A 55177-nucleotide genomic window follows, 5' to 3' on the forward strand; every position below is an offset into this window, starting at 1 on the left:
CCTGCCCGCCCCCGCGCCCGCCCTCTCCGTCCCGCGCCGCGCCGTGACCGACGCGCTCACCATGACCCGCCGCGGCCTGGCCCACTGGCGCCGCCAGCCCGGTCAGGCCGCCGTCGCCCTCGCCTTCCCCGTCATGATGCTGGTGATGTTCGCCTACTTCCTCGGCGGCGGCATGGCCGTCGAGGGCGGCGGCGACTACGAGGACTACCTCGTCCCCGGCCTGCTCGCCCTCACCATGGCCTTCGGACTCGAGGCCACGATGGTCGCGCTCACCGAGGACATCAACAAGGGCGTTCTCGACCGCTTCCGCACCATGCCCATCGCGCCCTCCGCCTTCCTCGTCGGCCGCACCCTGCTGGACCTGCTGGAGTCCGCGGTCTCCGTGCTCGTCATGGTCGGCGCGGGCTGGGCCATCGGCTGGCGCTGGCACGGCACCCTCGCCGAGGCCCTGGCCGCCCTCGGCCTGCTGCTGTGGCTGCGCCTGGCCGTGCTGTGGGCGGGCGTGTGGCTCGGCCTGGTCGCCGGGCGCCCGGAGATGGTGCAGGCCGTGCAGATCCTCGTGTGGCCCTTCGCCTTCCTCTCCAACGCCTTCACCTCCCCCGGCACCATGCCGGACTGGATGGGCCCGATCGCCGAGTGGAACCCGATGTCGGCCACGGCAGCGGCCGTTCGTGAGCTGTTCGGCAACCCCGACTGGGGCGGCGGCTCCTGGCCCACCGACAACGCCGTGGCCCTCGCGGTGGCCTGGCCCCTGGCGTTGCTCGCGCTCTTCGTCCCACTCGCACTCCGCCGCTACGCCGCTCTGGGGAGGTGAGTAGGCTCGATGCCATGGCCGACGCACCGTACAAGCTGATCCTCCTCCGCCACGGCGAGAGCGAGTGGAACGCGAAGAACCTGTTCACCGGCTGGGTGGACGTCAACCTCACCGAGAAGGGCGAGAAGGAGGCGGTCCGCGGCGGCGAGCTGCTCAGGGACGCCGGCCTGCTTCCGGACGTGCTGCACACCTCCGTGCTCAAGCGCGCCATCCGCACCGCCAACCTCGCCCTGGACGCCGCCGACCGCGCCTGGATCCCGGTCCGGCGGGCCTGGCGGCTCAACGAGCGGCACTACGGCGCGCTCCAGGGCAAGGACAAGGCGGCCACGCTCGCCGAGTTCGGCGAGGAGCAGTTCATGAAGTGGCGCCGCTCCTACGACACCCCGCCGCCCGAACTGGCCGACGGCGCCGAGTGGTCGCAGAGCGACGACCCGCGCTACGCCGCCATCCCCAGCGAGCTGCGCCCGCGCACCGAGTGCCTGAAGGACGTGCTGGAGCGGGCGTTGCCCTACTGGTACGACGCGGTGGTCCCGGACCTGGCCGCCGGCCGCACCGTGCTGGTCGCCGCCCATGGCAACAGCCTGCGCGCCGTGGTCAAGCACCTCGACGGCGTCTCGGACGCCGACATCGTGGGCCTGAACATCCCCACCGGCATCCCGCTCCTCTACGAGCTGGACGCCGACTACCGTCCGCTGACCCGCGGCGGCCGGTACCTCGACCCGGAGGCCGCCCGGGCCGCCATCGAGGCCGTGAAGAACCAGGGCAAGAAGTAGGACGGGAAGCAGCACAGGAAGCAACGCCGACGGCAGGCAGTGCAGCCCTCGGCGTAACCGCGTGTGACGCCGCCCGGCTGCCCGTAGGCTCGACAGCATGACCGAGACGGCGGGCCCGGGCGGCCTCGGAGGGTGGGAACAGCGCTGGCTGCTGCCCGGCGAGCTGCTGGCCGGGGCCACGCAGCCCGTCCGCCGCACCGGCCGCGACTGGGTCGTCGACATCCTGCTCTTCACCCTCGCCGCCGGCATGTGGGCGCTGATGCTCGCCACGGCGGGTGAGCGCGGTTACGTCCCGGACTGGCTGACGGTGCTCGACCCGCCGCTGGGGGCGCTGGCCTGCCTGGCGCTGTGGTGGCGCCGCCGCTTCCCGCTGCTGCTGGCCCTGGCCATCGTCCCGGTCGGGGCCTTCTCCTACACCTGCTTCGGCGCGCTCACCGTCATCCTCCTCACCCTCGGCCTGCGCGTACGCCTGCGCCCGGCGCTGCTGGCGCTCGCCCTCAACCTCGCCGCCGCCCTGCCGTACCTGCTGGCGTACACCGTCCCGAACGAGGGCGGCTGGCCCGCCGGCCTCTTCGTCTTCGCCTACTACCTCTTCCTCTTCGCCTGGGGCGCCGGGATGCGGGTGCGGCGCCAGCTCGTGGCGCGGCTGCGCGAGGACGCCGAGCGCGAGCGGGCCGACCACGCCCGGCGGCTGGCCGACGCCCGCCGGGCCGAGCGGGAGGCCATCGCCCGCGAGATGCACGACGTGCTCGCCCACCGCATCTCGCTGCTGTCGGTCCACGCCGGCGCCCTCGCCTACCGCACCGGACCGGCGGCGGGCGAGGCGGCGACGCCGCTGTCGAACGGCGAGATCAGCGAGAGCGCCCAGCTCATCCGCGACACCGCGCACCAGGCGCTGCAGGAGCTGCGGCAGGTCCTGACCGTGCTGCGCGGTGCCGACGGCTCCGACGGGGCCGCGCTGCCGCGCATCGCGGACATCAGGGCGCTGGTCGCCGAGGCCGAGGAGGCCGGGCAGCGGGTCGTCCTCACCGAGGAGTACGACGCGGGAGCCGCCCGCACGCTGCGCGGCCCGGTGCAGCGCACTGCGTACCGGGTGGTGCAGGAGGGCCTGACCAACGCCCGCAAGCACGCCCCGGGCGCGCCGGTCGTCGTCGCGGTCGGCGGCAAGCCGGGGGACGAGCTGACCGTGCTGGTGCGCAACGAGCTGCCCGCCGGGGCCTCGCCGGCCGCGATCCCGGGCGCGGGCGCGGGGCTGGCGGGCCTGGAGGAGCGCACCGTCCTCGACGGCGGCAGCCTGCGCCACGGCGCCAACGCCCACGACGGCACCTTCGAGCTGCTGGCCCGCCTCCCCTGGCAGGCGTAACGGGCGTCACGCCGGGCACGCGAACGCCCCCGGGCGGGGTGCCCGGGGGCGGTCACGGTCACGGATCCGCGGCGCGGATCAGGCGGTCGGAGGTCGTCTCGGTCTCAGTCTCTCGCTCAGTCCCGGACTCCGGCTCAGCCCAGCTCAGCTCGGCTCAGCCCCGGACACCGGCTCAGCCGCAGTTGCCCCCGCACTGGCAGGCGCCGCCGGACTGGCAGCCGCACCCGCACCCCGAGCCGCAGCCGCAGCTCCCCAGCAGCGGCAGTGGGCGGCGTTCGCCGGGGGGCAGCGGGGCGGTCGCGGGTATCGGGGTCGGGGAGTCGGGTGAGTTGGGTGAGGCAGCCACGCATCCTCCTCGTCGCTGGGATCGCTCTCCCCATCGATGCCGCGCCCATCGCCGCGTGTCAACGGAGTGCGTCCGGCGCTCGCCCGGCGCGCGGAAGCACGCCCGCCCCGGGTTTCCGCCCTTCGCGCCGTTTTACGCCGTGGCCTCGGGCTCCGGCTCGAACTCGTCCGCGCGCTCCCCCGTGACGAGGAAGACCACGCGCTGGGCGATCGACACGGCGTGGTCGGCGAAGCGCTCGTAGTAGCGGCCGAGGAGGGTCACGTCCACCGCGGTCTCCACCCCGTGGTTCCACCGCTCGTCCATCAGGTGCTGGAAGAGCGTGCGGTGGAGGGCGTCCATCGCGTCGTCGTCCTCCTCCAGCTGCATCGCCAGCTGGACGTCCTTGGTGATCAGCACCTCCGTGGCCTTGGCCATGAGCCGCTGCGCGAGCTGGCCCATCTCCAGGATGGTCGCCTGGAGGTCGCGCGGCACCGCCGAGTCCGGGAAGCGCCGCCGGGCCACCTTCGCCACGTGCTGCGCCAGCGCCCCGCACCGCTCCAGGTCGGCGCTCATCCGCAGGGAGGTGACGACGATCCGCAGATCGGTGGCGACCGGCTGCTGCCGCGCCAGCAGCGCGATCGCGCTGTTCTCCAGGTCACGCTGCATGTCGTCGACCTTGCCGCCCGTCTCGATCACGCTCTCGGCGAGCTTCAGGTCGGCGTCCAGCATGGCGGTCGTGGCCCGGCCTATCCCGGAGCCGACGAATCTCGCCATTTCGACCAGGCTGTCGCTGATCGCATCGAGCTCCTCGTGATACGCGTCACGCATGGCAGTACGTCCTTCTTCCGGATCCCGGCCTGGCTGCGGGGTGTGCAGATTCCCCTGTCTATCAGCTTTATCAAGGTCCGACCGCAAAGCGGCCGTTTCCGCCCAGCCAAGTGAATCAATACTGTCGCCAAGGTGAACACTCGCGGGCGGCCGGACGAGCATCTTCGGCAACATCTGTGGCCAGTGGGCAAGCCCCGCATAACCTGAGGATATGGACGTGAACGCGGCGGTCGCCGCCGTAGCGGCGATAGCCGGGGTGTGCACCGGCGTCATCGCCATGCTGGCGTTCCGCGTCAGCGAGCGCGAGCGAACGCGTCCGCTCCGCACCCCGCTCACCATGGACTCCGACGCCCCCCTTCCCCCGGGCGTCGACACCGTGCTGTCGGTGCTGCGCTCATCCGCCGTCGTCCTCGACGAGTCCGACGCGGTCGTCAAGGCCAGCTCGGCGGCGTACGCCCTCGGGCTGGTGCGCGGTGGCCGGCTCGCGGTCGAGCAGATGCTGACCATGGCCCGCGAGACCCGCCGCGACGGCGAGATACGCCAGGTCGAGCTGGACCTCCCGCGGCGCGGCCGGAGCAGCATCTACGGCACCTCCAGCCGCGGCGGCGACGTGCTGGCCGTCTCGGCCCGCTCCGCGCCGCTCGGCTCGCGGCTGGTGCTGCTGCTGGTGGAGGACCTGACCGAGTCCCGCCGCATCGAGGCCATCCGCCGCGACTTCGTCGCCAACGTCAGCCACGAGCTGAAGACCCCCGCCGGCGCCCTCTCCCTCCTGTCGGAGGCCGTGCTGGACGCTGCCGACGACCCGGAGGCCGTCACCCGCTTCGCCGGCCGCATGCAGAACGAGGCGACGCGGCTCACCAACCTCATACAGGAGCTGATCGACCTCTCCCGGGTGCAGGACAACGACGACATGCTCACCCACGCGGAGCTGGTCCCGGTCGACGAGCTGGTCAGCGAGGCCATCGACCGCTGCCGCCAGCAGGCGGGCAGCAAGCAGATCTCCATGGCCTCCGGCGGCACCGGCGGCCTGGCGGTGTGGGGCAACCGCAGCCAGCTCGCCGCGGCCCTGGGCAACCTCGTGGAGAACGCCGTCACCTACAGCCCGCCCCACACCCGCGTCGCGATCGCCGCGGCCCGGGTGCAGTCCCCGGGCGGCGAGCTGATCGAGATCTCCGTCACCGACCAGGGCGTGGGCATCCCCGAGACCGACCGGGAACGCATCTTCGAGCGCTTCTACCGCGTCGACCCCGCCCGCTCCCGCGCGACCGGCGGCACGGGCCTGGGCTTGGCTATCGTCAAGCACGTGGCCGCCTCGCACGGTGGGGAGGTCCAGGTGTGGAGCGCCGAGGGCCAGGGCTCCACCTTCACGCTGCGCCTGCCGGAACCCGGCAGCGCCCAGGAACGCCAGCTCGCGGCCCAGCGCAAGCGCGACGGGCTCGGCGGCAGGCTCCACGAACCGGCCGAGTTCCCCGATGACGAGGAACCTGCTACCACTGTCCCCAACTCCACCCGCACCAACAATCCTGCCCGGGAGGTCCTCCCGTGACCCGAGTGCTCGTCGTCGAGGACGAGGAGTCGTTCAGCGACGCCCTCTCGTACATGCTCCGCAAGGAAGGCTTCGAGGTCGCCATCGCGGCCACGGGGCCCGAGGGGCTGGACGAGTTCGAGCGCAACGGCGCCGACATGGTGCTGCTCGACCTCATGCTGCCAGGACTGCCCGGCACCGAGGTCTGCCGCCAGCTCCGCAGCCGTTCAAACGTCCCGGTCATCATGGTGACCGCCAAGGACAGCGAAATCGACAAGGTCGTCGGCCTGGAGATAGGCGCCGACGACTACGTGACCAAGCCGTTCTCCTCCCGCGAGCTGGTGGCGCGCATCCGCGCGGTGCTGCGCCGCAGGGGGGAGTCGGAGGAGGAGGCCCCGGCCGCCCTGGAGGCGGGCCCGGTGCGCATGGACGTCGACCGCCACGTGGTCACCGTCTCCGGGCGCAAGGTGGACCTGCCGCTGAAGGAGTTCGACCTGCTGGCGATGCTGCTGCGCAACGCCGGGCGGGTGCTGACCCGGATGCAGCTGATCGACCGGGTCTGGGGCGCGGACTACGTCGGCGACACGAAGACGCTGGATGTCCACGTGAAGCGCCTGCGCGCGAAGATCGAACCCGACCCGGGCGCGCCGCGCTACCTGGTGACGGTCCGCGGGCTGGGCTACAAGTTCGAGCCGTAGGGCGGGGGGCTTCTCCCGCCCGCCCCGACCCCACCTCACCCTCGGGCGGGGTGCCGGGGTCCCGGGGCGGAGCCCCGGGCTTCGGGAAGGGGCGGGGTGGGGGAGAAGCTCAGCCCTCGTCCTCGACGGCGGGCGACTCCTCCGCCGTCTCTTCCTCCGCCGTCTCTTCCGGCGCCGTCTCCTCCGCGCCGGTCTCCTCCGTACCCGCCGTCTCGTCAGGCGTGGCGGTCGGGCTCGTCGGCTCCGGCGTCGGCCCCCACTCCGCGTAGTGGTCGAACTGGCCCGAGTCGTTCACGACTCGGGCATCCAGCGAGATCCCGCCCGTCTCGCTCATGTCGAAGACCACGCGCTGCGCGTCACCCAACCGGATGCCCGCCGGCGAGGCGATGACCGCCGACGGGTTGCCCTCGCCGCCGAGCGCCACGTCCCCACCCGCGGGGATCACGATCCCGCCGCCGCCCGCCTCGCCCCCCGCGGGGGCCAGTTCGACCGTGTCGCCCGTGCCGGGCAGCCTGATCGCCTGCAGCGTCTGGTCCGCGGAACCGTTGTTGAACAGCCGCGCGGTGATCCCGGCCGGGCGCTCGCCCTCGGCGGGCAGGATGACGTTGACGTTCTGGACCTTGATGTCCTCGACCTGGGTCGAGGCGTTGTCCGGCCTGACTTCGTTGGTCTCGGCGTCGTTCCCCGTGCCGCAGGCCGCCAGCGCGGCGAGTGGGAGGGTGATGACGGCGGCGGCGGTGACGCCGCGTCGAAGGCTGCTGCTCAGGCTGCTGCTCACGGCGCCCTACCCTACCCAGCGCCCCTGCGGGCGCCGCGCACACCCCCGGCCCAATGCGTGGGAGGGCTCGCCGGGAGCGCCCGGATCGCGTCAACTGCGACAAATCGGACAGCTTTGGCCTTCGTGGGGAACATCGCGGTGATCTCCAGGGAGAAGATCCACGGACTTTTCGGGCTGATCGCGAGTCGCCCAATCCCCGCTCTCACCTGCGGATACCCGGGGCCATGCCGTTCGCGAAGCACGGAAAGGGCGCGCTTGTCAACCCCCAAGATATGGTCTGACCTGCGGAAACGCCATTCAAAGGGACGGTGTCCCGTGTTACCCTGGAAAGCCACGGAAGGGGTACCTGTCACATGACGTTCAAGGTTGGCGACACCGTGGTCTATCCCCATCATGGGGCCGCGCTGATCGAGGCGATCGAAACTCGATGCATTAAGGGCGTGGACAAGACCTACTTGGTACTGAAGGTCGCTCAGGGCGACTTGGAAGTGCGCGTGCCTGCGGAGAATGCCGAACTCGTCGGCGTGCGCGATGTAGTCGGGCAGGACGGTCTGGACCGGGTCTTCGAGGTGCTGCGCGCGCCGTACGCCGAGGAGCCCACCAACTGGTCCCGCCGTTACAAGGCGAATCTGGAGAAGCTCGCATCCGGCGACGTCATCAAGGTCGCCGAGGTCGTGCGCGACCTGTGGCGCCGGGAGCGTGAGCGAGGGCTGTCCGCCGGCGAGAAGCGCATGCTCGCCAAGGCCCGGCAGATCCTCGTGAGCGAGCTGGCCCTCGCGGAGAGCACCAACGAGGACAAGGCCGAGTCCCTTCTCGACGAGGTGCTCGCCTCCTAGCCGCGCCCTCCCAGCGCTGGGCCCGTGCGCCGGGCTTCATTGCTCGCTCGCACGCCGCTCGCAGTCCGCTGCCGTCAGCGAATCGCGGCCACGACGCCCGGGTCACCACGACGAAGCACGGCCACATCGGCCACCACCAACACCAAACGCACCACCTGACCCACACCGCCTCACACGACGACGTGCGACAACGTGCCGCAGCGCCCGAAGGCATTCCCCCGTGCCGTTTGGGCGCTGCGGCATGTACGGATCGTTCTCTTCAGAGGCGTGCCGGGACCTTGCCGCCCGTTTGTGGAGCTTCGACCGGCTTGTCACGGAAGGGGCCGATCGGTGTGGTGCCCGGCACGCTGTGGCCATACCCAATACCGCCCAGGAAACAAACCTGTACTCCTCATCGATGTCAGACACCCCACACTCACGCCCCCTCCCAGGCGACGGCCCCGGCACCCCGGCGGGACCGGCGGGACGAGCACGTACCGCCGCCGTCATCCCCGCTGCCGGCCGCGGCGTACGCCTCGGGCCCGGCGCCCCCAAGGCGCTGCGCCAGCTGAACGGCACCCCCATCCTCGTCCACGCGGTCCGCGCCATGGCCCAGGCCCGCGAGGTCTCCGTGGTGGTCGTCGTCGCCCCGCCCGAGGAGGTGCAGGGCGTGCGGGTGATGCTGCTCGACGAGTACCCGCCGCCGACCACCGCGGGGCCGGTCGACCTGATGGTGGTGCCGGGCGGCCGTACCCGCCAGGAGTCGGTCGGCCTGGGGCTCGCGGCGTTGCCCGACGACGTCGAGGTCGTCCTGGTGCACGACGCCGCCCGGCCGCTCGTGCCGGTCGAGACGGTGGACGCCGTGGCCGCCGCCGTGCTGGCCGGCGCCCCCGCCGTGGTCCCGGCGCTGCCGCTGGCCGACACCGTGAAGCGGATCGCCGCGCCCGCCCGCGACGGCGGGCCCGAGGAGGTCGTCTCCACCCCCGACCGCTCGATGCTGCGCGCCGTGCAGACCCCGCAGGGCTTCGACCGGGCCACCCTCGTCGCCGCCCACCGCAAGCTCGCCGCCGACGCGGAGGCCGGGGCCGGGCCCGGGATCGGTGGCGGGGAGGGCGCGACCGACGACGCCGGAATGGTGGAGCGGATGGGCGTGCCGGTGGTGCTGGTGCCCGGCCACGAGGAGGCGTTCAAGGTCACACGGCCGCTCGACCTGGTGCTCGCCGAGGCCGTGCTGGCCCGCCGGAGGCAGACCGATGGCTTCTGAGACACCCCAGGCGCCCCTCCCCAGGGTCGGGGTCGGCACCGACGTGCACGCCTTCGAGCGCGGGCGCGCGCTGTGGTGCGCGGGCCTGCACTGGCCCGGCGCCGAGTACGGCCTGGCCGGCCACTCCGACGGCGACGTCGCGGCCCACGCCGCCTGCGACGCCCTGTTCTCCGCGGCGGGCGCCGGGGACCTGGGCGCCCACTTCGGCACCGGCCGGCCCGAGTGGGCCGGCGCCTCCGGCGCGGCGCTGCTGGCGGAGGCCGCCCGCATCGTCCGGGCCGAGGGCTTCGAGATCGGCAACGTCTCCATCCAGGTCATCGGCGTACGCCCCAAGATCGGCCCGCGCCGCGCCGAGGCCCAGCGCGCCCTGTCCGCCGCCGTCGGCGCGCCGGTCGCCGTCTCCGGCACCACCACCGACGGCCTCGGGCTCACCGGCCGCGGCGAGGGGCTGGCCGCCGTCGCCACGGCCCTGGTGGTGCCGCACCACGGCCCGCACGTGGAATAGCCTGTGCCGACAGCGGGTTTGTGTAGCCGTCAACAAGTCGAATTCCCGTTCCATCTCGGCCCTGATCGACATCGGAAATCGAAAGGTGCACCCGTGGCAGCGGCACTGAACGACAAGCTGAAGCAGATCCTGGACGGCAAGGTGTTCGTCACCCTCTCCACGATCCAGCCCGACGGCAGCCCGCAGTCCTCTCCGGTGTGGGTGACGCGGGATGGCGACGAACTGCTGATCTCCACCACCACCGACCGCCGCAAATATCTCAACCTCAGGCGCGACCCGCGCGCCACCGTCGTCGTCCTCGACCCGGACGAGCCGTACAGCTACGCCGAGATCCGCGGCACCGTCGAGATGACCACCGAGGGCGGCCGGGAGCTGATCGACGAGCTGGCGCGGAAGTACGTCGGCGCCTCCAGCTACGCCGACTGGAACCCCGGCGCCGGCCAGGACGCGCCCCGCGTCGTCGTCCGCGTCGTCCCCCGCAAGGTCGTCGGCCGCCTGACCTGAGCCGCCCGCCCCAGCCCCGCGTCCGCGGGGGCGCGGGGCACCCCGCGCGCCCACTACCCTTATGGCGTGAACCTACGGCTGTACGACACGAGCGCCCGGCAGATCCGTGACTTCGTCCCGCTGACCCCGGGCCACGTCTCGATCTACCTCTGCGGCGCGACCGTGCAGGCCGCACCCCACATCGGGCACATCCGCTCCGGGCTGAACTTCGACATCCTGCGCCGCTGGCTGACCTACCGCGGCCTCGACGTCACCCTGGTGCGGAACGTCACCGACATCGACGACAAGATCATCGCCAAGGCCGCCGAGCAGCGCAGACCGTGGTGGTCCATCGGGTACGTCAACGAGCGGGCCTTCGGCGAGGCGTACGCCGCCCTCGGCTGCCTGCCGCCCACCTACGAGCCGCGCGCCACCGGTCACATCCCCGAGATGGTCGAGATGATGCGCACCCTCATCGCCCGCGGCCACGCCTATCCGGCCGAGGGCAACGTCTACTTCGACGTGCGCAGCTACCCCGACTACCTCAAGCTCTCCAACCAGGACCTGGACCACCTCCTCCAGCCGTCCGGCGAGGGCGAGACCGGCAAGCGCGACCCGCGCGACTTCGCGCTGTGGAAGGCCGCCCGGCCCGCCGAGCCGAGCTGGGACACGCCCTGGGGCCGCGGCCGCCCCGGCTGGCACCTGGAGTGCTCGGCCATGGCCCACAAGTACCTCGGCCCGGCGTTCGACATCCACGGCGGCGGCATCGACCTCGTCTTCCCCCACCACGAGAACGAGATCGCCCAGTCCCGCGCCTACGGGGACGACTTCGCCTCCTTCTGGGTGCACAACGCCTGGGTCACCATGGCCGGCGAGAAGATGAGCAAGTCGCTGGGCAACTCGGTGCTCGTCTCCGAGATGGTCAAGCGCTGGCGCCCGCTGGTGCTGCGCTACTACCTGGGCACCCCGCACTACCGCTCCACCATCGAGTACAGCGAGGACGCGGTGGCCGAGGCGGAGGCGGCGTTCTCCCGCATCGAGGGCTTCCTGCACCGCGCCGTGGAGCGCACCGGCCCCGTCGACCCCGCGCCCGCCGTGCCCGAGGACTTCGCCACCGCCATGGACGAGGACCTCGGCGTGCCGCAGGCCATGGCCGCCGTCCACACCACCGTCCGGCAGGGCAACGCCGCCCTCGCCGAGGGCGACAAGGAGTCCGCCGCCGCCCTCACCGCGCAGGTCCGCGCCATGCTCGGCGTGCTCGGCATGGACCCGCTCGCCCCGGAGTGGACCGAGGCGCCCGGCGGCGAGGGCCGCACCCCGGCGCTGACCGACGCCGTGGACACCTTGGTACGCCTGGTGCTGGTGCAGCGCGAGGCCGCGCGGGCGCGCAAGGACTACGCCACGGCCGACGCCATCCGCGACGAGCTCAACGCGGCCGGCCTGGTGATCGAGGACACCCCCAACGGTCCCCGCTGGGAACTCGGCTGAACCGGCCGTACCCCGGCGGAGACGCGACGCGATACCGAAACTAAGGACCAGCACAGTCATGCCAGGCAACAGTCCGCGCCCCGGACGGCGCACGTCCAACAAGAAGGGCGCCACCAAGGGCAGCGGCGGCCAGCGCCGCAAGGGCCTGGAGGGCAAGGGCCCCACGCCGCCGGCCGAGCAGCGCTTCGGCCACCCCAAGCAGCGCGCCGCGCAGGCCCGGGCCCGCAGGCAGAGCGGCCGGCAGGCGCAGCAGCGCGGGCGGCAGGGCAGGCCGGGAGGGGCCAGCACCGAGATCGTCGTCGGCCGCAACCCGGTCGTCGAGGCGCTGCGCGCCGGCGTGCCCGCCACCACGCTGTACGTCCAGCAGTTCGCCGACGCCGACGACCGCGTCACCGAGGCCGTCAAGCTCGCCATGGAGCGCGGCGGCGTCAACCTGCTGGAGGCCCCCAAGCCCGAGCTGGACCGCATCACCGGGTACCTGAACCACCAGGGCCTGGCGCTCCAGGTGCCACCGTACGAGTACGCCCACCCCGACGACCTGGTCGCCGACGCCCACGACGCGGGCCGGCAGCCGCTGATCGTCGCCCTCGACGGCGTCACCGACCCGCGCAACCTCGGCGCCGTGGTCCGCTCGGCCGCGGCCTTCGGCGGGCACGGCGTCGTCGTGCCCGAGCGGCGGGCGGCCGGCATGACCGCCGGCGCGTGGAAGGCGTCGGCGGGCACGGCGGCGCGCACCCCGGTCGCGCGCGCCACCAACCTCACCCGCGCGCTCCAGGCGTACCAGAAGGCCGGGTTGATGGTCGTGGGCCTGGCGGCCGACGGCGACACCGACCTCGCCGACCTCGACGTGCTGGCCGACCCGGTCGTGATCGTCGTGGGCAGCGAGGGCAGGGGCCTGTCCCGGCTCGTCGCCGAGGCATGCGACCTGCGGGTGCGCATCCCGATGCCCGGCGGCGCCGAGTCGCTCAACGCCGGTGTGGCCGCCGGGATCGTGCTCTACGAGGCGGCGCGGCGCCGGGCCTGAGAGCGCGTCCATGCCCGCTTGACGGGTCGCGGACAGAGTTTGTGGGGTCAAGGCAGTGTCTTAAACCTCTGTCACTCGGTTAGATGAGTGTGGACACCAGAACACCCCGCGGCTACCCGATGGACGAGCCGGTGCTGAACACGGTCAAGGTGCCGTGCGACCCCGCCCAGGTCATCGTGAACCACGCCAGTTTCCGGGTGCTGCTCCCCTCCGCGCCCACGGACGACACCGCACCGCTGCCCTCGGTTCCCGTCCCGGTCCGCGACGCCGGGACCGGGCACCGCCGCCCGCTGGTGTGGACCGGCCGCAGCACGCCGGGTAACCCCGGGGCCAGCACGCTGCTCCAGGCGGTGCGCGCGGCGGGCGTACACGGTGGCGTGCACGGCGGTGGCGTGCACGCGGGGCCCGACGCGGTCACCACGCAGGTGCTGCCGCGGGTGCACCCCGGCGTACACCCCGGCGAGGCGCCCGACGGGGTGGGTGACCTGGGCTCCGCGGTGATCGGGCCCCGCCCGCCGCAGGCCGTGGAGCACACGCAGCCGCTGCCCGCCGTCCGGGCCCACGAGGACGCGGCGGACGGCCTGGGCGGTCTCGACGGCGTGGCCGGTGTGCCCGGCGTGGACGGCTCGGAGGAAGGGCGCTCCGGGCGGGCCGCGCGCCCCGGCCGGTCCCACCGCGCCCGCCAGGCGTTCTACCCCGGCCGCCGGATGAGCCTGGGCGGGGTGCTGCTCCCGCTGCGCGTCCTGCTCGGCTTCATCGCCCTCTACGCCGGAATGGGCAAGCTCACCGACCCGGTCTACTTCGACGGCGGCGAGCGCGGCTCCCTCTTCGCGTGGCTCGACTCGCTCAAGCCCTGGAGCGTGGCGGCCCCGCTGCACGACTGGGCCCTGGCCCACCCCGTCGGCGCGGGCCTGGCGGTCGCCTTCACCCAGATCATCGTCGGCGTCCTGACCATCTTCGGCCTCTGGCAGCGGCTGGCCGCCGTCCTCGGGGCGGCGCTCTCGCTCGCGCTGCTGGTGACGGTGAGCTGGCGGCAGGTCCCGGCGTACGAGACGCCCGACGTGATCATGCTCGCGGCCTGGAGCCCGCTGATCATCGCGGGCGCCCCCGTGTACTCCCTCGACGCCCGGCTGGCCGGCGAGGCGTGGCGCAAGCTCGGTCCGCGCGCGCCGCTGGGCGAGCTGCGCCGCCGCGTGCTGCGCCGGGGCAGCGCCATGGCCACGCTGCTGCTGGGGCTGGCGCTGCTGATCGGGTCGATGCTGGGCAGCGCCGTGCGGTCCTCGCAGCTGCCGCGCGTGTCGGAGCCCGGCGAGCCGCCCGTGAACCACCTGCCCGGCGAGCCGCTGCCCGAGCGCTCCGCGGGCGGGCGGGACGACGCGGCCGACCCGTCCGCCGGGAGCGGCTCCCAGCAGGCGGGCCCCGGCGCCGAGGAGAGCACGGCCGAGCCGGAGGCGGGCGCGTCCGTGGCGGAGCGGGGGCCGCAGGAGGCCGGGCGGGCGCCGGGTGGCGGCCTTGGCGGGGCCGAGGGCGGCGGCAGCGCCGTCGAGCAGACGCCCACCACCGAGCAGACCGTGCCGGCGCCCAAGCAGTCGGCGCCGGCGTCGCAGACCCCGGGCGAGGAGAGCCCCACCGATCCGGTGGACCCCGGCACCGGGACGGGCGAGGAGCCGCCCGAGGAAAGCGTCCCGTCGGACGAGGGGGGTGAGCAGAGCAGCCCCGGCCCTCTAGGCGGGCTGCTCGGTTAGGTGGCCTCATCGAGTAGCTCCTCATCGCGTAGCTTGTGACCGGCGTCACGGGAACTCTCTTCCGTGGCCGGACAAGTGAGGCCGTGGAGTATGTGATGCACGCGCGCGTGCGGGCCGGCGACCCGGAGGCGTTCAGGGAGCTCTTCCAGGCGTACGCCCCGCTCGTGTACGGATACGCGGCGCGGGCCACCGGGGATCGCGGCCTGGCCGAGGAGGTCGTCTCCCTCGCCTTCCTGGAGGCCTGGCGGCTGCGCGGCAGGCTGCGCGACGAGGGCGAGACACCCCGGCCGTGGCTGATGGGGATCGCCGTCAACGTCCTGCGCAACACCGCGCGCGCCAAACGCCGCCACGAGCGGGCGATGGCCCGGCTGCCGCCGAGGGAGGCGCTGCCCGACTTCGCCGACGAGGTCGTCAGCCGCATGGCGGACGCCGAACGCCTCGCCGCCGCCCGCGCCGCGCTGGAGCGGCTGCGCCCGGCCGAGCGCGAGGTGTTCATGCTCTGCGTGTGGTCCGGCCTGAGCTACGCCGAGACCGCGAAGGCCCTGGGCGTGCGCGTCGGCACGGTCCGCTCCCGCCTCTCCCGGGCCCGGGACAGGCTGCGGCGGCTGACGGAAGAGGAGCTGGCGCGCAGGGAACCGGTCAGGGCGGGCGGACAAGCAGGGGGTGACCGCCGGCTGTTGGCGGTCCGGCTGAGCGAGGAGAGACACCGATGATCCGCGACCTCTGGTGGCGACGGCGCGAGCCGGCCAGCCGCGGGGAACTGGCGGGGCTGCTGCCCGCCCCGGGCGATCCGGTGCTTGCGCCCGGCCGTCGCACCCTGCTTGAGGAGCACCTCATGAGCGAGATCGACCGCGAGAACGCGACCCAGTCCTCCCCGGCGCCCCAACGCCGACCCCGCCGGCGCCTGGCCCTGCTGGCCGCGCCGGTGGCGGTCGCGGCGGTCGTGGCGGGCGGCTTCGCCCTCGTCGGCGAGTCCGCGTCGCCGGACGACGGCCGGGCCCGGCAGGACGACCCCCCGGCGAGCCGGCCGCTGACGCTGGCGCTGGCCGCCGAGCGCATCGCCCACGCGGCGGCCGATGACGGGGCTGTAGAGCCCGGCCCCGGCCAGTTCATCTACGTCGAGTCCGAGTGGTTCAGCGTTCATCACGAGTACACCTCGATGGGCGAGCTCTCCCCCAGTGAGGGGGAGTCCCTCCGGCGCGAGTTCTGGATGTCGCCCGACGGCTGGGACGGCATGTTCATCGGGCACGGCGAGGACCCGGAGTGCGTGCGCCTCGGAGACCGGTGGGGCGGGGTTGCGGAGATGTCGGGCGGCGACGTGACACTGACGGTTCCCGGCGAGGTGCCGGACTGCCACGGGGCCGTGGATCCCGGCGAGGGCAACCCCAACCCCGAGGAGCCGGGGCACGGTTCCTACGACTGGCTCGCGCAACTCCCCACGGAGCCCGGCGCGCTGCTGGACTGGCTGTACGAGGAGACCGAGGGCCAGGGCAACAATCCCGAGGACGGGGTGTTCCAGGCGGTCACCGAGATGATCACGGAGTCGGTGATGCCGCCGGACCTGGCCGCGGCCATCTACGAGGCGGCCGCGGGCATTCCCGACGTGGAGCTGGTGGACGAGGCGGTCGACGCCGCGGGCCGGGAGGGCATCGCCATCGCCCGCACCGAGCGGGGCCAGCGCACCGAGCTGATCTTCGACGCCGAGACCTACGAGTACCTCGGCCACCGCTCCGTGCTGGTCAGGGACCAGAGCGGCCTTGAGGAGGGCACCGTCATGGGGAGCTCGGCCGTCCTCCAGCGGGCCGTCGTCGAGGAACTGGGCGAACGCCCGGGGGAGTGAGCCGGGCGCCGCTCACCGGCCGTCCGCGGGCTTGAGCTCGCGGGCGGCCTCCATGAGGTCCTTGGCCGTGTCGATGGCCCGCCAGTACGCCCCCTGCGGGATCTGGAAGCCCGCCAGGCGGCGTTCGCGGGCCAGGCGGGGGAAGGTGGTGCGCTCGTGGTCGCCGCGCTCGGGGAGGAGCTTGGCGAACTCCGGCGCGAAGACGTAGATACCGGCGTTGGTCAGGTACGGCGACGGGGGCGCCTCGATGAAGTCGAGGACGTGGCCGAAGCGGTCGGTTTCCACAGCTCCCCAGGGGATGCGGGGGCGGGCCAGCGCGAGGGTGGCGGTGGCCTCACGCTCGGCGTGGAAGGCGGCCATCTCACGCAGCGAGAAGCGGGTCCAGATGTCGCTGTTGGTGGCGAACCACGGCTCGTCGGGCTGCGGCAGTGCGGTGGCGGCGTACTTCAGGCCGCCACCCCGGCCCAGCGGCTCGCTCTCCACGACGGTGGTGACGTTCAGCGGCAGCTCGGTGGCTGCCAGCCAGTCCTGGAGGACCTCGGCGAGGTGTCCACAGGAGATCACGACGTCGGTGACGCCCTCTTCGGCGAGCCAGTCGAGCTGGTGGCCGATGATCGGGGTGCCGGTGCCCGGGATCTCGACCATCGTCTTGGGCCGGTCGTCGGTGTAGGGCCGCAGCCGGGAGCCCTGGCCTCCGGCCAGGACCACGGCCTGCGTGGGCTGCGGACCCGCGTGCGAGATGTCGCTGGCGCTCATACCCGCAGCTTACGGCTCCGCCGGCCGGGCGAACCGGGGGCCCACGCCCCGGCACCCCACCCGGCGTTGGGCGCCGTCGTCCAGCGGGGGCCGGGGCGTGGGCGGCCGGGGGATGGGCGCGTCAGCGCGCGGCCGCCACGCCCGAGGCGAACGCCGTGTCGCAGACGGGACGCGCGTGCTGCTGCGCCCGCTCCGCGCTGCCGTACTTCGCCACCGCAGCCTCGCCCAGCGTGCGCGCGATGTGCGTGCAGTGCGGGGACAGCGACGGGTCGTCGTTGACGGCCTGCTGGAGGCCGGTGAGGGCGGCGCTGGGGTCCTGGCGCTGAAGCACGGTCAGGAGGCGTTGGGTCAGCGCCTCCTGGGGCGTGAGGGACTTCTTCGCGGTGGATGCCGTGAGCATCTGCGCCTCGGGCGGCGTTCCGGCCCACGGCACGCGGGCGACGGCCAGGGTGCCGGAGAGCACCAGCACTACCGGAAGGATGACGGCGAGACTTCTGCCGATGCGGCGGATTGCCTTGATCACTGAAGGTCTTCCTCGCGTGATGGTGAGGTGACGGGCCAGACGATCGTAGCGAGAGGTAGTGATTTGGTGACATTTGGTCACTCTCACGAGTGAACGATGCTCGTGGTTTTCGAATCCGCCCTTGACGAGCAAGGGGCCGGTCTTCCGCCACGTGTGCGGAAGACCGGCCCTTTTGTCTGGCTCTGTGAGCGTTAGTCGCTGAGCCGCTCGCCCGTGCTGGTGGAGAAGACGTGGGTCTCGCCCGCGCGCGGCACCACGTGGAGGGTGGAGCCCTTCTCCGGGATGTCGCGGCCGCCGACGCGGATCACGAGGTCCTTCACGTCGCCGCCGACCTCGGCCGTGCCGTAGACGTAGGCGTCGGCGCCCAGCTCCTCGACCACGTTGACGGTGACCGCGAGGCCGGCCGCCTGGTCGGCGTCGGCCTTGGTGAGGCCGGCGGCCGCGCCGTCGTCCCCGTTCACCACGTCGAAGTGCTCGGGGCGGCAGCCGACGACCACGGCCGTGTCGCCCTTGCCCTGGGCCTCGCTGAGCGCGGCGCGCTCCACCGCGACCACGCTGTTGCCGAACTTCACGCCGCCGTCGGTGATCGGCACCTCGATCAGGTTCATGGCCGGGGAGCCGATGAAGCCCGCGACGAAGAGGTTGGACGGCTTGTCGTACATGGCGCGCGGGGTGTCCACCTGCTGCAGCAGGCCGTCCTTGAGCACCGCGACCCGGTCGCCCATGGTCATGGCCTCGACCTGGTCGTGGGTGACGTAGACGGTGGTGACGCCCAGGCGGCGCTGGAGCCCGGCGATCTGGGTGCGGGTCTGGACGCGGAGCTTGGCGTCGAGGTTCGACAGCGGCTCGTCCATGAGGAACACCTGGGGCTCGCGGACGATGGCGCGGCCCATGGCGACGCGCTGCCGCTGACCACCGGAGAGCGCCTTCGGCTTGCGGTCCAGGTACTCGGTGAGGTCGAGGATCTTGGCGGCCTCCTCGACCTTCTTGCGGATGTCCGCCTTGTTGACGCCGGCGATCTTGAGCGCGAAGCCCATGTTCTGGGCGACGGTCATGTGCGGGTACAGCGCGTAGTTCTGGAACACCATCGCGATGTCCCGGTCCTTCGGCGGCAGGTGGGTGACGTCACGGTCACCGATGTGGATGGAGCCTCCGTTGACGTCCTCCAGGCCCGCGAGCATGCGCAGGGAGGTGGACTTTCCACAACCGGAGGGGCCGACCAGGACGAGGAACTCGCCGTCCTCGATCTGGATGTCGAGCTGATCGACGGCTGGTACCTCTGAGCCCGGGTAGATCCGGGTCGCCTTGTCGTAGGTGACCGTTGCCATGACTTCGTCGTCTCCTTCTACCGGCAGGAACGTGCCGGACGATCCGAGTAGGAAGGTTGCATGGCCCACACACTGTGAGGGCTGAGGGTGAACCTAACTCGTGGGGATAACGTTTGTCACGGGCCTGTGCGCGAGAACATGCGTGCTCGGTAGGCTGGTGCGGGGCCGCCCGGCCCGCTTCGCCGCCTTAGCTCAGTTGGTCAGAGCAGCTGTCTTGTAAACAGCAGGTCGTCGGTTCGAGTCCGACAGGCGGCTCTTCGCTTGCCCGCCGCGCCCTGGTAGAAATACCGCGCATGTCCGAACAGGATCGATCAGGGACGCAGGGGATGCAGATGCGCGACGGGACCTTCCACCACCTCCGTTCCGCGGGCACCAGCCTGGTGCTGGACTGCACCGGACCGGGGCTGCCCCGGGTGGTGCACTGGGGGGAGGACCTGGGCGAGCTGCCGAACGCCGCCCTCGCCGCCCTCGCCCGCGCGCAGGAGCCACAGATCGCCTCCAACAACATCGACGTCGTGGTGCCGGTCGGCGTGCTGCCCGAGCACTCCGCGGGCTGGCTCGGCACGCCGGGGCTCACCGGGCACCGGGCCGGTGCCGACTTCTCCACGGCGTTCGCCGTCACGGCGATCGAACCCGGCGAGGCAGCCGGCGAGGCGGTCGGCGAGGCGGTCGGCGAGGCGGTCGGCGGCAACGCCCTGGAGGTCTCCGCCGAGGACGTCCAGGCGGGACTGGAGCTGCGGCTGGAGATCGAGCTCACCGCCTCGGGCCTGGTGCGGCAGCGCGCCACCCTCACCAGCCTCGCCGAAGCACAGGCGCCGCCGTTCTCGCTCTCCGGCGTGCTGCTGACGCTGCCGGTGCCCGAGCGCGCCACCGAGCTGATGGAGATGACCGGCCGCCACCTGCGCGAGCGCAGCCCGCAGCGGCATGCGTTCACCATCGGCACCCACCTGCGGGAGAACCGCCGGGGCCGCACCGGCACCGACGCGGCGACCGTGCACATCGCGGGCGAGGCGGGCTTCGGCTTCCGCTCCGGCGAGGTGTGGGGCGTTCACGTGGCCTGGAGCGGCAACCAGCGCTCGCTCGCCGAGCGCACCGTGGGCGGCGTCTCGCTGCTGGGCGGCGGCGAGCTGCTGCTGGCCGGGGAGGTTGCGCTCGGGCCCGACGAGTCGTACACCACGCCCTGGGTCTACGGCAGCTACGGGCGGGCCGGCCTGGACGAGCTGGCCGGGCGCTTCCACGACCACCTGCGGGGGCGGGAACGCCACCCTCGCTCGCCGCGCCCGGTCACGCTGAACGTCTGGGAGGCCGTCTACTTCGACCACGACCTGGGGCGGCTGAAGGAGCTGGCCGACGCCGCCGCCGAGGTGGGGGCCGAGCGCTTCGTGCTGGACGACGGCTGGTTCCGGGGCCGCCGCGACGACCACGCGGGGCTCGGCGACTGGTACGTGGACGAGGGCGTGTGGCCCGAAGGGCTGCACCCGCTGGCGGAGCACGTGCGCGGGCTCGGCCTGGAGTTCGGCCTGTGGGTCGAGCCGGAGATGATCAACCCCAACTCCGACCTGGCGCGCGACCACCCCGAGTGGATCATGGCGACCGGCGACCGGCTGCCGCCGGAGTCGCGCCACCAGCAGGTCCTCGACCTCGGCCACCCGGAGGCGTACGCCTACATCCTGGGGCGGCTCGACGCGATCGTCTCCGAGTACGCCCTGACGTACCTGAAGTGGGACCACAACCGCGACCTGGTGGAGGCCGGGCACAGCCCCACCGGGCGGGCCGGCGTCCACGCCCAGACGGCGGCCGTCTACCGGCTGCTGGACGAGCTGCGCGCCCGGCACCCCGGCCTGGAGATCGAGTCGTGCTCCTCGGGCGGCGGCCGGGTGGACCTCGGGATCCTGGAGCGCACGGACCGCGTGTGGACCTCCGACTGCATCGACGCGCTGGAGCGGCAGCAGATCCAGCGCTACACCGGGCTGCTGCTGCCGCCGGAGCTCCTCGGCTCGCACGTGGGCGCCCCCCGGTCCCACACCACGGGGCGCGCGCACGGGCTGGCGTTCCGGGCCGGGACGGCCCTTTTCGGCCACTTCGGCATCGAGTGGGACCTGACGAGGGCGCGCGAGAAGGACCGGGCGGAGCTGGCGGAGTGGATCGCGCTCTACAAGGCGCTGCGGCCGCTGCTGCACGGCGGGCGCGTGGTGCGCGGCGACCACCCGGATCCGGCGCTGTGGGTGCACGGGGTGGTGGCGGAGGACGGCTCGCGCGCGGTGTACGCCCTGGTGCAGATGGCGACCAGCGTGCAGGCGCCGCCCGGGCGGGTGGCGCTGCCGGGTCTCGACCCGGTGGCGGAGTACCGCGTCACGCCGCTGGCGCCCGGCGACCGGCTGCGGCCCGCGTACAGCCCGCTGGGGTGGTGGACGGACGGCGGCGTGACGCTGCCGGGGCGGGTGCTGGGGGCGGTGGGGTTGCGCGCCCCGATCCAGCACCCGGAGCGGCTGGTGCTGGTCGAGGCGCGGCGCGTCGAGGCCCGCTGAGGCGCGTTACGGGATGAGCACCACCTTGCCGATGGTCGCCCGGGTCTCCAGGGCGTGGTGGGCCTTGGCGGCCTCGGCGAGGGGGAAGCGCTGGACGAGCGGGGTGAGGGTGCCGGCGGCGTGGGCCAGCGCCTCCTCCTCCAGGACGCGGAGGTTCTCGATGCCGCCGATCTTCTCGAACAGGGCCGGGCCGAGGACGGGCCGCGAGGTGATGCCGCGCTCGGCCGCCTCGGCCTCCGGGAGGCGGGCGAAGTCGCCGTCGTCGGAGCGCAGGCCGTGGGAGGCCCAGCCGTAGGCGAGGTGCGTGCCGCCGGGGGCGAGCAGCCGCAGGCCGGCGAGGGCCGCCTCGCCGCCGACGCCCTCGAAGAGGTGGGTGGCGGGGCGGTCGCCGAACTCGGCGCGGACGGTCTCGGGCCAGTCCGGGCGGGCGTAGTCCACGGCGAGGTCGGCGCCGAGGTCGCGGACGGTGGCGCTCTTGGCCGGGCCACCGGCCGCCCCGATCACGGTCGCGCCGACGTGGTCGGCGTACTGCACGAGCAGCGCGCCGATGCCGCCGGCGGCGGCGAGGACGAGGACGGTGTCGGCGGCGGTGAGGTCGGCGAAGCGGAGGATGCCCATGGTCATGCGGCCGGTGCCGACCATGGCGATGGCGTGGTCCTCGGCGAGGCCGTCGGGGAGGGGGTGGAGGTTGCCGGTGCCGGTCACGGCGAGCTCGGCGTAGCCGCCGGGGACCCGGCCGAGGTGGGCGACGACGCGGCGGCCCAGCCAGGACTCCTCGACGCCCTCGCCGAGCGCGTCGACGGTGCCGGCGACCTCGCGGCCGGGGATGGTGGGCAGCTCGGGCGTGGGCCAGGGGCCGCCCGTCAGGCCCTCGCGCAGCGCGGTGTCGACCAGGTGGACCCCGGCGGCGGCGACGGCGATGCGCACCTGGCCGGGGCCCGGCGCGGGGTCGGGCGCCGCCTCGTAGACGAGGTTCTCGGCCGGGCCGAAGGCGTGCAGACGGATGGCGTGCATGGGTGGTCTCCCTTCAACGCCTCCAACCTGCAACTTCAAGGGCTGTTGAGGTCAACCTCCCGTGCCGGTCGTTGTCAGTGGCGCGAGGCAGGATGGTCCGCATGGCGAAGAAGCGGGACGAAGCGGTGAAGCGGCCCCGGAGGCCCGAGATCTCGCTGCCGGCGCTGGCGGCGGGTCTGGTGGGCGACATCGAGGTCGAGGGGGACTGCGACGGGATGGAGTTCGCCGACCTCGACCTGACGGGCGCGGACGGGCGCGGGGCGACCTTCCTGGAGTGCGCGCTGCGGCGTTGCGTGCTGGACGAGGCGGCGCTGAAGCGGGCGAGGATCCTGGACAGCCTGCTGGAGCACCCGCGCGGAGTGGGCACGGCGTTGAGCGAGGCGCAGCTGCGGGACGTGGAGATACGCGAGGCCAGGCTGGGCGGCACGCAGCTCAGCGGCGCCACCCTGACGCGGGTGCTGGTGCGCGGCGGCAAGCTCGACTACCTGAACCTGCGGCAGTCGCGGCTGATCGACGTCACCTTCGAGGGCTGCGTGCTGGTCGAGCCGGACTTCGCCGGTGCCCACCTGGAGCGGGTGTCGTTCGACGACTGCGAGCTGCGCGGCGTGGATCTCACCCAGGCCACGCTGCGGGACGTGGACCTGCGCGGCGTGGCGCTGCTGGAGGTCGCCCGCGGCGTGGACCGGCTGGCGGGCGCGGTCATCACGCCGACGCAGCTGCTGGACCTGGCGCCGCGGCTCGCGGCGGAGATGGGCCTGAAGGTGGTGGAGCCGTAGCTCAGAAGCTCAGCGCCCTGGCGATCAGGGCGTCCGACAGCTCGTGCAGCCGCCGCTGGGCCGTGGGTCGTACGCCTGGGCGTCGGCGCGAGCGGCCGCCGACCGTCGAAGTAGCGGCCGGTGCCGAGCTCCTCGGGGTCGCCGTCGACCAGGCGCAGCACGGCCGCGCCGCCCGCCGCGACGCTGTTGACCGGGTTGATGCCGCCCTCACGGACCATGGTGGTGTCCATGCAGGTGGCGGGGTGGAGGGCGTTGACCGTGATGTGCCGCTCGCGCAGCTCGGCGGCGAGGGCGACGGTGGAGGTGATCTGGGCGAGCTTGCTCTGGGCTCGGCGAGGTCGGCCAGCAGCACGAGGCGCCCGGGGCGCCGCCGGTCACACATCCGGGTGATCGTTCCGGATCGGGTGTCACGGGGCGGGCCGGTTCTGGGAGGGTCCCAGTCGATCCGGGGACCCGGGCCGGGTTCTGAGAGGAGAAAACCCATGGAATGTCCCTCCTGCGGCAGCACCAACGTGACGTCGAGTGGTGCCCTGGACGGATTCTGGAACTGCATGGACTGCGACCACCGCTGGCGGGTCCGCTAGGTCTGGCCGGGCCGTTCGTTCAGCCGCGCGGCCAGCGCCTCGGCCGCCGCGCGGTCGTCGTCGAAGAACGCCGCGCGCAGCTCCCCGTCCTCCTCGGGGACGTGGACCATGTGGCCCCACGGGTCGACGACGTACCAACCGCGTTCCTCGGAGTGCCGAGCCTGGTGCATGGTCGCCATTCTCGCTGAACTAACCTCCCCCGCGTGAAGGTGACGACGCGCAACGCGCGATTCCAGCAGTGGCAGGCGTTGCTGGAGAACCGCGCGAAGCGGCAGCGCCTCGGGGAGTTCCTGGTCCAGGGAGTGCGGCCCATCACCCTGGCCGTCGAGCGGGGCTGGCCGCTGCGCGCGCTGCTCTACGACGGCGAGCGCACGCTGTCGCGCTGGGCGAAGGAGCTGCTGGGCGCCGGCCGGGCCCAGACGTTCGCACTCGCGAGCGAGCTGCTGGCCGAGCTGGGCGATAAGGAGGACGGCGCGGAGGTCGTGGCCGTCGCGGAGATGCCGCCGGACGACCTGGGCCGCGTGCCGGTCGGGCCCGGCTTCCTCGGCGTGGCGTTCGACCGGCCGGTGAGCCCGGGGAACATCGGCACGCTGATCCGCTCGGCCGACTCCTTCGGCGCCCACGGCCTGATCGTGACCGGTCACGCCGCCGACGTGTACGACCCCAAGTCCGTGCGGGCCAGCACGGGTTCGCTCTTCGCGCTGCCGACCGTGCGCTGCCCCGGCCCGCGCGAGGTCGCGGCCTGGCTGGAGCGCTGCGGGCAGCCGGTGACCGTCGTCGGCACCGATGAGAAGGGGGAGGCCGAGCTGGAGGAGCTCGACCTCACCGGGCCCGTGCTGCTGCTCGTCGGCAACGAGACGACGGGCCTGAGCGCCGGGTGGCGGGAGCTGTGCGACCGCATGGCCCGCATCCCGATGACCGGCACGGCGAGCTCCCTCAACGCCGCCAGCGCCGCCACGGTCGCCCTCTACGAGGCGGCCCGCCAGCGCCGCCGCGCGGGGCGCGCCGACGGCGCGCCCCGCGCGTGAGGACGCTCGCCTGAGGCGGCGGAGGCCGCCGCACAGACCGGGTCAGACGTTGACGCCGAAGTCCTGGGCGATGCCGGCCAGGCCGGAGGCGTAGCCCTGGCCGACCGCGCGGAACTTCCACTCCGCGCCGTTCCGGTAGATCTCGCCGAAGACCATGGCGGTCTCGGTGGAGGCGTCCTCGGTCAGGTCGTACCGCGCGATCTCGGTGCCGCCGTTCTGGTTCACGACGCGGATGAAGGCGTTGCGCACCTGGCCGAAGTTCTGCCCGCGGGCCTCGGCGTCGTGGATGGACACCGGGAAGACGATCTTGTCGATCTCGGCGGGCGTGCCCGCGAGGTTGATGTTGATCTGCTCGTCGTCGCCCTCGCCCTCGCCCGTGAGGTTGTCACCCGTGTGCTGGATGGCGCCGTCGGGGGAGGTCAGGTTGTTGTAGAAGACGAAGTGCGCGTCGGACAGGACCTTCCCTGCGGCGTTCAGCCCCAGGGCGCTCGCGTCCAGGTCGAAGTCCGCACCGGTCGTGGAGCGGACGTCCCAGCCCAGGCCGACCGTGACGGCGGTCAGGCCGGGGGCCTCCTTGCTCAGCGAGACGTTGCCGCCCTTGCTCAGGCTCACACCCATTTGATAAGTCCCCTTGTTTCGTTTGCTCGGTTCGCTCAGGCGCTGCTATCGCTCAGGATGGCTAGCTTTGCGATGACGTTACTCTCACCCGTCACAACGATGTCAGGGGGTGGCCCGGTTCCGTGGCCGCTTCCGGGAAAAACCCGGGTGCGCCCCCTCCCGCGCCCGAGGATCATGGCCGTGTGTCCGCTCCCCACGCCGGCGACAGCGCCGGCCCCGTGATCCGCGGCGCGGTTCGCCTCCCCGAGGCCGAGCTGCGCTGGCGTTTCACGCGTTCCTCGGGGGCCGGCGGGCAGCACGTCAACACCACCGACACGCGGGTGGAGGCGCGCTTCGACCTGGCGGCCACGCGGGCGCTGCCCGAGGAGTGGAAGCGGCGGGCGCTCGACCGGCTGGCCGGACGCCTCGTGGACGACGGCGTGCTCGTGGTGCGGGCGTCCGAGCACCGCTCGCAGTGGCGCAACCGGCAGGCGGCCGTCGCCCGCATGGCCGCGCTGCTGGCCGAGGCGACGGCGCCGCCGAGCGCTCCGCGCAGGCCCCGCAGGGTGTCGCGCGCGGCGCGTGAGCGGCGGCTGCGGGAGAAGCGCCGTCGCGGTGAGCTGAAGCGCGGCCGCGCCGCGCCGGAGGGGGACTAGCCGAGGGCTGAGGCCCCCGGACCCGCGTTGCCGCCCACGCCCCGCCCACGCCCCGCCCCACCCACCCGGGGGTGGCTGGGGCGGGGCGTGGGCGTCGTCGTCAGCCCAGGCGGCGGTAGGAGCCCTGGTAGTACGTGAGGGGGCCGCCCGTCACCGGGCGCAGCGTCGTCGCCAGCACGCGGGCCACGACGAGCGTGTGGTCCCCGGCCGGGACGCGCTGCTCCGTGCGGCACTCCACCGCCGCCAGCGCGCCCTCGACCAGCGGCGCCCCGCTGATGCTCCCCACCTCGTGCGGCACCTCCGTGAAGAGCAGCCGGTCGCTCAGCCGCCCCTTCATCGCGAACCGCCCGGCTATCGCCCGCTGCCCCTCGGCCAGCAGCGAGGCCGCCCACAGCGGCTGGCGTTCCAGCAACTCGTCCATGCGGGAGCCGGTGCGCACGCTGACCAGCACCAGCGGCGGGTCGAGGGAGACGGACAGGAACGCCGTGGCCGTCATCCCGGCCGCCGCACCGTGCGGGCCGTCCTCGGGGTCGTGGGCCGTCACCAGCACCACGCCGCCCGCGAGCCGGGTCATGGCGGCACGGAACTCCTCCTCGCTCACACCTTCAGGATGCCGGGCCTGCTGCGCTGACTGCTGTCGAGTGGGGAGGGACACACGGGACAAGCTAACCGCCGCGGACGCGCCCCGCATCGGGCCAGGGGACCAGGACCCTGGCGGGACTCTGCCAAAATCTGTCCTACAACCCGCGATCGATCACTTCCGCAGTGTGACATGGCTCACAGTAGGCAATTAATTACTGACCCTGTGTACCTAGCAGGCAGCTCCCTGTGATTCAGTGGCCTTGGTATCTGCACGTGCATCCGGGCCGGGGGAGTGATGGAAACGGATACTGAGCCGTACGTGCGCCTCGCCTCGCTGCGAGAGCTGCACCGCGTCGTGGCACAACTGAACACCGCTCGCAGCATGGCGGACACGTTGCAGACCATCGCCGACGGCGCCGTCGCCGCCCTCGGCTTCGAACTCGCCGCCGTCCACCTCGTCGCCTCGGACGGGAACCTCCTGGTCGCCGCCGTCGCCGGCAGCGACCAGGCCGAGGCCGCCCTCGCCGGCCGCACCGGCTCCCGCGAGTCCTGGGAGCGCCGCCTGGCCATGGGGGAGCGCTGGGGGGAGCTGCGCTTCATCCCCTACACCGAGGGCTGGGTCCTCGACCACGACGATGTCCCCCAGTGGCACATCACCGGCCCCGCCCCCCGCACCGCCGACGAGTGGCACCCCATGGACCGGCTCTTCGCGCCGATGTACGCCTCCGACGGCGAGCTGCTGGCCGTGCTGGAGGTCGACAAGCCCCGCAACGGCAAGCGCCCCGGCCCGTGGGGCTGCGAGGCGTTGCAGCTCTACGCCTCCCAGGCCGCGATAGCCATCTCCAACGCCCGGCTGCGCGGCAACATGCAGCGCGCCCTGATAAGGCTGGAGCAGGAGCAGCAGGCCCTGCGCGCCAGCGAGGAGAGCTTCCGCCAGGCGTTCGAGTACGCCCCCAGCGGCATGGCCATCGCGGAGGTCGGCGGCGAGAGCCACGGCCGCCTCATCCGCGTCAACGACGCGCTGTGCCGCCTGCTGGGCCGCAGCGCCGCGCTGCTGCGCCGCTTCAGCTTCTCCGAGCTGGTCCACCCCGAGGACACCGCCGTCCTGCTGCGCTGCGCCGCCGAGGGCGGCCGGGCCGAGCTTCGGCTCGCCCGCCGCGACGGCACCTACGTGTGGGTCTCCCTGCGCAACTCGGTGGTCGCCGACGCCACCGACGGCCCGCAGGTGATGCTCACGCACGTCGAGGACATCGAGGAGCGCAAACGCCACGAGCTGGCCCTGGCCCACCGCGCCAGCCACGACTCGCTCACCGGCCTGCCCAACAGCGCCGAGCTGCGCGCCCGCCTCGGCAGCCGCATCTGCGACATCCCGCAGGACCGCCTCGACGCCCCCGCCGAGCCGCACCACGCCACCGACGCCTTCCAGGGCCTGGGCACCCCGCCGCCGCGCCCGTACGACCACCACGAGCACGTCCGGCTGCCGGACGCGCCGGGCGGCGACGGCAAGGGCCTGGCCGTGCTCTTCTGCGACCTCGACGGCTTCAAGACGATCAACGACCGCTTCGGGCACGTCTGCGGCGATGCCGTGCTGGTGGAGGTGTCCCGCCGCCTGGAGCAGGGCGTCCGGGACAACGACACCGTCGCCCGCCTCGGCGGCGACGAGTTCGTGGTGCTCGCCGACGGCCTGGGCCCCGCCGACGCCTCCGACCTGGCCGTCCGGCTGCGCAACGCCATCATCCCGCCGATCCGGGTCGAGGGCCGCTCGGTCCGGGTCGGCGCCAGCTTCGGCATCGGCTGGGCGGCCTGCGGCATGACGACCGAGGAGATCCTGGAGTCCGCCGACCAGCGGATGTACGTCGAGAAGCGCTCGCGCTCGCAGGGCCGCCGCCGCGCGGGGTAGGGCGTGCGGTAGGGGGCTGTCCGTGGGAGGCGGTAGGCTCGCGAGCGGACGCGCGCTTCGCGCGGGGCGGGGTGAGGAAGACGCTTGAAGGAGCGAGTCGATGAGTGCGGGGAACAACGGCGCAGGCATGCCACCCGAGCACGACGACGACCCGTTCGCCTATCTCTACCGGCCGGAGGGCGGCCAGTCGGCGGACGGCCAGCAGCCGCCCGCCCGGCCGCCCCGGCAGCCGTCCTCGTACCACCAGGTCCGGCCGGTCGGTGAGCGCACCTTCGGCGGCCAGCGCCCGCAGCAGGGGTACGGGTATCCGCAGCCGCCGCCGCAGCAGCCGCGGCAGCCGCAGCCCGACGCCTACTACGCCGCTCCCGAGACGCAGCCGGGCGGCCCCGGCGGCGCGGCCGGCGCCCCCGGCCGCCGCCGGCCGCCGCCGCCCGAGGCGCCCCGCCGCAACGGGCTGCTCATCGGCGCCATCGCCGTCGTCCTCGCGGTCGTGGTCGGCGTGGGCGCGGCCATCCTCTTCAGCGGCGACGAGTCCGACCCCACCGCGGGCGACGACCCGACCGGCTCCGAGACCCAGGACACCGGCGGCGACGGCGGCAACGGGGAGGAGAGCCCCAGCGAGGAGCCGACCAATCCGTCCGGGAACGACGAGCTGCCCGCCGCCGACATCACCGCGCTCCAGCTCGGCGGCACCGCCCGCGTGGCGTCCGGCGTCGAGGGCGCCCGGTCGCCGGACGGCTCGTACATCGAGGGCCTGGCCTCGGGCTCCTCGATCACCTGGACCTTCGACTTCGAGGGCAAGGCCGGGCAGTACTACCTCTACACGACCTACTCGGCGATCAGCGACGGCCAGACGCTGGACTTCTCGCTCAACGGCTCGCCGCGCAGCGACGGCGTGAACCTCGACGACTACAACAACACCGGCGAGTGGGACACGAGCTGGACCAACACCTACAACTACGTCGACCTGGAGCCCGGCGAGTACACGGTCCAGTTCAGCTGCTCCGCCTCCTGCGACGTGCTGATCGACCAGATCTTCCTCAGCGAGACGAAGCTGGACCTGTAGCAGGCCCCGGCGGCCCCACCAGCCACCGGCCCCGGCGCATCACGCCGGCCACCCCGAAGTCCTCGTCCAGCACCACCAGGTCGGCGTCCTTGCCCGCCTCGATCGAGCCCACCCGGTCGTCGATCCCCAGCAGCCGCGCCGGCGTCTCCGACAGCGCCCGCACCGCCTCGGTCACCGGCAGCCCGTCCACCGTCACCGCCCGCCGCAGCGCGCGGTCCAGCGTCAGCGTCGAGCCCGCGATCGTCCCGGCCCCCGGCTGCCCCTCGGCCAGCCGCGCCACCCCGTCGGCCACGGTGACCTTCAGCGGCCCCAGCGGATAGACGCCGTCGCCCATCCCGGCCGCCCCCATGGCGTCGGTGATGAACGCCACCCGCGCGGCGCCCGCCGTGCGGAACGCCAGCCCCAGCACGGACGGGTGCAGGTGCGTGCCGTCGTTGATCAGCTCGATGGTGACCCGCTCGTCCTCCAGCAGCGCCGCCACCGGCCCCGGCGCACGGTGGGCCAGCGGCGGCATGGCGCTGAACAGGTGCGTCGCCACGCTCGCGCCCGCCTCGATCGCGGCGCGGGCCGTCTCGTAGCCGGCGTCGGTGTGCCCGACCGCCGGGATGACGGCGCTGTCGCGCAGCAGCCGCACCGCGTCGATGCCGCCGGGCAGTTCGGGGGCGAGCGTCATCATGCGGGCCGCGCCGCGCGCCGCGCCGATCAGCTTGCCGACCTCGGCCGGGTCGGGGTCGCGCAGCAGCGCGGGGTCGTGCGCCCCGCACCGGCTGGCGGCGATGAACGGGCCCTCGAAGTGGATGCCCGCCAGCTCGCCGTCCTCCACCAGCTCCGACAGCACGCCCGCCTGCGCCGCCAAATCGTCCAGTCCGCCGGTGACGGTGGAGGCGAGCATCGAGGTGGTGCCGTGGCGGCGGTGGACGTCGATCACCGTCAGCGCCTCGCTTGCCGTGCCCGCGGAGAACGAGGCGCCCCCGCCGCCGTGCACGTGGACGTCGACGAAGCCCGGCACGACCCAGTGCCCGGTCAGGTCCACCACGGCCGTGCGGTCGCTCTCGTCACCCTCGTCTCTCGCGTCTGCGTCTCCGCCTCCGGCCGCGAAACGCCCGCCGGCGACGGTCACCCGGCCGTCCGGCTCCACGCCGGAGGGCCGCACCACCCGGGCTCCGGTCAGCACCGTGCGGTCCGCGTCGTCGGTGGTGGCGGCGTGAGAGGGCGTCATCGCTCGGGAACCTCCGCGACGTGGCTGTGAACCGGACTGGTCACCCCAGTCTCGCCCACGGCCCGTGAAGAGGTCTAGTCCATTCGATCGGGCCGATGTTCGCATCTGTTGTCAACGTGGCCACCCAGTGGGCAAAACGCCATCAAACGAGGGCTGTTGTGAAAACGATATCCGCCCAGGTAGTGGTGATCGCCCAGCGACGGAGGCAAACTCAGATGCTCGTGTTTTTCAGCGACAAAGGGGAGAACGTGCGACGTCGCCGTTTCTTGGGCATGGGGGCGGGCGGTATCGCCGGAGCCGCGGGGCTCGCGGCCACCACCACCGCGTGCGCGGCGGATTCGGGCAGCGACCAGGTCGTGCTGCGGCTGCTGGCCACGGAGTACGGCGGTGAGGCCTCGGACGCCGGCAGCACCGAGCGGTACTGGAACGATGTGGTGAACGAGTTCCGCGAGGAATACCCGGACATCCTCATCAACGTCTCCGTCGTCCGCTACCAGGACGCCAACACCGAGGTCGCCCGCCTCGTCAGAAGGGGAACGCCGCCCGACATCGCCCAGGTCTCCGCCTTCGCCGACTTCGCCGAGGCCGAGCAGCTCTACCCCGCGAGCGTGCTGCTCACCCTCCCCGTGCTCGCCGAGTTCATACCCTCGATAGCCGCCGCCGGCGAGCGCCGCCGCATCCAGTACGGGATGCCCTTCGCCTCCAGCATCACCCGCCTCTACTACAACAAGCGGCTCTTCAGCGAGGCCGGGCTGGACGACGAGCGGGCCCCGGCCGACTGGGGCGAGCTGCTCGACGCCGCCCTCGCGCTGCGTTCCGCGGGCGTCACCACCCCCTTCGCGCTGCCGTTCGCCCACGCCCAGGCCCACGTCGAGGCCGCGACCTGGATGATCAGCGGCGGCGGCGGCCTCACGGACGACATCGGCAGCTACACCATCGACGCGCAGGCCAACATCGACACCTTCGCCTGGCTGCGCGACGAGCTCGTCGGCCAGGACCTGTGCGGCCCCGGGGAGCCCAACCGCACCACCCGCGACGACGCCTTCGCCGCCTTCGCCGCCGGCGATGCCGGCATGATCGTCGCCGACTCGCTGCTGATGCGTCAGGCCGAGTTCGGCGACATCGACTTCGCCACCGCCCAGATGCCCGGCACCACCGGCCCCAACCCCACCGCGCTCGGCTATGCGGCCTGGGTGGTCGGCTTCAACCAGAACGGCCACAAGGAGGAGATCGCGACCTTCCTGGACTTCGTCTACACCAACACCAACGTCCCCGGCTTCTCCGAGCGCTACGACCTCCTCCCCGTCACCACCCCCGCCGTCCAGGCCATGAGCGAGAGCAGCGCCCCCGAGGACGAGCGCATGGCCCCCTTCCTCGACGACCTGCCCAGCGCCACCTTCTACCCCGTCGGCAAGGTCTCCTGGGCCGAGGTCGCCAGCGCGATCGGCCGCCGCATCGGCGAGACCATGCTCCCCGACGCCGACATCGGCGCCATCCTCGGCGAGCTCCAGACCCTGGCCGAGGACGCCGACCGCCGGGAGGACGCCGTCTGACGGCCCCCGCCGTAAACTGCCCCCGTGAGCGGGAACGGGCCGTCCGGGCTGTCCGAGCGCGAGCTGGCCATGCTCGCGCTCGAACGCCGCTCCTGGCCCGGCGCGGGCGCCAAGGAGCGCGCCATCCGCGAGCGGCTCGGCATCTCCCCGACCCGCTACTACCAGCTCCTCAACGCCCTCATCGACGACCCCCGCGCCCTCGCCCACGACCCCGTCACCGTCAACCGGCTGCGCCGCCTGCGGGACGCCAGGCGCGAGCGCTAGGGCCCCCGGGCGTGGGTAGAGTCCCGGACATGGGCTTCCACGACATGGGCTTCCGCCACGACGCTCTGCCCGCCCCCCGGACCGACGCCGGCCGCGAGGGACTCGCCGCGCTCCTCGCCCGGCCCGAAGGCGCCCTGGTCGCCGCCGACTTCGACGGCACCCTGGCCCCGATCGTGCCCGATCCCGAACAGGCCCGCGCCCACCCCGACGCCGTGCCCGCCCTGGCCCGGCTCGCCGGGCGCGTCGCCGCCGTCGCCGTCATCACCGGCCGCCCGGCCGACGTGGCCGTCCGCCTCGGCGGCTTCGCCGGCCACCCCGAGCTGGCCGGGCTCACCGTCCTCGGGGCGTACGGCGCGGAACGCTGGAACGCCGCCGACGGCCGGCTGCACCGGCCCCCGCCCCACCCCGGCATCGCCAGCGCACGCGAGGAGCTCCCCGGCCTGCTCGGCGAGACCGGCGCGGCCGTCGAGGACAAGGGCGGCGCCCTGGCCGTCCACACCCGCCGCGCCCCCGACCCCGCCGGGGCCTTCGCCGCGCTGCGCGAGCCGCTGGCCGCGCTCGCCACCCGGCTGGGCCTGGCCCTGGAGCCCGGCCGCCTGGTGCTGGAGCTGCGTCCGCCGGGCATGGACAAGGGCGCCGCGCTCACCGCGCTGGCCCGCGACGTCGGCGCCGCGTCCGTGCTCTACGCGGGCGACGACCTCGGCGACCTGGCGGCGTTCGAGGCGGTCGTCAAGCTGCGCGAGGCCGGCGTTCCCGGCCTGCGGGTGTGCAGCGGCAGCGCGGAGGTCGCCGAGCTGACGGAGGCCACCGACGTCACCGTGGACGGCCCCCGGGGCGTCGCCGCGCTGCTGGCGGCGCTGGCGGGGGCGATGGAGGGCGGCCCGAGGCCGAGCCGCTAGGCCCTGTCCGGGCCTGTCCGGACCCTGTCCGGGCCTACGCCGAGAACAGCAGCACGAGCGCCAGGATGAAGATCACCCAGGCGGCGATCGACAGGTACCCGAAGACCAGGCCGGTGATGGCCTGGCCGTCGCCCTGCTCGCCGGTGCGGCGGATCTCGGCCCGCGCCTTGTGCCCGAGGATGACGGCCGGGATCGCGGTCGCGCCCCCGCTGAAGAGCGTGAGCAGGCCGCAGACGAGGGCGCCCGTGGCGTTGCCGTTGGTCGGCGGGGGCAGCGGCATCGCCATCGGCCGCGCCGGCCCGTAGTACGCCTGCTGCGGTGGCTGAGGCGGATGCGGCTGCTGCATGGGCCCCTGCGGCAGGTCGGCGACGAGCGCCTGCAGCTCGCCGTAGGTGCTGGAGCGCTGCACCCGCGTCAGCCGGTCCTCGAACTCCTTCTGCTGCAATCGCCCTTCCGCGAATCCGGCCTTCAGCACGTCCGTGGTCCGCTCGCGATCCGCGTCGGAGGCGCGCATCATCGACGACTGGCCGTACGGCTGCGGCTGCGCCCCGTGCGGCTGCCAGCCCTGTAGTGACATCCCAGCCCTCCCCGCGCTTGGCGCCGGATCTCCTCGTCCCCCGAATCGTCCCCCTGAATAGTCTGTCCTGGAAGACGGTCGGGCAAGGCCAAGGGTTCCAGGCGCGTCCTCACGCCCCCTCAGTGCCGCCTCGATGCCGCTACGCCCGCAGCGCGTCGAGCTGCGCCAGGAACCACTCCCGGGGCGGCAGGGCCGTGGCCGCGGCCGACAGACGCTTGGTGCGCTGCGCGCGCTCCTCGGCGGGCATGGACAGCGCGCGGTGCAGCGCCTCGGCGGTGGCGGCGATGTCGTAGGGGTTGACCAGCAGCGCGTCCTCGCGCAGCTCCTCGGCGGCCCCGGCCTCGCGGGAGAGCACGAGCGCGCAGCCGCGCTCGGAGACGACCGGGACCTCCTTCGCGACGAGGTTCATGCCGTCGCGGATGGGGTTGACCAGCGCCACGTCCGCCATGCGGTACGCCGCGAGCGAACGCGCGAAGTCGTCCTTGACGTGCAGCAGCACCGGGGTCCAGCCGTCCCGCCCGAACTCGCCGTTGATCTCCTCGGCGAGCCGCGAGACCTCGTCCGTGTAGTCGCGGTAGACGGCCAGGTCCTGCCGCGAGGGGTAGGCGAACGCCAGGTGCGCGACCCGGCCCTGCCACTCGGGGTGGTCGGTGAGCAGCCGCCGGTAGGCGTGCAGGCCGCGCACGATGTTCTTCGACAGCTCGGTGCGGTCCACCCGCACGATCGTCCGGCACTCCCCGGTCTGCCCGCGCAGCTCGGCCAGGCGCCGGTCGACGTCGGCGGCGTACGCCCGCTCCCGCAGGAAGTCGGCGTCCGCCCCGAGCGCGTGCACGCCGAGCCGGGTGGTGCGGCCCTCGTACGTCACCGCGTCGCCCCCGGCGGAGACCTCCGCGCCCAGCAGTTCGGCGCAGCAGGCGGCGAACGCGGCGGCCCAGCGGCGGGTGAGGAACGCCGCCCGGTCCGCGCCGAGCATGCCGCGCAGCAGCTCGCGGGCCACGCCGTCCGGCAGCACCCGGAAGAAGTCCGGCGGCGCCCACGGCGTGTGCGAGAAGTGCCCGATCCGCAGGTCGGGGCGGCGTTGCCGCAGCATGCCGGGCAGCAGCGAGAGGTGGTAGTCCTGCACCAGCACCGCGGCGCCGGGGGCGGCCTCCTCGACCACCGTGTCGGCGAACATGGCGTTGTACGCGCTGTAGCGGCTCCACTGCTTCTCGAAGGCGCTGTCGAAGACGGGTTCCAGCGGCGTCTGGTACAGCATGTGGTGGACGAACCACAGCACGGAGTTGGCGATGCCGTTGTAGGCCGCGTCGAAGGTGCTGGGGGAGATGTTCAGCATCCGCACCGCCTGCCCGCCGGTCGCGGCCGGGTCCAGGCGCCGCCCGAAGCGCCGCGTCGCCTCCCTGTCGCCCTCGCCGAGCGCGGCGCACACCCACAGGCCGCCGTCCGGGCCGAGCGCGCTGAGGCCGGAGACGACGCCTCCGCCGCCGCGCCGGGCGGTGAGCGAGCCGTCCTCGGACACGGCGTAGCTCACCGGGCCGCGGTTGGACGCGATCACGACGCTGCCGTCGGCCGTCATGGGCTCATCACCTTCCGTGAGGGCATGAGGATGTGCTCGCGCGGAAGGTAGTTAGCCCGCCGCGCGAGCGATGAAACGTGTCTCCCGTCACGCCGCCTTGCGGGCGGCGTACTCGGGGACGCTCGTCATGGGCGGGCGTTCCTCGGTGTGGATGTGGTGGGTCTGCGGGGCGAACCCCCCGGTATCGGTCCTCTCGAACTGGGTTATCCCCGGCCGGACCGGCACCGGGCCCGGCAGCCGGCTCTGCGCGGTGCGCATGATCGCGGCGGCCATCCGGCCCAGCGCCTGCCCGTCCTGGTGGCGGTGCTTGCGGACGCCCACGTCGACCTGGGCGAGCGCGTCGAGGCCGGCCAGGTTGAGCGTGTCGATCAGCAGGCCGAGCTCCACGCCGTACCCGACGGGGAACGGCAGCCGCTCCAGCAGCGAGCGCCGCGCCGCGTACTCCCCGCCCAGGGGCTGCACCACGCCGGCCAGCTGCGGCCAGTGGAGGTTCAGCAGCGGGCGGGCGACGAGCTCGGTGACGCGGCCGCCCTGCCGGGCGCCGGACGGCTGGTCGCCCAGCGGGCGGTCGTACATGGCCTTGACCATCTGTACCCGCGGCTCGGTGAGCAGGGGTCCGAGGATGCCGGAGACGAAGCGGGAGTCGAATTCCCGCAGGTCGGCATCGACGAAGCAGATGATCTCGCCGCTGGCGGCCAGCAGCGAGCGCCAGAGCACCTCGCCCTTACCGGGCACGGGCGGTAGCCGGGGGAGGATCTCGTCCCGGTGGACGACCTTGGCGCCCGCCGCGGCGGCCACCTCGGAGGTGCGGTCGGTGGAGCCGGAGTCCACCACCATCAGTTCATCGATCAGCGGCACGTTCTCCATCAGGTCGCGCCGGAGCGCTTCCACGATGGCGCCGACGGTCGCTTCCTCGTTCAGCGCGGGGAGAACCACGCTGATGCTGGCGGCCGCACCAGCCTCACGCTTCGCGTTCAGCATCTGCGGCAGCGAGCGGTCAGCGGCGACCCAGGACCGGCGGCTCAGCCACTCCTCTGCCTCTTCCAGCACGAATGTCGCTCCTGTTCGCGTTCGGCCATGTTGTTACCCGTATGGCCGTATCTGCCCCTTCCTGGTGGTGCCCGAACCCACCGCGCCCGCTTTTCTTCGTCCGCTTTCTCTGAGTGATCAGTCGTGATCGACTGGCCTGACTCGCGGGTCTTCGGCGTCTCGCGGATCGGACGGCCCGGGCCATTGTGCGGGCCGTCCGTTACAGTCTCGGACAGCGCAGGTGTCCTCCGCATATCGAGGCCCGCGCCCACAACCGCATACCGCTCATCCAGAGGGGCAGAGGGAACGGCCCGTTGAAGCCCCGGCAACCCTTCCGCCGGTCTCGTGACGACGCGAGGCTCCCGGTGGGGAAGGTGCCAATTCCGTCCCGTGGCGAGAGCCGTCACGGGGAAGATGAGGAGAGAAGGGCCTCGCACCCATGTCTGTGCTCACCACGCACGCCACCACCGCTCCCGCGACCGTCGACCTCGGCCCGGCCGCCGCGCTCTCCTGCCGGGAGTGCGGGGAGCGCTCCCCCCTCAGCCCGGACTTCGCCTGTCCGTCCTGTTTCGGGCCGCTGGAGATCGCCTACGACCTGCCGGCCGGCGACCCCGAGGCACTGCGCGCCCGCATCGAGTCCGGGCCGCAGAGCATCTGGCGCTACGCCCCGCTGCTGCCGGTGCCCGCCACCGTCGCCGAGCAGCCGAACCTCAATCCCGGGTGTACGCCGCTGGTGCGAGCCGACCGGCTCGCCGCCGAGCTGGGCGTGACCGGAGAGCTGTACATCAAGGACGACTCGGCCAACCCCACCCACTCCTTCAAGGACCGGGTGGTGGCCTGTGCCGTCGAGGCCGCCCGCGCTTTCGGCTTCACCACCCTGTCCTGCTCCTCCACCGGCAACCTGGCGGGCGCGGTCGGCGCCGCCGCCGCCCGCGCGGGGCTGCGCTCCTGCGTCTTCATCCCCGAGGGCCTGGAGCAGGGCAAGGTCGTCATGGCCGCGATCTACGGCGGCCAGGTCGTCGCCATCGAGGGCACCTACGACGACGTGAACCGGTTCTGCAGCGAGCTGATCGGCGACCCGGTCGGCGAGGGCTGGGGCTTCGTCAACGTCAACCTCCGCCCGTACTACGCCGAGGGCTCCAAGACCCTCGCCTTCGAGATCTGCGAACGCCTCGGCTGGCGGATCCCCGACCAGCTCGTCGTCCCGATCGCCTCGGGCTCGCAGCTGACCAAGATCGACAAGGGGCTGAAGGAGCTGATAGCCACCGGCCTGGTGGAGGACCGGCCGTACCGGATCTTCGGGGCGCAGGCCGAGGGCTGCTCGCCCGTCTCCCAGGCGTTCCGCGCCGGGCACGACGTGGTCCGGCCGGTGAAGCCCGACACCATCGCCAAGTCCCTGGCCATCGGCAACCCGGCGGACGGGCCGTACGTGCTGGACATCGCACGGCGCACCGGCGGCGCGGTGGAGGACGTCACCGACGGGCAGATCCTGGACGCGATCGGGCTGCTGGCCCGCACCGAGGGCGTCTTCGCCGAGACGGCGGGCGGCGTGACGCTCGGCGTGGCCCGCAAGCTGATCGAGAACGGGGTGCTCGACCCCTCGCTGACCACGGTCGTGCTGAACACCGGCGACGGCCTGAAGACCCTGGAAGCGGTGGCCCCGACGGCGGGCCCGACCGCGACCATCCGCCCGAATCTGGAGTCGTTCCGAAAGGCTGGCCTGGCATGAGCGTGACCGTCCGAATCCCGACCATCCTGCGCACCTACACCGGCGGGCAGGCCGAGGTGACCGCCGAGGGCGACACGGTGGGCGAGGTGCTGGCGGACCTGGACAAGAACCACCAGGGCATCGGCGCCCGGGTCCTGGACGAGCAGGGCGCGCTCCGGCGTTTCGTGAACGTGTACGTGAACGACGACGACGTGCGGTTCGCGCAGGGTCTCGACACCCCTACGCCGGACGGCGCGGGCCTGTCGATCATCCCCGCCGTCGCCGGCGGCTGAGCGGACGGACGACGGACGACGGACGACGGACGACGGACGACGGACCGTCACGCCTATCACGCGCCGCCCCCGGGTGACCACCCGGGGGCAGCGGCGTGTGCGGGGCGGGATAGGGTGATCGCGCGGGGTCGCGCGGGTCGTCCCACCCGGCAAACGGCGCCACTCGCATATGAATTCGCGACACATCGCGCGGAATTAAGGCTGAAAGTCGACGTACCAATTGTCTGGTTGGCGCGGTTGCGCCGCATTAAAAGATTCAACTTTCAGCTATTATGGGCCACTTGCCCCGTTCTGACTCATCATAATTTCTCGTCCGAATGACCTGTTGCACTGGGCGTACGTCCAGATACATTCAGCGGCGGTCGAGCGTTCCGGCGCACACCCCCAATCGCCCGGGGGTGGGGTCTGTGAAGTATGACCCGGGTCCGCGAAGTGCGGTCTCGTGAAAGGGCCAGCAATAGGGGAGTTAGGAATGGCTCAGGGCACCGTCAAGTGGTTCAACGCGGAGAAGGGATACGGCTTCATCGCGGTAGACGGTGGTGCGGACGTGTTCGTCCACTACAGCGCGATCCAGATGGACGGCTACCGCACCCTGGAAGAGGGACAGCGGGTCGAGTTCGAGATCTCGCAGGGACAGAAGGGTCCACAGGCCGACATGGTCCGGGTTACCGCCTGAACCGCCGACCGCACCACACACCAGCCGCATAGCACATCCGTCACGTTACAAGGGCCCCGCCCCCGGCCACCGGGCGCGGGGCCCCACCATGTGCGCCTCCGGGGACCGCCACCCCTGACCGACTGCCCTTCGGGCAGGCTTGCGCCCTCCCGTCGCCCGGCCACCACCCCTCACCGACTGCCCTTCGGGCAGGCTTGCACTCTGGGGGGGCGAGTGCTAATCATGGGCGTTAGCACTCTCCTTGTGAGAGTGACAGCAAGGACCGGTTCGGTGAGGTCCGCCGTCCAGGTGGCGCAGGGTGCCACAGGGGCGGCGGGCCGTCCGTCGCGGGCGCCATCGCGGTCCGGAGCAATCCACCCCCGTATATGGGAGGACCACTTCACATGGCCAAGATCATCGCGTTCGACGAGGAGGCGCGGCGGGGCCTTGAGCGCGGTATGAACCAGCTCGCCGACGCCGTCAAGGTCACGCTGGGCCCCAAGGGCCGGAACGTCGTCCTGGAGAAGAAGTGGGGCGCCCCCACGATCACCAACGACGGTGTCTCGATCGCCAAGGAGATCGAGCTCGAGGACTCCTACGAGAAGATCGGCGCCGAGCTCGTCAAGGAGGTCGCGAAGAAGACCGACGACGTGGCCGGTGACGGCACCACCACCGCGACGGTTCTGGCCCAGGCCCTGGTCCGCGAGGGCCTGCGCAACGTCGCGGCCGGCGCCAACCCGATGGCGCTGAAGCGCGGCATCGAGGCGGCCGTCGAGAAGGTCTCCGAGGCGCTGCTCGGCCAGGCCAAGGAGGTCGAGACCAAGGAGCAGATCGCCAACACCGCCTCCATCTCGGCCGGGGACACCCAGATCGGCGAGCTGATCGCCGAGGCCATGGACAAGGTCGGCAAGGAAGGCGTCATCACCGTCGAGGAGTCGCAGACCTTCGGTCTCGAGCTGGAGCTCACCGAGGGCATGCGCTTCGACAAGGGCTACATCTCGGCGTACTTCGCGACCGACATGGAGCGCATGGAGGCCGAGCTCGAGGACCCCTACATCCTCATCGTCAACTCCAAGATCAGCAGCGTGAAGGACCTCCTGCCGCTGCTGGAGAAGGTCATGCAGTCCGGCAAGCCGCTGCTGATCATCGCCGAGGACGTCGAGGGCGAGGCCCTGTCCACCCTCGTGGTCAACAAGATCCGCGGCACCTTCAAGTCCGTGGCCGTCAAGGCCCCGGGCTTCGGCGACCGCCGCAAGGCCATGCTCGGCGACATCGCCATCCTCACCGGCGGCCAGGTCATCTCCGAGGAGGTCGGCCTGAAGCTGGAGAGCGCCACGCTCGACCTGCTCGGCCGCGCCCGCAAGGTCGTCATCACCAAGGACGAGACCACCATCGTCGACGGTGCCGGTGACAGCGAGCAGGTCCAGGGCCGGGTCAACCAGATCCGCGCCGAGATCGAGGCCTCCGACTCGGACTACGACCGGGAGAAGCTCCAGGAGCGCCTGGCGAAGCTGGCCGGCGGCGTGGCCGTCATCAAGGCCGGTGCCGCCACCGAGGTGGAGCTGAAGGAGCGCAAGCACCGCATCGAGGACGCGGTGCGCAACGCCAAGGCCGCCGTCGAGGAGGGCATCGTCGCCGGTGGCGGCGTGGCCCTGCTCCAGGCCGGCTCGGCGCTGGAGAAGCTGGAGCTGGAGGGCGACGAGGCCACCGGTGCCGCCGCCGTCCGGCTGGCGCTTGAGGCCCCGCTGAAGCAGATCGCGATCAACGCGGGCCTCGAGGGCGGCGTCGTGGTGGAGAAGGTGCGCAACCTTCCCACGGGCCACGGCCTGAACGCCGCCACCGGCGAGTACGAGGACATGCTGGCGGCCGGGATCCCCGACCCGACCAAGGTGACCCGTTCCGCCCTGCAGAACGCCGCCTCCATCGCGGCGCTCTTCCTCACCACCGAGGCGGTCATCGCCGACAAGCCGGAGAAGGAGAAGGCCGGTGCGGACGCCGGCGCCGGCATGGGCGGTGGCATGGACTTCTGAGCGAGTCACTCGCCGGAAGGCCGACGGCCGGCACGACCTAGGGCGGCACCCCCAACGGGGTGCCGCCCTTGTGCTGGTGTCTTCAGGAGGAAGACGACTGCCGGACTACCGGCCTACAGGAAGATGCCGAGGGTCGCCAGGAGGTGCGCCAGGGCGCCGACGGTCGGGGCGAGGCCCGTGTCGATCTGGGCGGCCTGGGCCGAGCCCGCGGTGCTCACCATGACGGCCAGTCCGGTCAGACCGCCGACGACCGCCGCCCTCGTGCCGAGGCTACGCAACTTACGCATGATGTCTCTCATGTCCTTTCGTTGGCTTGGGGGTTGAGACACCAGCGAGCATTCGGCTCTCATGTTTCCATAGTGTTAAATGAGCTGCTCGGGGGCTCTTAAATCACACGATCGGCTAAGCGGGGAGATGCCCCGTTGACGGCTACGGCCGCGCCGCCATCAGTGCCGCCCGCAGGTGGCCCCGGGACTCGTCCAGCAGCCGGGCCGCCGTGGCGGCGTCCACCCCGCCCAGGATCGTGAGAATGGCGTTCTTCACCTCGCCGCCCGTCGCGGTCAGCGCCTCCTCGATGGCCTCGTCGGGCGCGCCCGTCGCCAGCCGCACGATCCGGCGCGAGCGGGCGCGCAGCTTCTCGTTCGAGGCGCGCACGTCGACCATGAGGTTCCCGTAGGTCTTGCCGAGCCGGATCATGCTGATGGTCGAGATCATGTTGAGCACCAGCTTCTGCGCGGTGCCCGCCTTCAGCCGGGTCGAGCCGGTGAGCAGCTCGGGCCCCACCACGATCTCGATGCCGTGGTCGGCCGCGGCGGCCAGCGGCGAGTCGGCGTTGCACGACAGCCCGATCGTCAACGCCCCCACGGCGCGCGCCTGCTCGACCGCGCCCACGGCGTACGGCGTGCGCCCGGAGGCGGAGATCCCCACCACCACGTCGCCGGGGCCCACGCCGTGGCGCTCCAGGTCGGCGACGGCCAGCTCCCGGCTGTCCTCCGCGCCCTCCACGGAGGTCACCATCGCCTCCGGGCCGCCGGCGACCAGCCCGACCACCGCGCCGGGCGGCGTGTTGAACGTCGGCGGGCACTCGCTGGCGTCCAGCACCCCGAGGCGGCCGGCGGTGCCCGCGCCCAGATACAGCAGGCGGCCGCCGTGCGCCATGCGCTCGGCGGCCGCGTCGATGGCGGCGGCGATCTGCGGCAACTGGCGGGCGACGGCCGCGGGCACGCCCGCGTCCTCGCCGTTCATCAGGCGGGCGATGTCCAGTGTGGTCCGCCGGTCGATCTCGGCGAGCTCGGGTCGGTAGGCCTCGGTGGTGAGCGCGTCGAGCTCGGATCGCAACTCGCCGTAGGGGCTGGTGGACATGGTGGAGCGGCTCTCTCGGGGTGGGGTACGGGCTGTGGGCGGTGGGGGGGCTCCGCCGTCGGTGGCTCGCGCGGTGCCTAGCGCTCGCGGGGGGAGTGGCGGTGCGCGAGCGCCTCGTAGCTGGCGTGGAGCCCGGGGGCCGCGGACTCGTAGGTGCGCTGGGCGACGCCGATGAACAGGCAGTCCACCACCAGCAGCTGGCTGGTGCGGCTGGACATCGCCGCCGGGCGCAGCTCGCTCTCGCGCGCGGTGGAGGTGGTCAGCACGTGGTCGGCGTACTGCGTGACCTCCCCGTCGGGCCGGCCGGTGACCGCCACGGTGGTGGCGCCGTGGTCGAACGCCACCTGGAGCGGCTCGATCACGTCCACCGTGCGGCCCGAGTGGGTCACGGCGACGGCCACGTCTCCGCCGCGCAGCTGGACGGCGTTGGTGACCGCCAGGTGCGGGTCGGAGTGGGCGTGGGCTATGAGCCCGATCCGCAGCAGCTTCTGCGCCAGGTCCTGGGCGACGAGCGAGGAGGCGCCGACGCCGTACACGTCGACCCGGCGGGCGGCGGCCAGGGCGGTGACGGCCGCCTCCAGCTGCGCGAGGTCGAGCGCGGCGGCGGTGTCGGCCAGCGTCTGCCGCTCGTCCTGCGCGAGCTTGGCGACCACGTCCCCGAGCGGGTCGTCCACCGAGATGTCGGCGGTGACGGCGGGCGCGGCGCCGGACGCCTGCTGGGCGGCGAGGCCGGCCAGCGCGAGCCTCAGGTCCCGGTACCCGGGGTAGCCGAGCAGCCGGGCGGTGCGGACGACGGTGGCCTCGCTCGTGCCGGTGCGCTCGGCGAGGCCGGTGACCGTGAGCGCGGCGCAGCCCGCGGGGTCGCCCGCGACCGTCTCCGCCACCCGCTGCATGGAGCGGGTCATGGAGGGCGCCATGGTGCGCACCTTGGCGGCGAGCGCGCCCGGCTCGGGGGGAGCCGGCCGCGAGGCCACGGGCACGGGGCGGGCTCTGACGCCCCGGCGGGCGAAATTTTCCTTCATCGCGTTCCTCACGGGTGAAACGTATTTTCGGTCGATTGCCCCGTCAACCCCCGGGGAGTGTTGCGTGGAAGTCTGGTCCAATGGTGGACATGGAGCAGCGATCTTCGGAAGATGCCATACACCGGGGCCGGGCCCTGGTGCTGGCCGATCTGACGGCCGAGGGGGTCGCCGGCCCTGAAGAGGTCTCCCTCCTGGAGGAGGCGGTCTCCCACCGCCGATGGTGGTGCGAGCAGTGGCCGGACGGCGCGGCGTACGTGCCGGGGCTGCTCGCCCAGGACATGCAGGACGCGCTCCTGGAGCGGTACGGCCGCTGGCCGCGCTGCCCGCTGTGCTACACCGACGAGGTGCACCCGCTGGAGGTCGAGCCCGAGGTGGGCGAGGACCCGCACTGGGTGTGCGCCGCGACGGGACAGGTGGTCGCCCCCATCGGCGGGCTGGGGCAGCGGCGGGTCCCGTGACGGTCTACATCGACCCGCCGAGCTGGCCCGGCCACGGCCGGATGTGGTCCCACCTGGTCAGCGACGCCTCCTACGCCGAGCTGCACGCCTTCGCCGCGCGTCTGGGCGCGCCGCCTCGCGCCTTCGACCGGGACCACTACGACGTGCCCGCCGAGCGGTATGCGGAGGCGGTGCGGCTGGGCGCGGTGGCGGTGGGCAGCCGGGAGCTGGTCCGCCGCCTCACGGCCTCCGGCCTGAGGCGGCGCCGGCACGCCGGGAGGCGGCCGTGACGGGTCCCGACCCGGGCGCTCCGCCCCCGGACCCCCGCGCCGCCCACACCCCGGCACCCCACCCGGGGCCCAAGAGGGCCGGCGGGCGGCTGCCGCTGGCCGTGTACGTGCTGGGGCTGGCCGTCTTCGCGCTCGGCACCAGCGAGTTCATGCTCTCCGGCCTGCTCCCCGAGGTCGCCGACGACCTGGATGTGTCGATCCCCACCGCCGGGCTGCTGATATCCGCGTTCGCCATCGGCATGGTCGTCGGCGCCCCGCTGCTCGCCGCCGCCACGCAGCGGCTGCCGAGGCGGCTGACGCTCATCGGCCTGCTCGTCGTCTTCGGCCTCGGCCACGTCGTCGGGGCGCTGGCGCCCACCTACGCCGTGCTCTTCGCCTGCCGGGTCCTCAGCGCCCTGGCCTGCGCCGGGTTCTGGGCGGTCGGCGCGACCGTCGCCGTCTCGCTGGTGCCGACGGGCGCGCGGGCGCGGGCGCTGGCGGTGATGATCGGGGGCCTCAGCACCGCCACCGTCGTCGGCGTGCCCGCCGGTGCCGTGCTCGGCCAGCACCTCGGCTGGCGCTCGGCGTTCTGGGCGGTCGCGCTGATGACCGCCGTCGGGCTGGTGGGCGTGGTGCTGTTCGTGCCCCGCACCGAGCCGGGGCACGGGGAGGGCCGGCCGCCCCGGCTGCGGGCCGAGGTGCGGATGTACCGCGACCCGCGCGTGTGGCTGGCGATCGTCACCATCGCGCTCTTCGCCGCCGGCACCATGTGCTTCTTCTCCTACCTCGCCCCGCTGCTCACCGACGTCGCGGGCCTGGGCGAGGGCTGGGTGCCGGTGACGCTCGTGCTGTACGGGGCCGGCGCGCTGCTGGGCACCGTCATCGGCGGGCGGATCGCCGACGCCCACATGTTCGGCACCCTGTACGCCGGGCTCGGCGCCGCCACCGGCATCCTGGTGCTGCTCGCGCTCACCGCGCACTCCCCGGCCGCCGCCGTCACCCTCTCCGGCCTGCTGGGCTTCGGCGCCTTCCTGTGCTCCCCCGGCCTGAACGCCCGCGTCTTCAACGTCGCGGGCGCGACCGCCCCCACCCTGGCCGGCGCCACGGTCACCTCGGCGTTCAACTCGGGCAACACCCTCGGCCCGTGGATCGGCGGCCTGGTGATCAGCTCCGGGCTCGGCTACGTGGCCACCGCCTGGGTCGGCGCAGCGCTGGTGGCCGGGTCGGTCGTCGGCGTCGCGTTCCAGGCCCGGGACGCCAGCCGCTCGCGCGTGGTCGCCGGCGGGTCGTCGGAGTCGGAGGCGACGACGAACCGCCGCGAGCGGGTCAGGGAGCGGGTCAGGGAGCGCTGAGCCGCGGCCCGGCGTCGGCCAGGATGCCGGCGCAGGCCGGGTCGGCGCGGCAGGCCGCCTCCGCCGCCGCGTCCGCGCGCGGCAGCAGCGTGTTGCCGGTGAGGGTGACGCCGTCCGTGGGCGTGTCCTCCGGCCACCAGTACGGCTCGCCGTTGTCCCAGTAGTTGTCCGCGATCGTGATCCTGCCGGGTTCGACGCCGCTGACGGCGTACTCGCTGCCGTAGAGCACGTTGCGCTCCAGGGCGACCCAGTCGGCACCGACGTCGGGGTAGAGGCCGACGCCGGTGGCGTGGTGCACGACGTTGCCGCGCACCACGGCGCCGTCGTCGAAGGACGTGCCCTGGGCGAAGGGGAGGTAGATGCCGCCGCCGTCGGGGACCTCGGTGACGGCGTCGAAGACGAGGTTGCCCACGACGCGCAGGCCGCGCGGGGACTCGCCCCAGATGCCGGTGTAGGGCACGTCGTTGACCTGGTTGTGCGCCACGGTCGAGTCCGGCGGGCCCTCGAGGACGATGCCGATGGAGCTGCGGTAGTCGGTGCCGACGCGGCGCACCCGGTTGTCCACGACCCGGTTGCCGGCGCCGGAGCCGTGCACCTCCACGCCGCCGCCGGAGACGTCGGCGACGGCGTTGCCCCGCACCGTGTTGCCCGGGCCCACCGCCGACAGGGTCAGGGCCTGCCCGCCCAGCCGCGTGAAGCGGTTGCCCTCGACGGTGATCCGCTCGGCGCGGTGGAAGGTGACGTGGCCCGGCATCCTGGCGAGCGCGCCCCCGGTCCAGTACCAGCTGCCGATGATCTGCGGGAAGCCGGTCGGCTCGTCGGGCGCCAGCCAGGTGGCGTGGGAGAACGTCAGCCCCCGGAAGGCCATGTCGCGCAGCGGGGCGTCGGCCGTGCCCTCTCCCCGCACCAGCGTCTGGAGCGCGGGCGCGACGACCGGGACGTGCCGCGGGTCCTCGCCCGGGCGCGGCAGGTAGTACAGCACGTGGTGCCCGGGCTCGGAGCGGTCCAGGTACCAGGTGCCGGGCTCGCGCAGCAGGCTGAGGCTGTTCTCGACGTCCGTGGGCGCGGGCGGCACGCTGCCCTCCACCTCGTTGTCGTACATCTCCGCGAGGTCGTCGAAGCACGGCTGGTCCACCCTGATCATGGTCCACTCGGCGTCGCCCGCGATGCCCCCGACGCCGCAGCGGGCCTCGGAGTACGGCAGGCCCTCCTCGCCGCCGTTGAAGACCAGCTCCATGTCCTCGGGGCGCTGCCAGGACTGCGGCGCGGTGCTGCGGGTGGCGTACCCCTCCGGCATCCTGATCGCCTCGCCGGGCAGGCCGCCGCCGAGCGCGGTCCGCTCCGCGCGCCGGCCGTCCACGAACAGCTGGCGGGTCTCCAGGTCGCCGACGTCCGCGCGCCACACGCCCTCGGCAACGCCCTCGGGAACGCCCTCCGGGCCGTCCGCGGCGGGCCGCCACCCGGTGACGGCGCGCCCGCCGCTGAGCGTGACCGGCTCCTGGTGCGGGGTGCCGTACCCGTACGCCTGGTAGACGACGCGGTGTCCGCCGGTGCCGCCGTCGCCCTCGGCCGCCGAGAAGCGGAGGGGCTCGGCGAGCCGGTAGGTCCCGCCGCGCAGGCTGACGACGATGTCCTCGTCCATCCCGGCCGTCCGCTCGCGGACCTCCCGCTGCGCGCCCGCGGGCGTGGCGAAGGGGCGTTCCGCCGTCCCCGGCCAGTCGTCGTCGCCCCAGGGGGCGACGTACAGCCGCGTCGCGCCGTCCGGCTCGCCGTGCGGCGCGGCGGCGACCGTCATGGCGTACCCGGCGGCGAGCAGTCCGGCGACCGCCACCCCCGCTCCCACCGCCCGCGCCCGGCGGCTCCTCCTGTGCGTCCTCATGATGTGACTGCCCTCTCTGTCGGGAAGATCACGAGGCAGTCTCACGGGGGCGGCCCGGCGCGGGCATCCGCCGATCGTCCATGGGCCCCTGGCCGATGGTGCCGGATGCCGGCCCGTGCGAGGCCGGTCAGCCGTCGGCCCGTCAGCCCGTCAGCCCGTCGGCCCGTCGGCCCGTCAGCCCGCGAGCCCGTCGGCCTGAGAGCTCCTCAGCAGCCGCAGCTCGCTCCTGAGGTTGTAGCGGGCCGTGGCCTCCCAGTGGGCGGCGCCATAGGGCGTGCGGAAGAGCCGGGGCGAGGCGAGGAGCTGGCGCAGCACGGCGGCGCGGCCCTCGACGAAGGTGTCGTCCGGCACGAAGCCGAACTCCTGGCGGATCTCGGCGGCGTACGCGGCGTACTCGCGCGGCGGGCCCGCCAGGACCGCCAGGTCGGCGTCGCACAGGGCGGCGGCGTTGGTGTCGTTCTCCGCCGGGTCGTGGCCCGCGGTGACGCGCACCAGCCGGGCCACCTCGGCGCGGCGGGCGGCGGGCAGCAGCCGCTCGGCGAGGCGGGCGCTGCGCTCCACGTTGTCCGGGTCGGCGGCGTACGGGTCGTAGACCGCGTCGTGGAACCAGGCCGCCAGCTCCACCGCCTCCGGGTCGGCGGCGTACTCGGCCGCTCCCAGCTCCTCCAGGCGGGCCAGCACGTATGCCAGGTGCGAGAGGGTGTGGTAGCGCCGGTGCGGCTCCGACCAGCGGGCCAGCAGTTCGCGCCCCACCGGCGCGGCTCCCTGGCCGAGCAAGGCGGTCAGGCGGTCGAGCAGCGCGCGCTCGTTGACAAGCTTGTCACCAGGGATTTCGCCGGGTCTCTCGTCATGACCATGGCCGGACGTCATGGGCCCAAGCATAAGCGCGGACGGAGGAGATGATCAGATGGCAGGGCCGCCCGCGAGCGCTTCCGGCAGCGGCGCCGCGTGGACGATCGCCAGGCCCGAGACCGCGCGGGTGAGCGCCACGTACAGCCGCCGCAGGCCGGTGCGTTCGTCCGGCTCGGCGTCGACCACGGCGGCGGGCTCGTCGAGCACCACGTGGTCGTACTCCAGACCCTTGGCGAGCGAGGCGGGCACCAGGGTCAGGCGGGCGCTGTGGGAGGTCTCCTCGCCGGGGGAGAGGTGGATGAGGCCGGCGGCGGCGAGGGCGGCGGCGAGCGCGGGGAGGCGGGCGTCGGCGGCGATCAGGCCGATGGAGCCCTCGTGGGCGAGAGCCTCGCGGCAGGCGGCCACGGTGGCGGCGTCCAGCTCCGCGGCGGCCGCGACGCGGCGGACGGTGAGGGAGCCGGCGGAGTCGCGGACGGAGGTCGCCTCGGCGAGGCCGGGGGCGATGTCGGGCAGCAGCCGGGAGGCGTACTCGATCACCGCGCGCGGCACGCGGAAGCCCTGCGTCAGCTCCTCGACCGCCGCCTCCGGCTTGCCCAGGTGGGACAGGGCCGTGGCCCAGTCGGGGGTGGCCCACGGCGTGGTGCCCTGCGCGATGTCGCCGAGCACGGTGGCCGAGCCGGTGGAGCAGCGGCGGCCCACGGCCCGGTACTGCATGGGGGACAGATCCTGCGCCTCGTCCAGCACGACGTGGCCGAGGGAGCCGGTGCGCTCCACCAGGTCGCGCGCCTCGTCGATCAGCACGGCGTCGGCCGGCGTCCAGCGCGCGGACTTCACGCCCCGGGGCGGCCTGGGCAGCAGGATCTCCTTCTGCTCGTCGGCGGTGAGGATCCCCTCGGCCTGCTCGGCCAGGAAGTCGGCGTCGCCCAGCAGCCGCAGCACCAGCTTCGCCGGGTCGACCAGCGGCCAGCACTCCTTGACCACGGCCTTGACGGCCGGCGTGCGGGCGACGGCGTTCTGCACGCGGTCGTCGGGGGCCTCGCCCGCCTGCTCCATGCGGATCAGCACGGCGTGGGCGATGCGCTGCGGCAGCGCCTCGCGGGCGGCGCCGTAGCGCATGTCGCGGGCGAGCAGCTCGCGGACGATCTGCTCCAGCTCGTACGCCGGGACGCGCCAGCGGCGGGAGCCGCGCACCACCACGACGCCCTCGCCCGGCATCCGCACGCCGGAGCGGACCGCGCGGCGCAGCACCTCGGCCATGCGCGCGTCGCCCTTGACCAGCGCGGCGGCCGGGGTGTCGGCGCCGCGCACCTCGATCCCGGTGGTGCGGGAGACCAGGTCGTCGATGGTGGTCTGCCGCACCTCCAGCTCGCCGAGGGCGGGCAGCACCTGCTCGATGTAGCGGAGGAAGGAGCTGTTGGGGCCGATGACGAGGGTGCCGCTGCGGGCCAGCCGCTCGCGGTGGGCGTAGAGCAGGTACGCCACCCGGTGCAGGCCGACGGCGGTCTTGCCGGTGCCGGGGGCGCCCTGGACGCAGACGGTGCCGGTGAGGGCGGCGCGGACGATCTCGTCCTGCTCGGGCTGGATGGTGGCGACGATGTCGCGCATGGGGCCGACGCGGGGGCGTTCGATCTCGCGCTGGAGGAGGGCGCTGCTCCTGGCCTCCTCGGAGGGGTCGGTGAGGTGCTCGTCCTCGTACGCCGTGAGCTCACCGCCGTCGTAGCCGAAGCGGCGGCGCAGCGCGACGTCCTGCGGGTCGCGCTTGGAGGCGCGGTAGAAGGGCTGGGAGATGGGGGCGCGCCAGTCGATCACCATGGGGTCGCCGTCGGCGTCGTGGACGTGGCGGCGGCCGATGTAGAAGCGGTGGCCGGAGTCCTCCAGGGAGTGGTCGTAGTCGAGGCGGCCGAAGAAGAGGGGCGTGCCGGCGAGGTCGGCGAGGGACTTGATGCGGAGTTCGATCTCGGAGGCGAGCACCTCGGCGTTGACCCAGTTCGCGGCCACGTCGCGGATGTCGAGGGCTTCGGCGTCGGCGCGCATGGCGCGGAGCGCGGCGCGGGAGGCGGCGAGGTGGGCGCGTTCGGTATCGAGAGGGGAGGGAGCTGAGGATTTTCCGGGTTGTCCGGGCACGGCGAAAGGCTCCTGCGGTACGGGAGTTGTACGAGGCGGCTGCCGACCGGTTGCCGTGCGGTCGGCTCCGGCCCGGCGCGCGGGAGCGGCGCGGGCGGAGGCAGAGCACGGGAGCCTAGGCGCACCCCTCAGGGGCGCGCAAACCGTTTTCCCTAGGGGACGATCGGCCCAGGGGTGGAGAGGGCGAAGCGGACAATGGGACCTTGGTCCGATGTGTCGGAGCCCTGGTCAGACGCACCCTTGGTGACATGAGTGCGCTAAGTGTCCACCCGGTGGCCGGAGCCACGGCCACGGCCACCGGGGCAGAAGATCACCACGGCCGGCATCTGATAGGGAACGCCATGCGTGCGCTGCGCGTGATGGCGGGCGCGGCGTTCGAGGTCGTCATACTCGGCCGGGTCGAGGAGGAGCGGGCCGGGCGGCGGGTCAGCTGACCACCGGCCAGCCGCTGCTCCAGTCGATCAGGTTGAGCCCGAGCTTGGCGGCTCCGTTGTCCTCGCCGTCGTAGTAGTGGTAGACGAGCACGTCGCCGTCGGCGTCGCTGAGGACGGACTGGCCTCCCGGGCCGATGTGGCGGCCGTCGCTGGCGAGCACGGTGGTGCCGCCGCCGTCGAGCAGGTTGGCGCCGTTCGCGTCGGTGAACGGGCCGGTCGGGCTCTCGGAGCGGCCGACGCGGATGCTGTAGGTGCTGTCGGTGCCCTGACAGCAGACCCCGTAGGAGCTGAAGAGGTAGTAGTAGTCGCCGTGCTTCACCAGGGCCGGGCCCTCGATGCCGCCCTCGGCGGAGGCGAGGGAGTGGAGCTCGGAGTTCTCCGCGCGCATTCCGGTGGCCGGATCCAGCTGGAACATCTTGATCCCCGTCCACCAGGAGCCGAACGCCAGCCACCAGGTGCCGTCGTCGTCGATGAGGAGGTAGGGGTCGATGGCGTTGTGGTCGGAGTCGGCGTTGGTGCTGTAGACCTCGCCGTGGTCGGTGAAGCTGCCGGGCAGGCCGGTCTCGGAGGTGGCCAGGCCGATGGCGGAGGTGTTGGAGCCGAAGCTGGAGACGGCGTAGTACATGTAGTACGTGCCGTCGACGAGGTGGACGTCGGGTGCCCACGGGCTCTGCTCGGGCGAGTACGCCGACCACCAGTCCTGCGGTCCGGTGAACGCCGAGCCGGCGTTGGTCCACGCGGCGCGGTCGGGGGAGGTGCGGGCGTCCAGCAGGTTGTTGGAGCCGTAGAGGGCGTAGCCCCCGGAGGTGGCGACCATCGACGGGTCGTGGATGCCGATGTCCCCGGTGACCGGCAGGGGAGCGGCCTGTGCGCTCGACGGCCACAGCAGCGCAGCGAGGGCGGCGCTGAGCAGTGCCGCGAGGGCGGTGAGGAGCGTGTGCTTCGTGCGTGTGCGGCTCACGTGGCGGGTCTCCTTACGCTACGGACTGGTGTGCGGCAGCGAGTCCGTAAAAGGAGTGCCCGCCGAGGGGGCAAGAGGTTGCCGCCACACCTCCCCGGCCACCCGCCCTGTGAAGGGGTGGCCGGGCGCGTGCGGGCCGTCCCCTTCCGGGGGTGTGGTGCCTACACCCCGTCGAGTTCGCCCTCGCCGGCCGTCGCGAGCTCGCTCGCGTCCATGATCCGGTAGGCGTACCCCTGCTCGGCCAGGAACCGCTGCCGGTGCGCCGCGAAGTCCTGGTCGATCGTGTCGCGCGCCACCACGGAGTAGAAGCGCGCCTCGTGGCCGTCGGCCTTCGGCCGCAGCACGCGGCCGAGCCGCTGGGCCTCCTCCTGGCGGGAGCCGAAGGTCCCCGAGACCTGGATCGCGACGGTCGCCTCGGGCAGGTCGATGGAGAAGTTCGCCACCTTGGAGACGACGAGCACCGCGATCTCGCCCGCGCGGAAGGCGTTGAAGAGCCGCTCGCGCTGGGCGTTGGTCGTGTCGCCCTTGATCACGGGCGCGCCGAGCCGCTCGCCAAGCTCGTCGAGCTGGTCGATGTACTGCCCGATGACGAGCGTCTGCTGCCCGGCGTGGTGCCGCACCAGCGTCTCGGTGACGCGCCGCTTCGCGTCCGTCGTGGCGCAGAAGCGGTACCGCTCCTCCGGCTCGGAGGTGGCGTACGCCAGCCGCTCGGACTCGGTCAGGTCGACGCGGACCTCCACGCAGTCGGCGGGCGCGATGTACCCCTGGGACTCGATCTCCTTCCACGGCGCGTCGAAGCGCTTGGGCCCGATGAGGGAGAAGACGTCCGACTCACGCCCGTCCTCCCGGACCAGGGTGGCGGTCAGGCCCAGGCGCCGCCGGGCCTGGAGGTCGGCGGTGAACTTGAAGACCGGCGCGGGCAGCAGGTGAACCTCGTCGTAGATGATCAGGCCCCAGTCGCGGGAGTCGAACAGCTCCAGGTGCGGGTAGACGCCCTTCCGGCGGGTCGTGAGCACCTGGTAGGTGGCGATGGTGACCGGGCGGATCTCCTTGCGGGCGCCGCTGTACTCGCCGATCTCCTCCTCCGTCAGGGAGGTGCGGCGTACCAGCTCCGCCTTCCACTGGCGGGCGGCGACGGTGTTGGTGACCAGGATCAGCGTGGTCGACTTCGACCGGGCCATGGCGCCCGCGCCGACGAGGGTCTTGCCCGCGCCGCAGGGCAGCACGACCACGCCGGAGCCGCCGTGCCAGAAGCCGTCCACGGCGTGGATCTGGTACGGCCGCATCGACCAGCCGTTCTGCGCCAGCTCGATGGGGTGGGACTCGCCGTCCACGTACCCGGCCAGGTCCTCGGCGGGCCAGCCGAGCCGGAGCAGCATCTGCTTGATCTGGCCGCGCTCGGAGGGGTGCACGGCCACGGTGTCGGCGTCGATGCGGGCGCCGACCAGCGGCTTGATCCGCTTGGAGCGCAGCACCTCCTCCAGCACCGGACGGTCGGTGGTGGACAGCACCAGCCCGTGTGCGGGGTGCTTGGCGAGGGTGAGCCGCCCGTACCGCGCCATGGTCTCGGCCACGTCGACGAGCAGCGACTGCGGCACCGGGTAGCGGGAGTAGGTGACGAGGGCGTCCACGACCTGCTCGGCGTCGTGCCCGGCTGCGCGGGCGTTCCACAGGCCGAGCGGGGTGACGCGGTAGGTGTGGATGTGCTCGGGCGCCCGCTCCAGCTCCGCGAACGGCGCGATGGCCTGCCGGCACGCCTCGGCCTGCTCGTGGTCCACCTCCAGCAGCAGCGTCTTGTCGCTCTGCACGATCAAGCAGGACACGCACACCTCCACAGATAGGATCGTCCCGTGACAAGTGAAGCACCTGCCGCAATGGGTACGGCTCGGGCGCTGCCCCGTGCACGACGCCGGAAGGGCGTTCCGGCCAGCGCGCCCGGGATGCGCGCCGCTATCTATGTTCGCCTATCGCGGGAGACTGAGGAGAGCACTTCCCCGGAGCGGCAGCGTGCGGCCTGTGAGGCGCTGTGTGAGGCGCGCGGCTGGACCGTCGTGGCCGTGGAAGAGGACATCGACGTGTCGGGCTTCTCGCGCGGCCTGGAGCGTCCGGGGCTGCAACGGATCTTGCAGCGTCTCGCAGAGTTCGACGTGATCGTCTTCTACAAGATCGATCGCCTGGCACGGTCCACTGTGGACTTCGCAGAGATCATGAAGCTGTCGGAGAGGCAGGGTGTCGCGCTCGCATCGGCCACCGAGCCGCTCGACCTCACATCGTCCATGGGGCGCGCCATGGCGAAGGTCATCGCGGTCTTCGCTGAGCTGGAGTCCGACACCATCGGTATGCGCGTCTCCAACGCCCACGAGCACCTGCGCCGAGAGGGACGCTGGACGGGCGGGCGTATCCCGTACGGGTACCGAGTCGCCCCCAACCCGAACGGCGCCGGGCGCGTGCTGGAGGTCAACCCGGAAGAGGCCAAGACGGTCCACATGATCGTTGAGCGGGTTCTGGCGAAGGACTCGCTCATGAAGATCGCGGTAGACCTCAGCAAGTCCGACATCCCCTCGCCGGGGCACTCGTCGCGCCAGTCCACGGGCAAGCGCAGCGACTCGAAGCAGTGGTACACGACCACGCTCAAGAGCCTGCTCACCAATCCGCAGTTACTCGGACAGGTCATCGAGGACGGCAAGCCGATCCTGCGGACGGACGGGCTGCCGCTGGTCAACCGCCCGCCGATCCTCGACATGGACACGTGGCACGCCTTGCAGGACGAACTCAAGCGGCGCGCCCACCCCGGAGAGAAGCGCCGAGAGGGCACGTCGCTGCTCCGAGGCGTCCTGTACTGCGGGGTGTGCGACTCACGCATGTACGCCTTCATCGGAGCCAAGGGACAGCTCCGGTATCGCTGCATCGGCCGTCTGAAGCACCGTCAGCGCACGGGCGTACGGGGCAAGTGCTACGGACCTTCCATCGCCGGAAAGACGACGGAAGCGCACATCACGTCTCAGTTCCTCGCCACGTTCGGCGGGCTTCCCGTGGTCCGGATGGTGGAGCACGCGGGAGAGGACTTCCGCCCGCAGAT

Annotated in this window: 54 protein-coding genes, 1 tRNA gene and 1 riboswitch (1 of these 56 cut by a window edge); of the genes, 33 read left to right on the plus strand and 22 right to left on the minus strand. The window is 73.0% G+C overall.

The window, feature by feature from the left end; translation table 11 throughout:
- Window position 1 precedes the first annotated feature (1 nt).
- The 3 genes from ACTWQH_RS17050 to ACTWQH_RS17060 all read left to right on the plus strand — a co-directional run bounded on the left by ACTWQH_RS17050 (window position 2) and on the right by ACTWQH_RS17060 (window position 2950).
- Window positions 2-814 (plus strand): ABC transporter permease, encoded by an 813-nt coding sequence (locus tag ACTWQH_RS17050; protein ID WP_443287430.1) that lies wholly within the window; start codon window positions 2-4, stop codon window positions 812-814.
- Window positions 815-828: 14 nt separating this feature from the next.
- Window positions 829-1587 (plus strand): phosphoglyceromutase, encoded by a 759-nt coding sequence (locus ACTWQH_RS17055; protein WP_443287431.1) that lies wholly within the window; start codon window positions 829-831, stop codon window positions 1585-1587.
- Window positions 1588-1684: 97 nt separating this feature from the next.
- A complete protein-coding gene (locus tag ACTWQH_RS17060) occupies window positions 1685-2950 on the plus strand; it encodes a sensor histidine kinase (protein ID WP_443287432.1) in 1266 nt (421 codons plus the stop codon).
- A gap of 172 nt (window positions 2951-3122) precedes the next feature.
- On the opposite strand, the gene ACTWQH_RS17065 is transcribed toward ACTWQH_RS17060, so the two are convergent.
- Together ACTWQH_RS17065 and phoU are read right to left on the minus strand one after the other, a co-directional pair.
- Complete coding sequence (locus ACTWQH_RS17065; RefSeq protein ID WP_443287527.1) at window positions 3123-3296, minus strand: hypothetical protein; 174 nt, start codon at window positions 3294-3296, stop codon at window positions 3123-3125.
- Between the two features lie 132 nt (window positions 3297-3428).
- Window positions 3429-4103, minus strand: coding sequence for a phosphate signaling complex protein PhoU (gene phoU / locus ACTWQH_RS17070; RefSeq protein ID WP_443287433.1), 675 nt, complete (start codon window positions 4101-4103; stop codon window positions 3429-3431).
- A 211-nt stretch (window positions 4104-4314) separates the two neighbouring features.
- On the opposite strand from phoU, the gene ACTWQH_RS17075 reads away from it, so the two are divergent.
- Together ACTWQH_RS17075 and ACTWQH_RS17080 are read left to right on the plus strand one after the other, a co-directional pair.
- The gene (locus ACTWQH_RS17075) at window positions 4315-5649 is read left to right on the plus strand and encodes a sensor histidine kinase (RefSeq protein ID WP_443287434.1); all 1335 of its coding nucleotides are present in this window, start codon (window positions 4315-4317) and stop codon (window positions 5647-5649) included.
- Window positions 5646-6326: a response regulator gene (locus ACTWQH_RS17080; protein ID WP_443287435.1), complete on the plus strand. Its 681-nt coding sequence runs from the start codon at window positions 5646-5648 to the stop codon at window positions 6324-6326. The genes ACTWQH_RS17075 and ACTWQH_RS17080 overlap by 4 nt, the downstream gene beginning before the upstream one ends.
- Before the next feature lie 109 nt (window positions 6327-6435).
- On the opposite strand, the gene ACTWQH_RS17085 is transcribed toward ACTWQH_RS17080, so the two are convergent.
- The gene (locus tag ACTWQH_RS17085; RefSeq protein ID WP_443287436.1) at window positions 6436-7104 is read right to left on the minus strand and encodes a DUF461 domain-containing protein; all 669 of its coding nucleotides are present in this window, start codon (window positions 7102-7104) and stop codon (window positions 6436-6438) included.
- A gap of 353 nt (window positions 7105-7457) precedes the next feature.
- Between ACTWQH_RS17085 and ACTWQH_RS17090 the strand changes: the two genes are divergently transcribed.
- The 9 genes from ACTWQH_RS17090 to ACTWQH_RS17130 all read left to right on the plus strand — a co-directional run bounded on the left by ACTWQH_RS17090 (window position 7458) and on the right by ACTWQH_RS17130 (window position 16268).
- On the plus strand, window positions 7458-7940 hold the full coding sequence (locus ACTWQH_RS17090) for a CarD family transcriptional regulator (protein ID WP_443219463.1): 483 nt from the start codon (window positions 7458-7460) through the stop codon (window positions 7938-7940).
- Between the two features lie 397 nt (window positions 7941-8337).
- Window positions 8338-9183 (plus strand): 2-C-methyl-D-erythritol 4-phosphate cytidylyltransferase, encoded by an 846-nt coding sequence (gene ispD / locus ACTWQH_RS17095; protein ID WP_443287437.1) that lies wholly within the window; start codon window positions 8338-8340, stop codon window positions 9181-9183.
- A complete protein-coding gene (ispF, locus tag ACTWQH_RS17100) occupies window positions 9173-9688 on the plus strand; it encodes a 2-C-methyl-D-erythritol 2,4-cyclodiphosphate synthase (RefSeq protein WP_443287438.1) in 516 nt (171 codons plus the stop codon). The genes ispD and ispF overlap by 11 nt, the downstream gene beginning before the upstream one ends.
- A 93-nt stretch (window positions 9689-9781) precedes the next feature.
- Window positions 9782-10192, plus strand: a complete 411-nt coding sequence (locus tag ACTWQH_RS17105; protein WP_443287439.1) for a PPOX class F420-dependent oxidoreductase — start codon at window positions 9782-9784, stop codon at window positions 10190-10192.
- Window positions 10193-10258: 66 nt separating this feature from the next.
- A complete protein-coding gene (gene cysS / locus ACTWQH_RS17110; RefSeq protein ID WP_443287440.1) occupies window positions 10259-11659 on the plus strand; it encodes a cysteine--tRNA ligase in 1401 nt (466 codons plus the stop codon).
- Window positions 11660-11717: 58 nt separating this feature from the next.
- Window positions 11718-12683, plus strand: coding sequence for a 23S rRNA (guanosine(2251)-2'-O)-methyltransferase RlmB (gene rlmB, locus ACTWQH_RS17115; protein WP_443287441.1), 966 nt, complete (start codon window positions 11718-11720; stop codon window positions 12681-12683).
- Window positions 12684-12766: 83 nt separating this feature from the next.
- The gene (locus tag ACTWQH_RS17120; RefSeq protein ID WP_443287442.1) at window positions 12767-14428 is read left to right on the plus strand and encodes a DoxX family membrane protein; all 1662 of its coding nucleotides are present in this window, start codon (window positions 12767-12769) and stop codon (window positions 14426-14428) included.
- A gap of 95 nt (window positions 14429-14523) precedes the next feature.
- On the plus strand, window positions 14524-15141 hold the full coding sequence (locus ACTWQH_RS17125) for an RNA polymerase sigma factor (RefSeq protein WP_443287443.1): 618 nt from the start codon (window positions 14524-14526) through the stop codon (window positions 15139-15141).
- Window positions 15138-16268: a CU044_5270 family protein gene (locus tag ACTWQH_RS17130; protein WP_443287444.1), complete on the plus strand. Its 1131-nt coding sequence runs from the start codon at window positions 15138-15140 to the stop codon at window positions 16266-16268. Before ACTWQH_RS17125 ends, ACTWQH_RS17130 begins: the two co-directional genes overlap by 4 nt.
- 12 nt (window positions 16269-16280) lie before the next feature.
- On the opposite strand, the gene ACTWQH_RS17135 is transcribed toward ACTWQH_RS17130, so the two are convergent.
- The 3 genes from ACTWQH_RS17135 to ACTWQH_RS17145 all read right to left on the minus strand — a co-directional run bounded on the left by ACTWQH_RS17135 (window position 16281) and on the right by ACTWQH_RS17145 (window position 18875).
- Window positions 16281-17024, minus strand: coding sequence for a nucleotidyltransferase family protein (locus ACTWQH_RS17135; protein WP_443287445.1), 744 nt, complete (start codon window positions 17022-17024; stop codon window positions 16281-16283).
- Between the two features lie 121 nt (window positions 17025-17145).
- Entirely contained in the window at window positions 17146-17547 is a 402-nt protein-coding gene (locus ACTWQH_RS17140; RefSeq protein ID WP_443287446.1) for a hypothetical protein, read from the minus strand.
- 191 nt (window positions 17548-17738) lie between these two features.
- Window positions 17739-18875 carry an ABC transporter ATP-binding protein gene (locus tag ACTWQH_RS17145; protein ID WP_443287447.1) on the minus strand — a complete coding sequence of 379 codons (1137 nt, stop codon included), beginning with the start codon at window positions 18873-18875 and terminating at the stop codon, window positions 17739-17741.
- 181 nt (window positions 18876-19056) lie between these two features.
- Here ACTWQH_RS17145 and ACTWQH_RS17150 point away from each other — a divergent pair.
- Window positions 19057-19130 (plus strand) — tRNA-Thr (locus tag ACTWQH_RS17150).
- A gap of 71 nt (window positions 19131-19201) precedes the next feature.
- Window positions 19202-21403, plus strand: a complete 2202-nt coding sequence (locus ACTWQH_RS17155) for an alpha-galactosidase (protein WP_443287448.1) — start codon at window positions 19202-19204, stop codon at window positions 21401-21403.
- Window positions 21404-21409: 6 nt separating this feature from the next.
- On the opposite strand, the gene ACTWQH_RS17160 is transcribed toward ACTWQH_RS17155, so the two are convergent.
- Window positions 21410-22417 (minus strand): zinc-binding dehydrogenase, encoded by a 1008-nt coding sequence (locus ACTWQH_RS17160; protein WP_443287449.1) that lies wholly within the window; start codon window positions 22415-22417, stop codon window positions 21410-21412.
- A gap of 101 nt (window positions 22418-22518) precedes the next feature.
- Here ACTWQH_RS17160 and ACTWQH_RS17165 point away from each other — a divergent pair, with 101 nt between their 5' ends.
- Window positions 22519-23193 (plus strand): pentapeptide repeat-containing protein, encoded by a 675-nt coding sequence (locus tag ACTWQH_RS17165; RefSeq protein ID WP_443287450.1) that lies wholly within the window; start codon window positions 22519-22521, stop codon window positions 23191-23193.
- A 580-nt stretch (window positions 23194-23773) separates the two neighbouring features.
- On the opposite strand, the gene ACTWQH_RS17170 is transcribed toward ACTWQH_RS17165, so the two are convergent.
- The gene (locus tag ACTWQH_RS17170) at window positions 23774-23947 is read right to left on the minus strand and encodes a hypothetical protein (protein ID WP_443287451.1); all 174 of its coding nucleotides are present in this window, start codon (window positions 23945-23947) and stop codon (window positions 23774-23776) included.
- A 33-nt stretch (window positions 23948-23980) separates the two neighbouring features.
- Here ACTWQH_RS17170 and ACTWQH_RS17175 point away from each other — a divergent pair, with 33 nt between their 5' ends.
- A complete protein-coding gene (locus tag ACTWQH_RS17175) occupies window positions 23981-24805 on the plus strand; it encodes a TrmH family RNA methyltransferase (protein ID WP_443287452.1) in 825 nt (274 codons plus the stop codon).
- 42 nt (window positions 24806-24847) lie between these two features.
- Here ACTWQH_RS17175 and ACTWQH_RS17180 read toward each other — a convergent pair whose 3' ends face one another.
- Window positions 24848-25423 (minus strand): TerD family protein, encoded by a 576-nt coding sequence (locus ACTWQH_RS17180; RefSeq protein WP_443287453.1) that lies wholly within the window; start codon window positions 25421-25423, stop codon window positions 24848-24850.
- 182 nt (window positions 25424-25605) lie between these two features.
- On the opposite strand from ACTWQH_RS17180, the gene arfB reads away from it, so the two are divergent.
- Entirely contained in the window at window positions 25606-26058 is a 453-nt protein-coding gene (arfB, locus tag ACTWQH_RS17185) for an alternative ribosome rescue aminoacyl-tRNA hydrolase ArfB (protein WP_443287454.1), read from the plus strand.
- 100 nt (window positions 26059-26158) lie between these two features.
- Here arfB and ACTWQH_RS17190 read toward each other — a convergent pair whose 3' ends face one another.
- Entirely contained in the window at window positions 26159-26749 is a 591-nt protein-coding gene (locus ACTWQH_RS17190; protein ID WP_443287455.1) for a flavin reductase family protein, read from the minus strand.
- A gap of 186 nt (window positions 26750-26935) precedes the next feature.
- On the opposite strand from ACTWQH_RS17190, the gene cdgB reads away from it, so the two are divergent.
- Together cdgB and ACTWQH_RS17200 are read left to right on the plus strand one after the other, a co-directional pair.
- The gene (gene cdgB / locus ACTWQH_RS17195; RefSeq protein ID WP_443287456.1) at window positions 26936-28540 is read left to right on the plus strand and encodes a diguanylate cyclase CdgB; all 1605 of its coding nucleotides are present in this window, start codon (window positions 26936-26938) and stop codon (window positions 28538-28540) included.
- A 100-nt stretch (window positions 28541-28640) separates the two neighbouring features.
- Entirely contained in the window at window positions 28641-29606 is a 966-nt protein-coding gene (locus ACTWQH_RS17200; RefSeq protein ID WP_443287457.1) for a carbohydrate-binding protein, read from the plus strand.
- Here ACTWQH_RS17200 and nagA read toward each other — a convergent pair.
- On the minus strand, window positions 29581-30825 hold the full coding sequence (gene nagA, locus ACTWQH_RS17205) for an N-acetylglucosamine-6-phosphate deacetylase (RefSeq protein WP_443287458.1): 1245 nt from the start codon (window positions 30823-30825) through the stop codon (window positions 29581-29583). The genes ACTWQH_RS17200 and nagA overlap by 26 nt on opposite strands.
- Before the next feature lie 248 nt (window positions 30826-31073).
- On the opposite strand from nagA, the gene ACTWQH_RS17210 reads away from it, so the two are divergent.
- The 3 genes from ACTWQH_RS17210 to otsB all read left to right on the plus strand — a co-directional run bounded on the left by ACTWQH_RS17210 (window position 31074) and on the right by otsB (window position 33541).
- Entirely contained in the window at window positions 31074-32378 is a 1305-nt protein-coding gene (locus tag ACTWQH_RS17210; RefSeq protein WP_443287459.1) for an extracellular solute-binding protein, read from the plus strand.
- A gap of 69 nt (window positions 32379-32447) precedes the next feature.
- Window positions 32448-32642, plus strand: a complete 195-nt coding sequence (locus tag ACTWQH_RS17215) for a DUF3263 domain-containing protein (protein WP_443287523.1) — start codon at window positions 32448-32450, stop codon at window positions 32640-32642.
- Between the two features lie 29 nt (window positions 32643-32671).
- The gene (gene otsB, locus ACTWQH_RS17220; RefSeq protein WP_443287460.1) at window positions 32672-33541 is read left to right on the plus strand and encodes a trehalose-phosphatase; all 870 of its coding nucleotides are present in this window, start codon (window positions 32672-32674) and stop codon (window positions 33539-33541) included.
- 34 nt (window positions 33542-33575) lie between these two features.
- Here the strand turns inward: otsB and ACTWQH_RS17225 are convergent, their stop codons facing one another.
- The 3 genes from ACTWQH_RS17225 to ACTWQH_RS17235 form a co-directional block, all read right to left on the minus strand.
- Entirely contained in the window at window positions 33576-34118 is a 543-nt protein-coding gene (locus ACTWQH_RS17225; RefSeq protein ID WP_443287461.1) for a DUF1707 and DUF4190 domain-containing protein, read from the minus strand.
- A gap of 139 nt (window positions 34119-34257) precedes the next feature.
- Window positions 34258-35691 (minus strand): alpha,alpha-trehalose-phosphate synthase (UDP-forming), encoded by a 1434-nt coding sequence (locus tag ACTWQH_RS17230; protein ID WP_443287462.1) that lies wholly within the window; start codon window positions 35689-35691, stop codon window positions 34258-34260.
- 87 nt (window positions 35692-35778) lie between these two features.
- Window positions 35779-36741 (minus strand): glucosyl-3-phosphoglycerate synthase, encoded by a 963-nt coding sequence (locus tag ACTWQH_RS17235; RefSeq protein WP_443287463.1) that lies wholly within the window; start codon window positions 36739-36741, stop codon window positions 35779-35781.
- Between the two features lie 261 nt (window positions 36742-37002).
- A riboswitch (SAM riboswitch) is annotated at window positions 37003-37141 on the plus strand.
- Between the two features lie 18 nt (window positions 37142-37159).
- Here ACTWQH_RS17235 and thrC point away from each other — a divergent pair.
- From thrC to groL, 4 genes are all read left to right on the plus strand, one after another.
- Entirely contained in the window at window positions 37160-38449 is a 1290-nt protein-coding gene (gene thrC / locus ACTWQH_RS17240; RefSeq protein WP_443287464.1) for a threonine synthase, read from the plus strand.
- A complete protein-coding gene (locus ACTWQH_RS17245; protein ID WP_443287465.1) occupies window positions 38446-38721 on the plus strand; it encodes a ubiquitin-like small modifier protein 1 in 276 nt (91 codons plus the stop codon). The genes thrC and ACTWQH_RS17245 overlap by 4 nt, the downstream gene beginning before the upstream one ends.
- A 472-nt stretch (window positions 38722-39193) precedes the next feature.
- A complete protein-coding gene (locus tag ACTWQH_RS17250; protein WP_004986573.1) occupies window positions 39194-39397 on the plus strand; it encodes a cold-shock protein in 204 nt (67 codons plus the stop codon).
- Between the two features lie 383 nt (window positions 39398-39780).
- Window positions 39781-41406: a chaperonin GroEL gene (gene groL, locus ACTWQH_RS17255; protein ID WP_443287466.1), complete on the plus strand. Its 1626-nt coding sequence runs from the start codon at window positions 39781-39783 to the stop codon at window positions 41404-41406.
- Window positions 41407-41519: 113 nt separating this feature from the next.
- Here the strand turns inward: groL and ACTWQH_RS17260 are convergent, their stop codons facing one another.
- The 3 genes from ACTWQH_RS17260 to ACTWQH_RS17270 form a co-directional block, all read right to left on the minus strand.
- Window positions 41520-41693: a hypothetical protein gene (locus ACTWQH_RS17260; protein WP_443287467.1), complete on the minus strand. Its 174-nt coding sequence runs from the start codon at window positions 41691-41693 to the stop codon at window positions 41520-41522.
- A gap of 142 nt (window positions 41694-41835) precedes the next feature.
- Window positions 41836-42768 (minus strand): N-acetylmuramic acid 6-phosphate etherase, encoded by a 933-nt coding sequence (murQ, locus tag ACTWQH_RS17265; RefSeq protein ID WP_443287468.1) that lies wholly within the window; start codon window positions 42766-42768, stop codon window positions 41836-41838.
- Between the two features lie 77 nt (window positions 42769-42845).
- Complete coding sequence (locus ACTWQH_RS17270) at window positions 42846-43790, minus strand: MurR/RpiR family transcriptional regulator (RefSeq protein WP_443287469.1); 945 nt, start codon at window positions 43788-43790, stop codon at window positions 42846-42848.
- Window positions 43791-43879: 89 nt separating this feature from the next.
- Between ACTWQH_RS17270 and ACTWQH_RS17275 the strand changes: the two genes are divergently transcribed.
- The 3 genes from ACTWQH_RS17275 to ACTWQH_RS17285 all read left to right on the plus strand — a co-directional run bounded on the left by ACTWQH_RS17275 (window position 43880) and on the right by ACTWQH_RS17285 (window position 45848).
- On the plus strand, window positions 43880-44248 hold the full coding sequence (locus tag ACTWQH_RS17275; protein WP_443287470.1) for a hypothetical protein: 369 nt from the start codon (window positions 43880-43882) through the stop codon (window positions 44246-44248).
- Window positions 44245-44517, plus strand: a complete 273-nt coding sequence (locus ACTWQH_RS17280) for a DUF4031 domain-containing protein (RefSeq protein WP_443287471.1) — start codon at window positions 44245-44247, stop codon at window positions 44515-44517. The genes ACTWQH_RS17275 and ACTWQH_RS17280 overlap by 4 nt, the downstream gene beginning before the upstream one ends.
- Before the next feature lie 89 nt (window positions 44518-44606).
- Complete coding sequence (locus ACTWQH_RS17285) at window positions 44607-45848, plus strand: Cmx/CmrA family chloramphenicol efflux MFS transporter (protein WP_443287524.1); 1242 nt, start codon at window positions 44607-44609, stop codon at window positions 45846-45848.
- On the opposite strand, the gene ACTWQH_RS17290 is transcribed toward ACTWQH_RS17285, so the two are convergent.
- The 3 genes from ACTWQH_RS17290 to ACTWQH_RS17300 all read right to left on the minus strand — a co-directional run bounded on the left by ACTWQH_RS17290 (window position 45835) and on the right by ACTWQH_RS17300 (window position 50703).
- Window positions 45835-47727, minus strand: a complete 1893-nt coding sequence (locus ACTWQH_RS17290; RefSeq protein ID WP_443287472.1) for a right-handed parallel beta-helix repeat-containing protein — start codon at window positions 47725-47727, stop codon at window positions 45835-45837. The two genes, ACTWQH_RS17285 and ACTWQH_RS17290, sit on opposite strands and share 14 nt — an antisense overlap.
- A 174-nt stretch (window positions 47728-47901) precedes the next feature.
- Window positions 47902-48597 (minus strand): HD domain-containing protein, encoded by a 696-nt coding sequence (locus ACTWQH_RS17295; protein ID WP_443287473.1) that lies wholly within the window; start codon window positions 48595-48597, stop codon window positions 47902-47904.
- 33 nt (window positions 48598-48630) lie between these two features.
- Entirely contained in the window at window positions 48631-50703 is a 2073-nt protein-coding gene (locus ACTWQH_RS17300; RefSeq protein WP_443287474.1) for a HelD family protein, read from the minus strand.
- Between the two features lie 248 nt (window positions 50704-50951).
- Between ACTWQH_RS17300 and ACTWQH_RS17305 the strand changes: the two genes are divergently transcribed.
- Window positions 50952-51137 carry a hypothetical protein gene (locus ACTWQH_RS17305; protein ID WP_443287475.1) on the plus strand — a complete coding sequence of 62 codons (186 nt, stop codon included), beginning with the start codon at window positions 50952-50954 and terminating at the stop codon, window positions 51135-51137.
- On the opposite strand, the gene ACTWQH_RS17310 is transcribed toward ACTWQH_RS17305, so the two are convergent.
- Together ACTWQH_RS17310 and ACTWQH_RS17315 are read right to left on the minus strand one after the other, a co-directional pair.
- Window positions 51130-52098, minus strand: a complete 969-nt coding sequence (locus ACTWQH_RS17310) for an arabinan endo-1,5-alpha-L-arabinosidase (RefSeq protein WP_443287476.1) — start codon at window positions 52096-52098, stop codon at window positions 51130-51132. The two genes, ACTWQH_RS17305 and ACTWQH_RS17310, sit on opposite strands and share 8 nt — an antisense overlap.
- A gap of 161 nt (window positions 52099-52259) precedes the next feature.
- A complete protein-coding gene (locus tag ACTWQH_RS17315) occupies window positions 52260-53921 on the minus strand; it encodes a DNA repair helicase XPB (RefSeq protein WP_443287477.1) in 1662 nt (553 codons plus the stop codon).
- A 117-nt stretch (window positions 53922-54038) separates the two neighbouring features.
- On the opposite strand from ACTWQH_RS17315, the gene ACTWQH_RS17320 reads away from it, so the two are divergent.
- On the plus strand, window positions 54039-55177 hold the 5' portion of the coding sequence (locus ACTWQH_RS17320; RefSeq protein WP_443287525.1) for a recombinase family protein. It continues 430 nt past the right edge of the window; the window shows 1139 of its 1569 coding nt (coding positions 1-1139); the start codon lies at window positions 54039-54041; its stop codon lies beyond the right edge, outside the window.

The organism is Streptomyces sp. 6N223 (assembly GCF_052246635.1).
Classification (GTDB): Bacteria; Actinomycetota; Actinomycetes; order Streptomycetales; family Streptomycetaceae; genus Streptomyces.

Coding starts and splice junctions, on each gene's coding strand:
- ACTWQH_RS17260 (WP_443287467.1), bottom strand. CDS start 41,693: ATGCGTAAGTTGCGTAGCCTCGGCACGAGGGCGGCGGTCGTCGGCGGT.
- ACTWQH_RS17125 (WP_443287443.1), top strand. CDS start 14,524: ATGCACGCGCGCGTGCGGGCCGGCGACCCGGAGGCGTTCAGGGAGCTC.
- ACTWQH_RS17060 (WP_443287432.1), top strand. CDS start 1,685: ATGACCGAGACGGCGGGCCCGGGCGGCCTCGGAGGGTGGGAACAGCGC.
- ACTWQH_RS17155 (WP_443287448.1), top strand. CDS start 19,202: ATGCAGATGCGCGACGGGACCTTCCACCACCTCCGTTCCGCGGGCACC.
- ispD (WP_443287437.1), top strand. CDS start 8,338: ATGTCAGACACCCCACACTCACGCCCCCTCCCAGGCGACGGCCCCGGC.
- phoU (WP_443287433.1), bottom strand. CDS start 4,103: ATGCGTGACGCGTATCACGAGGAGCTCGATGCGATCAGCGACAGCCTG.
- ACTWQH_RS17165 (WP_443287450.1), top strand. CDS start 22,519: ATGGCGAAGAAGCGGGACGAAGCGGTGAAGCGGCCCCGGAGGCCCGAG.
- rlmB (WP_443287441.1), top strand. CDS start 11,718: ATGCCAGGCAACAGTCCGCGCCCCGGACGGCGCACGTCCAACAAGAAG.
- ACTWQH_RS17130 (WP_443287444.1), top strand. CDS start 15,138: ATGATCCGCGACCTCTGGTGGCGACGGCGCGAGCCGGCCAGCCGCGGG.
- ACTWQH_RS17270 (WP_443287469.1), bottom strand. CDS start 43,790: ATGAAGGAAAATTTCGCCCGCCGGGGCGTCAGAGCCCGCCCCGTGCCC.
- ACTWQH_RS17250 (WP_004986573.1), top strand. CDS start 39,194: ATGGCTCAGGGCACCGTCAAGTGGTTCAACGCGGAGAAGGGATACGGC.
- murQ (WP_443287468.1), bottom strand. CDS start 42,768: ATGTCCACCAGCCCCTACGGCGAGTTGCGATCCGAGCTCGACGCGCTC.
- ACTWQH_RS17305 (WP_443287475.1), top strand. CDS start 50,952: ATGAGTGCGCTAAGTGTCCACCCGGTGGCCGGAGCCACGGCCACGGCC.
- ACTWQH_RS17170 (WP_443287451.1), bottom strand. CDS start 23,947: ATGCACCAGGCTCGGCACTCCGAGGAACGCGGTTGGTACGTCGTCGAC.
- groL (WP_443287466.1), top strand. CDS start 39,781: ATGGCCAAGATCATCGCGTTCGACGAGGAGGCGCGGCGGGGCCTTGAG.
- otsB (WP_443287460.1), top strand. CDS start 32,672: ATGGGCTTCCACGACATGGGCTTCCGCCACGACGCTCTGCCCGCCCCC.
- ACTWQH_RS17275 (WP_443287470.1), top strand. CDS start 43,880: ATGGAGCAGCGATCTTCGGAAGATGCCATACACCGGGGCCGGGCCCTG.
- ACTWQH_RS17180 (WP_443287453.1), bottom strand. CDS start 25,423: ATGGGTGTGAGCCTGAGCAAGGGCGGCAACGTCTCGCTGAGCAAGGAG.
- ACTWQH_RS17160 (WP_443287449.1), bottom strand. CDS start 22,417: ATGCACGCCATCCGTCTGCACGCCTTCGGCCCGGCCGAGAACCTCGTC.
- ACTWQH_RS17200 (WP_443287457.1), top strand. CDS start 28,641: ATGAGTGCGGGGAACAACGGCGCAGGCATGCCACCCGAGCACGACGAC.
- ACTWQH_RS17075 (WP_443287434.1), top strand. CDS start 4,315: ATGGACGTGAACGCGGCGGTCGCCGCCGTAGCGGCGATAGCCGGGGTG.
- ACTWQH_RS17225 (WP_443287461.1), bottom strand. CDS start 34,118: ATGTCACTACAGGGCTGGCAGCCGCACGGGGCGCAGCCGCAGCCGTAC.
- ACTWQH_RS17145 (WP_443287447.1), bottom strand. CDS start 18,875: ATGGCAACGGTCACCTACGACAAGGCGACCCGGATCTACCCGGGCTCA.
- ispF (WP_443287438.1), top strand. CDS start 9,173: ATGGCTTCTGAGACACCCCAGGCGCCCCTCCCCAGGGTCGGGGTCGGC.
- ACTWQH_RS17215 (WP_443287523.1), top strand. CDS start 32,448: ATGCTCGCGCTCGAACGCCGCTCCTGGCCCGGCGCGGGCGCCAAGGAG.
- nagA (WP_443287458.1), bottom strand. CDS start 30,825: ATGACGCCCTCTCACGCCGCCACCACCGACGACGCGGACCGCACGGTG.
- ACTWQH_RS17190 (WP_443287455.1), bottom strand. CDS start 26,749: ATGCGGGGCGCGTCCGCGGCGGTTAGCTTGTCCCGTGTGTCCCTCCCC.
- ACTWQH_RS17290 (WP_443287472.1), bottom strand. CDS start 47,727: ATGAGGACGCACAGGAGGAGCCGCCGGGCGCGGGCGGTGGGAGCGGGG.
- ACTWQH_RS17230 (WP_443287462.1), bottom strand. CDS start 35,691: ATGACGGCCGACGGCAGCGTCGTGATCGCGTCCAACCGCGGCCCGGTG.
- cdgB (WP_443287456.1), top strand. CDS start 26,936: ATGGAAACGGATACTGAGCCGTACGTGCGCCTCGCCTCGCTGCGAGAG.
- ACTWQH_RS17120 (WP_443287442.1), top strand. CDS start 12,767: ATGAGTGTGGACACCAGAACACCCCGCGGCTACCCGATGGACGAGCCG.
- thrC (WP_443287464.1), top strand. CDS start 37,160: ATGTCTGTGCTCACCACGCACGCCACCACCGCTCCCGCGACCGTCGAC.
- ACTWQH_RS17055 (WP_443287431.1), top strand. CDS start 829: ATGGCCGACGCACCGTACAAGCTGATCCTCCTCCGCCACGGCGAGAGC.
- ACTWQH_RS17090 (WP_443219463.1), top strand. CDS start 7,458: ATGACGTTCAAGGTTGGCGACACCGTGGTCTATCCCCATCATGGGGCC.
- ACTWQH_RS17135 (WP_443287445.1), bottom strand. CDS start 17,024: ATGAGCGCCAGCGACATCTCGCACGCGGGTCCGCAGCCCACGCAGGCC.
- ACTWQH_RS17295 (WP_443287473.1), bottom strand. CDS start 48,597: ATGACGTCCGGCCATGGTCATGACGAGAGACCCGGCGAAATCCCTGGT.
- ACTWQH_RS17245 (WP_443287465.1), top strand. CDS start 38,446: ATGAGCGTGACCGTCCGAATCCCGACCATCCTGCGCACCTACACCGGC.